This is a genomic window from Paracidovorax sp., from assembly GCF_057642795.1.
Map to the genome: position 1 here is coordinate 171,473 of NZ_JBXYZY010000021.1, position 57,481 is coordinate 228,953.

At 67.7% G+C, this 57,481-nt stretch carries 47 protein-coding genes and 3 tRNA genes (2 of these 50 cut by a window edge); 38 read left to right on the top strand and 12 right to left on the bottom strand.

What is annotated here, in order from left to right:
* Positions 1-417, top strand: partial view of a fasciclin domain-containing protein gene (locus tag AC3A84_RS07710; protein ID WP_487969009.1) — the 3' portion only. It extends 144 nt beyond the left edge of the window; only the last 417 of its 561 coding nucleotides appear in the window; its start codon lies off the left edge, out of view; it ends in the stop codon at positions 415-417.
* Positions 418-606: 189 nt separating this feature from the next.
* On the opposite strand, the gene AC3A84_RS07715 is transcribed toward AC3A84_RS07710, so the two are convergent.
* A complete protein-coding gene (locus AC3A84_RS07715) occupies positions 607-837 on the bottom strand; it encodes a hypothetical protein (protein ID WP_487969010.1) in 231 nt (76 codons plus the stop codon).
* A 222-nt stretch (positions 838-1,059) separates the two neighbouring features.
* Between AC3A84_RS07715 and AC3A84_RS07720 the strand changes: the two genes are divergently transcribed.
* A complete protein-coding gene (locus AC3A84_RS07720; protein WP_487969011.1) occupies positions 1,060-1,341 on the top strand; it encodes a DUF2789 domain-containing protein in 282 nt (93 codons plus the stop codon).
* Positions 1,342-1,439: 98 nt separating this feature from the next.
* Here the strand turns inward: AC3A84_RS07720 and AC3A84_RS07725 are convergent, their stop codons facing one another.
* Entirely contained in the window at positions 1,440-1,643 is a 204-nt protein-coding gene (locus tag AC3A84_RS07725; RefSeq protein ID WP_487969012.1) for a hypothetical protein, read from the bottom strand.
* A 161-nt stretch (positions 1,644-1,804) separates the two neighbouring features.
* Positions 1,805-1,881 (bottom strand) — tRNA-Arg (locus AC3A84_RS07730).
* Between the two features lie 234 nt (positions 1,882-2,115).
* Here AC3A84_RS07730 and AC3A84_RS07735 point away from each other — a divergent pair.
* Entirely contained in the window at positions 2,116-3,870 is a 1,755-nt protein-coding gene (locus AC3A84_RS07735) for a cation:proton antiporter domain-containing protein (protein ID WP_487969013.1), read from the top strand.
* A gap of 224 nt (positions 3,871-4,094) precedes the next feature.
* Here AC3A84_RS07735 and AC3A84_RS07740 read toward each other — a convergent pair whose 3' ends face one another.
* Entirely contained in the window at positions 4,095-5,924 is a 1,830-nt protein-coding gene (locus tag AC3A84_RS07740; RefSeq protein ID WP_487969014.1) for a M14 family metallopeptidase, read from the bottom strand.
* 454 nt (positions 5,925-6,378) lie between these two features.
* Between AC3A84_RS07740 and AC3A84_RS07745 the strand changes: the two genes are divergently transcribed.
* Positions 6,379-7,509, top strand: coding sequence for an ROK family protein (locus tag AC3A84_RS07745; protein WP_487969015.1), 1,131 nt, complete (start codon positions 6,379-6,381; stop codon positions 7,507-7,509).
* A 146-nt stretch (positions 7,510-7,655) separates the two neighbouring features.
* On the opposite strand, the gene AC3A84_RS07750 is transcribed toward AC3A84_RS07745, so the two are convergent.
* Complete coding sequence (locus AC3A84_RS07750; protein WP_487969016.1) at positions 7,656-8,852, bottom strand: amino acid aminotransferase; 1,197 nt, start codon at positions 8,850-8,852, stop codon at positions 7,656-7,658.
* Between the two features lie 110 nt (positions 8,853-8,962).
* On the opposite strand from AC3A84_RS07750, the gene uvrB reads away from it, so the two are divergent.
* The 10 genes from uvrB (at position 8,963) to AC3A84_RS07800 (ending at position 17,723) form a co-directional block, all read left to right on the top strand.
* The gene (uvrB, locus tag AC3A84_RS07755; RefSeq protein WP_487969017.1) at positions 8,963-11,053 is read left to right on the top strand and encodes an excinuclease ABC subunit UvrB; all 2,091 of its coding nucleotides are present in this window, start codon (positions 8,963-8,965) and stop codon (positions 11,051-11,053) included.
* A gap of 258 nt (positions 11,054-11,311) precedes the next feature.
* Complete coding sequence (gene iscR / locus AC3A84_RS07760) at positions 11,312-11,848, top strand: Fe-S cluster assembly transcriptional regulator IscR (protein ID WP_092939309.1); 537 nt, start codon at positions 11,312-11,314, stop codon at positions 11,846-11,848.
* 52 nt (positions 11,849-11,900) lie between these two features.
* On the top strand, positions 11,901-13,121 hold the full coding sequence (locus tag AC3A84_RS07765) for an IscS subfamily cysteine desulfurase (RefSeq protein WP_092939310.1): 1,221 nt from the start codon (positions 11,901-11,903) through the stop codon (positions 13,119-13,121).
* Between the two features lie 21 nt (positions 13,122-13,142).
* A complete protein-coding gene (gene iscU / locus AC3A84_RS07770; RefSeq protein WP_092939311.1) occupies positions 13,143-13,556 on the top strand; it encodes a Fe-S cluster assembly scaffold IscU in 414 nt (137 codons plus the stop codon).
* 4 nt (positions 13,557-13,560) lie between these two features.
* Positions 13,561-13,884 (top strand): iron-sulfur cluster assembly protein IscA, encoded by a 324-nt coding sequence (gene iscA / locus AC3A84_RS07775; protein WP_092939312.1) that lies wholly within the window; start codon positions 13,561-13,563, stop codon positions 13,882-13,884.
* Between the two features lie 88 nt (positions 13,885-13,972).
* On the top strand, positions 13,973-14,491 hold the full coding sequence (hscB, locus tag AC3A84_RS07780; protein ID WP_487969018.1) for a Fe-S protein assembly co-chaperone HscB: 519 nt from the start codon (positions 13,973-13,975) through the stop codon (positions 14,489-14,491).
* 141 nt (positions 14,492-14,632) lie between these two features.
* A complete protein-coding gene (gene hscA, locus AC3A84_RS07785; RefSeq protein ID WP_487969019.1) occupies positions 14,633-16,516 on the top strand; it encodes a Fe-S protein assembly chaperone HscA in 1,884 nt (627 codons plus the stop codon).
* A gap of 39 nt (positions 16,517-16,555) precedes the next feature.
* Positions 16,556-16,894, top strand: a complete 339-nt coding sequence (fdx, locus tag AC3A84_RS07790; RefSeq protein ID WP_092939315.1) for an ISC system 2Fe-2S type ferredoxin — start codon at positions 16,556-16,558, stop codon at positions 16,892-16,894.
* Positions 16,894-17,607 carry a DNA polymerase III subunit epsilon gene (dnaQ, locus tag AC3A84_RS07795; protein WP_487969020.1) on the top strand — a complete coding sequence of 238 codons (714 nt, stop codon included), beginning with the start codon at positions 16,894-16,896 and terminating at the stop codon, positions 17,605-17,607. Before fdx ends, dnaQ begins: the two co-directional genes overlap by 1 nt.
* A gap of 41 nt (positions 17,608-17,648) precedes the next feature.
* Positions 17,649-17,723: transfer RNA gene (locus AC3A84_RS07800), tRNA-Val, on the top strand.
* Positions 17,724-17,892: 169 nt separating this feature from the next.
* Here AC3A84_RS07800 and AC3A84_RS07805 read toward each other — a convergent pair.
* Both AC3A84_RS07805 and AC3A84_RS07810 read right to left on the bottom strand, forming a co-directional pair.
* A complete protein-coding gene (locus AC3A84_RS07805; RefSeq protein ID WP_487969021.1) occupies positions 17,893-18,945 on the bottom strand; it encodes an ATP-binding protein in 1,053 nt (350 codons plus the stop codon).
* Complete coding sequence (locus AC3A84_RS07810) at positions 18,942-19,679, bottom strand: response regulator (RefSeq protein ID WP_487969022.1); 738 nt, start codon at positions 19,677-19,679, stop codon at positions 18,942-18,944. Before AC3A84_RS07810 ends, AC3A84_RS07805 begins: the two co-directional genes overlap by 4 nt.
* Before the next feature lie 140 nt (positions 19,680-19,819).
* Between AC3A84_RS07810 and AC3A84_RS07815 the strand changes: the two genes are divergently transcribed.
* From AC3A84_RS07815 to AC3A84_RS07910, 20 genes are all read left to right on the top strand, one after another.
* Positions 19,820-20,971 carry an efflux RND transporter periplasmic adaptor subunit gene (locus AC3A84_RS07815; protein WP_487969023.1) on the top strand — a complete coding sequence of 384 codons (1,152 nt, stop codon included), beginning with the start codon at positions 19,820-19,822 and terminating at the stop codon, positions 20,969-20,971.
* A gap of 24 nt (positions 20,972-20,995) precedes the next feature.
* Positions 20,996-24,148, top strand: a complete 3,153-nt coding sequence (locus AC3A84_RS07820) for a multidrug efflux RND transporter permease subunit (protein WP_487969024.1) — start codon at positions 20,996-20,998, stop codon at positions 24,146-24,148.
* Positions 24,149-24,150: 2 nt separating this feature from the next.
* Positions 24,151-25,611: an efflux transporter outer membrane subunit gene (locus AC3A84_RS07825; RefSeq protein WP_487969025.1), complete on the top strand. Its 1,461-nt coding sequence runs from the start codon at positions 24,151-24,153 to the stop codon at positions 25,609-25,611.
* A complete protein-coding gene (locus tag AC3A84_RS07830) occupies positions 25,608-26,873 on the top strand; it encodes an MFS transporter (RefSeq protein WP_487969026.1) in 1,266 nt (421 codons plus the stop codon). Before AC3A84_RS07825 ends, AC3A84_RS07830 begins: the two co-directional genes overlap by 4 nt.
* A gap of 167 nt (positions 26,874-27,040) precedes the next feature.
* Complete coding sequence (locus AC3A84_RS07835; protein ID WP_487969027.1) at positions 27,041-27,763, top strand: IclR family transcriptional regulator; 723 nt, start codon at positions 27,041-27,043, stop codon at positions 27,761-27,763.
* Between the two features lie 202 nt (positions 27,764-27,965).
* Positions 27,966-29,909 (top strand): methyl-accepting chemotaxis protein, encoded by a 1,944-nt coding sequence (locus tag AC3A84_RS07840; protein ID WP_487969028.1) that lies wholly within the window; start codon positions 27,966-27,968, stop codon positions 29,907-29,909.
* Between the two features lie 199 nt (positions 29,910-30,108).
* Positions 30,109-31,485, top strand: a complete 1,377-nt coding sequence (locus tag AC3A84_RS07845) for an aspartate aminotransferase family protein (protein WP_487969029.1) — start codon at positions 30,109-30,111, stop codon at positions 31,483-31,485.
* Positions 31,486-31,638: 153 nt separating this feature from the next.
* On the top strand, positions 31,639-31,911 hold the full coding sequence (locus tag AC3A84_RS07850) for a hypothetical protein (RefSeq protein WP_487969030.1): 273 nt from the start codon (positions 31,639-31,641) through the stop codon (positions 31,909-31,911).
* Positions 31,911-32,894, top strand: coding sequence for a Bug family tripartite tricarboxylate transporter substrate binding protein (locus tag AC3A84_RS07855; protein WP_487969031.1), 984 nt, complete (start codon positions 31,911-31,913; stop codon positions 32,892-32,894). The genes AC3A84_RS07850 and AC3A84_RS07855 overlap by 1 nt, the downstream gene beginning before the upstream one ends.
* 49 nt (positions 32,895-32,943) lie before the next feature.
* Positions 32,944-34,506 (top strand): acetolactate synthase large subunit, encoded by a 1,563-nt coding sequence (locus AC3A84_RS07860; protein ID WP_487969032.1) that lies wholly within the window; start codon positions 32,944-32,946, stop codon positions 34,504-34,506.
* Between the two features lie 86 nt (positions 34,507-34,592).
* A complete protein-coding gene (locus AC3A84_RS07865; RefSeq protein ID WP_487969033.1) occupies positions 34,593-35,387 on the top strand; it encodes an SDR family NAD(P)-dependent oxidoreductase in 795 nt (264 codons plus the stop codon).
* A 29-nt stretch (positions 35,388-35,416) separates the two neighbouring features.
* Complete coding sequence (locus AC3A84_RS07870) at positions 35,417-36,454, top strand: WD40/YVTN/BNR-like repeat-containing protein (protein WP_487969034.1); 1,038 nt, start codon at positions 35,417-35,419, stop codon at positions 36,452-36,454.
* 18 nt (positions 36,455-36,472) lie between these two features.
* A complete protein-coding gene (locus tag AC3A84_RS07875; RefSeq protein WP_487969035.1) occupies positions 36,473-36,970 on the top strand; it encodes a VOC family protein in 498 nt (165 codons plus the stop codon).
* A 63-nt stretch (positions 36,971-37,033) separates the two neighbouring features.
* Entirely contained in the window at positions 37,034-37,636 is a 603-nt protein-coding gene (locus AC3A84_RS07880; RefSeq protein WP_487969036.1) for an amino acid synthesis family protein, read from the top strand.
* Positions 37,637-37,676: 40 nt separating this feature from the next.
* Positions 37,677-38,582: an alpha/beta fold hydrolase gene (locus AC3A84_RS07885; RefSeq protein ID WP_487969037.1), complete on the top strand. Its 906-nt coding sequence runs from the start codon at positions 37,677-37,679 to the stop codon at positions 38,580-38,582.
* On the top strand, positions 38,579-38,875 hold the full coding sequence (locus AC3A84_RS07890) for an NIPSNAP family protein (RefSeq protein WP_487969038.1): 297 nt from the start codon (positions 38,579-38,581) through the stop codon (positions 38,873-38,875). Before AC3A84_RS07885 ends, AC3A84_RS07890 begins: the two co-directional genes overlap by 4 nt.
* A gap of 48 nt (positions 38,876-38,923) precedes the next feature.
* Positions 38,924-40,600: a bifunctional 3-(3-hydroxy-phenyl)propionate/3-hydroxycinnamic acid hydroxylase gene (locus AC3A84_RS07895; RefSeq protein WP_487969039.1), complete on the top strand. Its 1,677-nt coding sequence runs from the start codon at positions 38,924-38,926 to the stop codon at positions 40,598-40,600.
* A gap of 110 nt (positions 40,601-40,710) precedes the next feature.
* Complete coding sequence (locus AC3A84_RS07900) at positions 40,711-42,138, top strand: NAD-dependent succinate-semialdehyde dehydrogenase (RefSeq protein WP_487969040.1); 1,428 nt, start codon at positions 40,711-40,713, stop codon at positions 42,136-42,138.
* Between the two features lie 44 nt (positions 42,139-42,182).
* A complete protein-coding gene (locus AC3A84_RS07905) occupies positions 42,183-43,631 on the top strand; it encodes an NAD-dependent succinate-semialdehyde dehydrogenase (protein WP_487969041.1) in 1,449 nt (482 codons plus the stop codon).
* Between the two features lie 71 nt (positions 43,632-43,702).
* Entirely contained in the window at positions 43,703-44,302 is a 600-nt protein-coding gene (locus AC3A84_RS07910; RefSeq protein WP_487969042.1) for a nitroreductase family protein, read from the top strand.
* A gap of 81 nt (positions 44,303-44,383) precedes the next feature.
* Here the strand turns inward: AC3A84_RS07910 and AC3A84_RS07915 are convergent, their stop codons facing one another.
* From AC3A84_RS07915 to AC3A84_RS07935, 5 genes are all read right to left on the bottom strand, one after another.
* Positions 44,384-45,427, bottom strand: coding sequence for a WD40/YVTN/BNR-like repeat-containing protein (locus tag AC3A84_RS07915; protein WP_487969043.1), 1,044 nt, complete (start codon positions 45,425-45,427; stop codon positions 44,384-44,386).
* A 44-nt stretch (positions 45,428-45,471) separates the two neighbouring features.
* Positions 45,472-47,859: an efflux RND transporter permease subunit gene (locus tag AC3A84_RS07920; protein WP_487969044.1), complete on the bottom strand. Its 2,388-nt coding sequence runs from the start codon at positions 47,857-47,859 to the stop codon at positions 45,472-45,474.
* A gap of 118 nt (positions 47,860-47,977) precedes the next feature.
* The gene (locus tag AC3A84_RS07925) at positions 47,978-49,657 is read right to left on the bottom strand and encodes a DUF1302 domain-containing protein (protein WP_487969045.1); all 1,680 of its coding nucleotides are present in this window, start codon (positions 49,655-49,657) and stop codon (positions 47,978-47,980) included.
* Positions 49,658-49,714: 57 nt separating this feature from the next.
* Positions 49,715-51,124 (bottom strand): DUF1329 domain-containing protein, encoded by a 1,410-nt coding sequence (locus tag AC3A84_RS07930; RefSeq protein WP_487969046.1) that lies wholly within the window; start codon positions 51,122-51,124, stop codon positions 49,715-49,717.
* 505 nt (positions 51,125-51,629) lie between these two features.
* On the bottom strand, positions 51,630-53,084 hold the full coding sequence (locus tag AC3A84_RS07935; RefSeq protein WP_487969047.1) for an aldehyde dehydrogenase family protein: 1,455 nt from the start codon (positions 53,082-53,084) through the stop codon (positions 51,630-51,632).
* Positions 53,085-53,548: 464 nt separating this feature from the next.
* Between AC3A84_RS07935 and AC3A84_RS07940 the strand changes: the two genes are divergently transcribed.
* From AC3A84_RS07940 to AC3A84_RS07955, 4 genes are all read left to right on the top strand, one after another.
* Positions 53,549-54,502: a helix-turn-helix domain-containing protein gene (locus tag AC3A84_RS07940; protein ID WP_487969048.1), complete on the top strand. Its 954-nt coding sequence runs from the start codon at positions 53,549-53,551 to the stop codon at positions 54,500-54,502.
* A gap of 194 nt (positions 54,503-54,696) precedes the next feature.
* Complete coding sequence (locus AC3A84_RS07945; RefSeq protein WP_487969049.1) at positions 54,697-56,169, top strand: APC family permease; 1,473 nt, start codon at positions 54,697-54,699, stop codon at positions 56,167-56,169.
* A gap of 115 nt (positions 56,170-56,284) precedes the next feature.
* Positions 56,285-56,359: transfer RNA gene (locus AC3A84_RS07950), tRNA-Val, on the top strand.
* 144 nt (positions 56,360-56,503) lie between these two features.
* On the top strand, positions 56,504-57,481 hold the 5' portion of the coding sequence (locus tag AC3A84_RS07955; RefSeq protein ID WP_487969050.1) for an NAD(P)/FAD-dependent oxidoreductase. The gene runs 135 nt beyond the window's last position; only the first 978 of its 1,113 coding nucleotides appear in the window; its start codon is at positions 56,504-56,506; the stop codon falls past the right edge of the window.

Sequence of the window (57,481 nt, forward strand, 5' to 3'; positions counted from 1 at the left end):
TCGAAGGACCACACCACCCTGGTGGCTGCAGTCAAGGCTGCCGGCCTGGTCGATACGTTGAAGGGCCCGGGCCCGTTCACGGTCTTCGCTCCCACCAACGAGGCCTTCGCCGCGCTGCCGGCCGGCACGGTGGACACGCTGCTCAAGCCTGAGAACAAGGCCACGCTGACCAAGGTGCTGACCTATCACGTGGTGCCGGGCAAGTGGGACGCCGCCGCCATCTCCAAGATGATCGCCGATGGCAACGGCTCCGCCAAGATCAAGACCGTTGAAGGTGGCACGCTCACGGCCAAGGCGAGCGGTGGCAAGGTCATGCTCACGGACGAAAAGGGCGGCACGGCCACTGTCACCACTGCGGACGTCTATCAATCCAACGGCGTGATCCACGTGGTGGACAAGGTGTTGCTGCCCAAGTGATCGTTCGATCGCACGCCCGGCGCGCCTGACCGCAGCCGGCTCAGTGCCGATCTGGTGCCGGCGTAGTGGCGCCTCATGCGAGAAGGCCTGTCTGTCCTCGGGGGAAGGCAGGCCTCTCGCGTTGGAGAGTGCTGAAGGAGGTGCGGAATGCCGCGCAGAAGGGGCCAAGGTGCGCCGTGCCCGGCCTCATCACACGGCTCGCTGTTGCGCTTCCATAGTGAACTGCCGGCAAATGTTCAGGCCCGTTGCCGTCAGCTTGAGTGCCCCGCCGTCCCATTCCATCCAGAAGCACTTCACCAGCTCGTCGATCACCTCGTCGCCGATCTGACCGGCCTGATTCGCCTTCAGCAAATTCTGAATGCGGGGCAGGGCGGCGCGCAATTCGCTCTGGCGATCTGCGCTTTGGGTTGCGGTTGGCATGGGACCCTCTTGGTGCTGAAACGATCGTGCAGCCTAGCACGCGCAGCGCGAAGGCGCTCATCGTGATGCGTTGCGGCAACAAGGCATGGAGCGCAAGTTGAGAAGGTCATGAGTGCGCCCCGGGAAGGCGAGCTGCGGGACTTTGCAGCCTTGTCTTACGCAGACGGTTTCCGTTTCCAGCTAAGTTGGTCCATTCTTCCAACCTGCATGCAAGGAGCCACCATGATCACCTCTGACCCGACGATGACGAACCTCTTTCTGCAATTGGGCCTCGACGAGACAGCGGAGGCGATCGACGGCTTTATCCAGTCGCATCAGTTGCCGACAGACGTGGGATTGGTCGAGGCACCGTTCTGGAACGACGCGCAGCGCCAGTTCCTGGCCGAGCAATGGAAAGCCGATGCCCCCTGGGCGCTCACGGTCGATCAACTGAGCGAAGCGCTGCATGCAGAGGCGGTACGTGCCCGAACCGCACTGGAGGCGTCGCATACGGACGCGGGCTGATGAGCCTCTCTTCGCCCCAGCGCAGCCTGCACTTGAGGCATGAGCTCCTCACCACACCTTCCCCCGCCGCGGATCAGGCTGCCGGGGCCGCGTCTGGATCAGTGTTGCCGGAGTGGACTGTGGTAGGAGCGGCCGGCGCTGGAAAGCAGGGCGATGCGTTCATGACGCCGCCGCGCAGCCTCGCGCGCGTGTTGCAGGTCTTCTGCCCGGTCAGCGCGCCCGGCTGCAGATGCCATGGCCAGGAACGCCGTGCCCAGCAGGAAATAGGCGCCGATGCCGAGGATCATCAGGGTGGGGGTCATGGCCTTGTCTCCTTTATGTGCTATGCCTCAGGTGTACCGCCGATGCGCGGGTCGAAGCATGAGGATCAACCCCAGTCATGGGGGGATCGCAGGCTTACTTTCGGGTTTGTCAGGAGCCTGCACAGGCCTGGAAGAGCTGTCTGAAGGCTTGGCTGCTTGATTGGCCTGCCCGGAGGGACTCGAACCCCCGACCTATTGCTTAGAAGGCAATTGCTCTATCCAGTTGAGCTACGGGCAGGTGCAGGCGGAAGGCGGCGCGCCAGAGGAATTGAGATGGATGCATCTCGTGGCAAAGCCGCAGTCGCGGTCAACGCGAGGGTGTGGATGATACCTGGGCTAGCGGGCCTCTCATCGTGCCCCGGCCTCGTTTTTGCTGGGATATCGAGGTTGAGGTTATAAGGAGCTACGCCCAGCGCTCGCGCCTTCTCCGTGCGGTCCATCCCCTCCGGTTGCCCTTCAACCGACAACCACCATGCACCACAGCCTGTCGCTCATCAACACCATCGCCGCCGGCCTGGGGCTGGCCCTGGTGCTGGGCTTCATCGCTACACGGGTGAAGCTGCCGGCGCTGGTGGGTTACCTGCTGGCGGGTGTGGTGATCGGCCCGTTTACGCCGGGTTTCGTGGCCGACCGCGAGATGGCCAGCCAGCTGGCCGAGATCGGCGTGATGCTGCTGATGTTCGGCGTGGGCCTACATTTCTCGCTGGGCGACTTGCTGGCGGTGCGGCGCATCGCGCTGCCTGGAGCGGTCGTGCAGATGGTGGTGGCCACGCTGCTGGGCATGGGCCTGGCGACCTGGTGGGGATGGGGTCTGGGCGGCGCGCTGGTGTTCGGTCTGGCGCTGTCCGTCGCCAGCACGGTGGTGCTGCTGCGCGCGCTGGAGACGCAGGGCATTCTCGATTCTTACACCGGCCGCATCGCGGTGGGTTGGCTGGTGGTGGAAGACCTGGCGATGGTGCTGGTGCTGGTCTTGCTGCCGCCGCTAGCCGGCTGGCTGGGTGGTAGCGGTTCCCACGCTCCGGCCGCTGAGGTATGGCGTGCGGTCGGCACCACATTGGCGCAGGTGGGGGCCTTCGTCGCGCTCATGCTGGTGGTAGGGCGGCGCGTATTCCCGTGGGTACTGTGGCAGGTCGCGCGCACCGGTTCGCGCGAACTTTTCACGCTGTGCGTGGTGGCTGCGGCCGTCAGCATCGCCTATGGCTCGGCGGCGCTTTTCGGGGTGTCGTTCGCGCTGGGGGCGTTCTTCGCGGGCATGGTGATGCGCGAATCCGAATTCAGCCACCGCGCCGCTCAGGAGTCACTGCCGCTGCGCGATGCCTTCGCCGTGCTGTTCTTCGTGTCGGTAGGCATGCTGTTCAATCCCTGGGTGCTCGTGGAACGGCCGCTTCAGGTGCTGGGCGTGGTGGCCATCATCATCCTCGGCAAGACGTTGGCTGCAGCGGCGCTGGTGCTGGCCTTCCGCTACCCGCTGAACACAGCGCTCACGGTGTCGGCCAGCCTGGCGCAGATCGGCGAGTTCTCCTTCATCCTCGTGGGACTGGGTTCCTCGCTGGGCCTGCTGCCGCCCGAAGGGGCCAGCCTGGTGTTGGCCGGCGCGCTGATTTCCATCGCGGTGAACCCGGTGCTGTTCCGCGCCATCGCGCCGCTGCAGCAATGGCTGCGGGCGCGTTCGGCGCTGGCGCGGCGGCTGGATCAGCGCGACGATCCACTGGCTGAACTGCCCATGACGACTGACGAGAAGTTCCTCGCCCGCCAGGTCGTGCTGGTGGGCTACGGGCGGGTGGGGCAGCGCATCGCGGCCGCCCTGGTGGCGCGGGACGTGCCTTTCGTGGTGGCCGAGCAGAACCGCGAACTGGTCGAATCCCTGCGCAACCAGGGCATGGCCGCGGTCTATGGCGACGGGGTGGACCCCGCGGTGCTGATCCAGGCGCACATCGCCCGGGCCCACATGCTGGTGATCGCCACCCCGGACACGCTGAACGTGCGCCAGATCGTCGCAACTGCCCGCATCCTCAATCCCGAGATCGAGACGGTGGTGCGCAGCCACAACGACGAAGAGGCCCGGCTGCTGGAGCAGGAGGGCGTCGGCAAGGTGTTCCTGGGCGAAGAGGCGCTGGCGGTCGCCATGACGGAGCATGTCGTCGCCAGCGCGCACCAGCGCCATGCAAGGGGCGGCCATGCCGCCTCGGCCACGGCGCCGGGTGGCCTGCACCAGCACGGTGCCTGAGCTCTTTTTCACGGCTTTTGGGCTGCAGGCCTAGGATAATCAAGCGCTTATAGCTATTGAATCAATAGCAACTCGATGGCTGGCGTTGCCCGAAGGCGCTCTGCAAAGGAGAGAGGCCCGTGCCAGGTCTGTTCGACGTGATGGCGCCAGGCCTGGGGTGTGCTCACCGGCCGTATCCGCTCCAGGGCCACGCCTTGCGATACGGCCGATTGGCTGGTGGCTTTTCAGTCGCCCTCGAACACCAGCGACGGAGGCACCATCACACGGGCCGTTTCGCTCAGGCTGCCGATGAGGTGGTTGGCGAAATAACTGTTCTGCGTGTCCGGCTCCAGGGCTGCGACGGCCAGGTTGGCCAGCGGCTGGTTCAGTGGCACGTAGAAGCTGCCGGCAGGAGCGTCGATGGCGCTGCGGGCCAGCGTGGTTTGCACGTTCACGATGTCGCCGGATCCTGCCACCGTTCCGCGCACGTCCTGGCGCGCGGCAGTGTCGCGGCCGGTTTCCTGGTAGGTGTCGGCCAGCACCGAGCCTTGCTCGGCTACCCGCATCACCTGCAGGCCCAGCAGCCGCAGCCGGTCCACCGCCGGCGCGGCGGTGCCCGCCAGCCAGTAGCCGCAGGGCCGTGCGCGGCTCTTGACCGTGCGCAGCTCCAGGGACGAGTTCCATTCCACACGCAGCGCGCGGTCCGCGCCGGTCTGCGGGTCGAGCATCAGCAGGTCGCGCTGAGTAGGCGTCGAGGCGGCTTCGACCACCACCTGGCCGCGGCAGGCCTGGGCCGCTGTGTCGCGGGCCACGAAGGAACGCACCTGTTCCAGGTTGGCCGCGCGGTCTGCCGTGCTGCGCAGCGCGCTGGTGAGTGCCGTGACCTGCGTGTGGACGCGGCGCTGGATATCGGTGCGACCGATGCCCACGCCGCGCGTTTCCACCAGCATGCTGACCGCGTTCTTCAGGCCATTCACGTTGCGGCCGGTGTCGGGCTGGGTGCCGCCCATGGAGATGGTGCGGTCGTCCATGTTGGTAGAAGTGGTGTAGTACCACTCGTTGGTCAGCCCTTGCGCGGTGAGCGCGCTCACCATGGGCTGGCGGAACCATTCCAGCGCGGCCTTGTTGATGAATTCCGGGGTGTTGGCTGTGGTGGCGTGCTGCAGCAGCGCGTCGTAGCGCTGGATGCCGCCGAACTTCTGCAGGAAGCGCCCAACGACGGTGTATTCGTGCGCGTCCAGCACGGCCGCAGGGCGGTAGTTGCGCACCAGCTTGGCCAGGGCCTGCGCTTCGGGGGTGTTGAGCAGCAGGTGGTCGCGGTTCATGTCGATGCCGTTGGCTGTCACGCGGGTGCCGGCTTCGGCGCCGTCCGGGTTGGCGCGCGGCACGACGATCACGTTGATGCGGTCCAGCAGCGGCTCCAGCAGGCCTTGCGACAGTTCGCGGGCCATCACCAGCAGCGCCTCGGCGGGAGCGGGTTCGTCGCCGTGCTGCTGGCCGATCAGCAGCACGGTGGGCCGGCCACTGGCGTCCAGCGCCGCTACGTCTGTGCCGCTGGCACGGGTCAGTACCAGTGCCTGCAGGGGCACGCCGCGCTGCGACCGGCCCATGTCGAGCAGCTCGGCCCGGGTGCTGCCCTTGACGGACGTGGCCAGCCCACGCAGCCACTGGGTCGCTTCGGCATTGGTAGTGAAGGCACGGCGGCCATCGGCGAGGCCTGGCGTCTCATACCGCACAGCCGGGGCCGGAAAGCGCGCTGCCACGGCTTCACTGTAGGGCAAGGCCTCAGCCGATGGCGCTGGTGCCGCAGCCTCGGGCTCTCCCGCCATCGACGGACTGGGCGCGATGGGGGTGGTCACCACGCCGGTGCGCTGCGTGCCCAGCGGCGGCGGCACCGCGCGGGTCGCGGCGGGGGCTGGCGCCGTCTGAACAGCCTTGGGCGGCGTGGTCGGCCAAGGCGGCAGCGGCGTGCTGGCGCATGCGGTCAGCAGTGCGACCGCTACGGCCACGGCGCCCAGGCGCCACGGATTCAGAGGGGTGGAAGCGGGCGAGGCAAAGGAGGCGTTCTGGGGCATGGCGATGAAGAGGCTTCGAAGCCCTCGGCTACGGATTTGGGCGTCATGTTACCTGCGGCTACCGCCCGTGGGGCGGCTGACAGGCCCAGCAGGGGGAATGGTCAGAGGCGCAACTGCGCGCGTTGGCGCACAGCATCAGGGAGCGCGCCGCCCCGGGGGGGGGGTGAGCCGGGCCCTCAACCCTCTTATCGCATGTTGAAGCGCATTCTGGCCGGCGAACGCGGGCGGGGCCGGGCAGATATCAGGTCTCAGGCCATGGCATGAAGGCTGGCGGGGCTCGCCGTTGAAGCGCGATCTCACAGCGATGGATGTCGCTACAAGCCAGAAGCGGGGAGGTGTTCTTGAGCGCGTCCCCCTTTCGCCGCCCCCTGACAGGATGTTTGCTGACGCCCGCGACGCAAAATTGCCCCCAGCATCCCACCATGGACCGACGGAACTTCCGATGAAGGATGGCATGGCCGATACACACAAGGATGCGAACGAGGCGAAGGGCGTGCAATCCGTACTGAGCGAGCGCGAGCTGCGGGCTCAGCGCGCGCTGGCCACTCTCGGTCCGCATGGCGAGATGGAACTGCCCTCGGTGACCATAGACGGCTACAGCCTGGAACTGCGCGACGGCGACGCCGACGGCTTCATTGGCGATGCAGCGAGCCGCACGGCCTTCCGCAAGATGCTTGATGCCTGGCGCGCGTTATTCGCCGACATGGCGGGCAAGGACCCGTTCGGCTCCAAGGCCACCGAAGACATCGGCAAATCCAGGCTCGACGGGTTACTGCAAGAGGGTGGACCGGCCGCACAGGCCATTCGCGCCGCGCAGGAAGACTACGCACTGCAACTGGCCGACGTCGTGCGCCGCTTTCTCAAGGAAGAGAGCTGGAAGGGCGTCAAGCGGGTGATCGTGGGCGGGGGCTTCCAGCAGAGCGAGGTGGGGCAGGGCGCCATCCGGCGCGCCGCCGCGCTCTTGAAAGCGGCCAAGGTGCCCGTGGAGCTGCGCACGCTGCGCCATCACGCCGACGAAGGCGGGCTGGTCGGCTGGGTGCATCTGGCGCCCACCGCGCTGCTGCAGAGCTACGACGCCATCCTGGCCGTGGATATCGGTGGCACCAACGTGCGCTGCGGCATCGTGCTGACCCATCTGCACAAGACGCCGGACATGTCGCGCGCCGAAGTGGTCAAGCGCGACAAGTGGGGCCATGCGGGCGACACGCCCACGCGCGATGCGCTGATCGAGGGCGTTGCCGGCATGCTGGAAAAGCTACTGGAGCGCGCCGAGAAGATGGGCATCCGCGTGGCACCCTTCATCGGTGTCGCCTGCCCGGGTCTGATCTGCGAGGACGGCTCCATCGCCGGAGGCGCCCAGAACCTGCCCGGCAACTGGGAGAGCACGCGCTTTCGCCTCTCGCACGACCTGTATGAACGCCTGCCGCTCATCAGCGGTGGACGCACCCAGATCTGCCTGCACAACGACGCAGTGGTGCAGGGTCTGTCGGAGCTGCCGTTCACCCAGGATGTCAAGCGCTGGGCAGTGCTGACCGTGGGCACGGGCCTGGGCAATGCGAGCTACACCAACCGCAGTCCGCGATGAAATCAGGAAGCCCTTGACGCTCTTCTTTTGATAGCGATATGCCGGCGCATATCAAGCGCTCGCGGCAGAAATGCATGAAAAAACCGCCCGATGGCGGTTTTTTTGCTTTGCATCGGTGCCGCTGCCGGACTGGCCGGCAGCTGCCGTCAGACCACCTTGGCGATGGACTGGCAGACGTAGTCGATGTTCTTGCTGTTGAGCGCCGCCACGCACATGCGGCCGGTGTCGGTGCCGTACACGCCGAACTCGGTGCGCAGGCGCACCATCTGGTCCTTGGTCAGGCCCGAGTAGCTGAACATGCCGATCTGCTGGGTGATGAAGGACATGTCCTGCTGCACGCCGGCGGCCTTCAGGCCATCGACCAGCTTCTGGCGCATGGCCTTGATGCGCACGCGCATCTCGCCCAGTTCCTTTTCCCACAGGGCGCGCAGCTCGGGGTTGCCCAGCACGGCCGCCACCACCGCGCCGCCGTGCGTGGGCGGGTTGGAGTAGTTGGTGCGGATCGCGATCTTGAGCTGGCTCAGCACGCGCGATGCCTCCTCCTTGTCGGCGCACAGCACCGACAGGCCGCCCACGCGCTCGCCGTACAGGCTGAAGCTCTTGGAAAACGAGGTGGAGACGAAGAAGTTCAGGCCGGCCGCCACGAACTTCTGGATCACCGCGCCATCCTCCTGGATGCCGTGGCCGAAGCCCTGATAGGCCATGTCAAGGAAGGGCGTCAGGCCCTGGGCCTTGACCACGGCGATGACCTGGTCCCACTGCTCGGCCGTGATGTCGTAGCCGGTGGGGTTGTGGCAGCAGGCGTGCAGCACGACGATGGTGCCGGGCGCGGCAGCCTTCAGGCTGGCCAGCATGCCTTCGACGTTCACGCCGCGCTTGGCTGCGTCGTAGTAGGCGTAGGTATCGACGGTGAAGCCGGCGTTGGTGAACAGGGCGCGGTGGTTCTCCCAACTCGGGTCGGAGATCAGCACCGTGGCGTCGGGGCTGACCTTCTTCAGGAAGTCGGCGCCGATCTTCAGGCCGCCGGTGCCGCCGATGGCCTGCACGGTAGCCACGCGACCGGAGGTGACCGGCTCGCTGCCTTCGCCGAACACCAGCGCCTTGACGGCGTTGTCATAGGCAGCGATGCCGTCGATGGGCAGATAGCCGCGCGCGGTGGGCTTGTCCATCAGGGCCTTCTCCGCAGCTTGCACGCACTGCAGCAGAGGGAGCTTGCCGTTGTCGTCGAAATACACGCCCACGCCCAGGTTGACCTTGTTGGGGTTGGTGTCAGCAGCGAACTGCTCGTTCAGACCCAGGATGGGGTCGCGTGGTGCCATTTCGACGGCGGTGAAGAGAGACATGGAGTGCTTTCCTTGGGGAAATATCGACAAAGGATGTCAGAGCGGGAGTCCGGGCCTGTTGTAGTCTGCCGGGCCGGCCCGATTTTAAGGGCTCCACTTCTCGCCAACCCATGCCAAAACCCATTGAAGCCATGCCGTCCGCGCAAGAGGGCCAGCTGGTGCGCTTTCCCGATTCGCCCTTCGAGCTGTTCCAGCCTTATCCGCCCGCCGGTGACCAGCCCACGGCCATCGAGGAACTGGTCGAAGGCGTGCGCGACGGCGAGGTCTTCCAGACCCTGCTGGGCGTGACCGGCTCGGGCAAGACGTTCACCATGGCCAACGTCATCGCCCGGCTGGGCCGGCCGGCCATCGTCTTTGCGCCCAATAAGACCCTGGCCGCGCAGCTCTACAGCGAATTCCGCGAGTTCTTCCCCAAGAACGCGGTGGAGTACTTCGTCAGCTATTACGACTACTACCAGCCCGAGGCCTACGTTCCGCAGCGCGACCTTTTCATCGAAAAGGATTCGGCCATCAACGAGCACATCGAACAGATGCGGCTGTCGGCCACCAAGAGCGTGCTGGAGCGCCGCGACGTGGTCATCGTGGCCACGGTGAGCGCCATCTACGGCATCGGCGCGCCGGAGGACTACACCCAGATGCGCTTCATCTTGCGCGTGGGCGACGAGCTCAACCAGCGCGACGTCATCGGCCGGCTGATCCGCATGCAGTACACGCGCAACGAACAGGACTTCGCGCGCGGCAGCTTCCGCGTGCGTGGCGACACCATCGACGTGTTCCCCTCGGAGCACTCGGAGCTGGCCATCCGCATCGAGCTGTTCGACGACGAGGTGGAGTCGCTCTCGCTCTTCGACCCGCTCACCGGCCGGGTGCGGCAGAAGATCCCGCGCTTCACCATTTATCCCAGCAGCCATTACGTGACGCCGCGCGACAAGGTGTTGGCCGCCGTCGAAAGCATCAAGCTGGAGCTGGCCGACCGGCTCAAGCAGTTCGTTTCCGAAGGCAAGCTGGTCGAGGCCCAGCGCCTGGAGCAGCGCACCCGGTTCGACCTGGAGATGCTCAGCGAAGTCGGGCACTGCAAAGGGATCGAGAACTACACGCGCCACCTCTCGGGCGCGCAGCCGGGCGACCCGCCGCCGACGCTGACCAACTATCTGCCGCCCGACTCCCTCATGTTCCTGGACGAGAGCCACCAGATGATCGGCCAGCTGAGCGCCATGTACAACGGCGACCGGGCACGCAAGAACACCCTGGTCGAATACGGCTTCCGGCTGCCTTCTGCGCTGGACAACCGGCCGCTGAAGTTCGAGGAGTTCGAGCAACGCATGCGCCAGGTCGTGTTCGTCTCTGCCACGCCCGCAGATTACGAAAAGACGCATGCGGGCCGTGTCGTGGAGCAGGTGGTGCGCCCCACGGGCCTGGTGGACCCCGAGATCGAAGTGCGCCCCGCCACCCATCAGGTGGACGATGTGCTGCAAGAAATACGCTTTCGGTCAGAAAAGAATCAGCGAGTACTCATTACTACGCTGACCAAGCGCATGGCCGAGCAGCTCACCGACTACCTGACCGACAACGGCGTCAAGGTGCGCTATTTGCATTCGGATATCGACACGGTGGAGCGCGTGGAGATCATCCGGGACCTGCGTCTGGGCGCCTTCGACGTGCTGGTGGGCATCAACCTGCTGCGAGAGGGGCTGGATATTCCCGAGGTGTCGCTGGTCGCCATCCTGGATGCCGACAAGGAAGGGTTTCTGCGCGCCGAGCGCAGCCTGATCCAGACCATCGGCCGTGCGGCCCGCAATCTGAACGGCAAGGCCATTCTCTATGCCGACCGCATCACCGACTCCATGCGCAAAGCCATCGACGAGACGGAACGCCGCCGCGCCAAACAGATCGCACATAACGAAGCCCAGGGCATCACGCCGCGCAGCATCGTCAAGCAGGTGCGCGATCTCATCGACGGGGTTTACAGCGAGAAGACGGGCCGGGAAGCCGAGCGGCTCGAACAGGAATCGATGCAGCGGGCGCAGGTGGAAGACATGTCTGAAAAGGATGTGGCCCGGGAGATCAAGCGCCTGGAAAAGCTCATGCTCGAACACGCGCGCAATCTGGAGTTTGAGCAGGCCGCCCGCGTACGTGACCAGCTCACCCGACTCAAGGACCGTGCATTTGGCGCGCACGGCGGAGACCAGGTGGCCGTCTGAGCGGGCCAGCGGGGGCTCAAAGGGTTGCGGGGGCATGACCGGGAGGTCGCTGCCGCGACCGGGGTGTTCGGGTACCCGACAAAAACAATAGGGTTTGTGCTATACTTGTCTGAAATAGTCAAGAAAAGAAAAGCCCAGGATGAACAGGGCTCCGCGAGGTTCAGGTGCCTGTCGGAGTAGGGGCGGAGACGGTGCCGGAGGCTGGTTCCCAGCTTGCGGATTTCTATAACGAACAAGCCTGAAGACAAGGAGCTTGCGATGCGTCTCACTACCAAAGGCCGTTTTGCGGTCACCGCGATGATCGATCTGGCACTGCGCCAGAACAACGGCCCGGTCACCCTCGCTGCCATCAGCCAGCGCCAGCAGATCTCGCTGTCGTATCTCGAACAGCTCTTCGGCAAGCTGCGCCGGCACGAGCTGGTCGAATCCACGCGCGGCCCGGGCGGCGGCTACACGCTGGCCCGCAAGGCCGGCGACATCACCGTGGCCGACATCATCGTCTCGGTCGACGAACCCATCGACGCCACCCAGTGTGGCGGCAAGGAAAATTGCCTCGGTGACGCTGGCCGTTGCATGACCCACGAACTGTGGGCCTCGCTCAACCAGCGCATGGTCGAATTCCTGGACTCCGTCACCCTGCAAAAGCTGGTGGACGACCAGCTCGCCAAGGGCGTGCAGGTCGAAGACAAGCCGGTCGTGCGCCGCGCCATCTCGACCACGCCCGTCGTCAAACCCATTCGCGTGAACGCGCCCAACTCGGTGTTCGCACTGGGCAACGTGTTCGCCAAGTCCTGAGTGCCGGGCATCCGCCCGACCTTGCCAGCCAGAGTCTTTGTTTGAGCCAGCCATGGATATGACCCCGCATTTCCCGATCTATCTCGACTACGGTGCCACCACGCCCGTGGACCCGCGCGTCGTTGACGCCATGATTCCGTGGCTGCGCGAGCATTTCGGCAACCCGGCATCCCGTAGCCACGCCTGGGGCTGGGAAGCCGAAGAAGCCGTGGAGAAGGCCCGCGCCAACGTGGCTGCGCTCATCGGCGCCGACCCGCGCGAAATCGTCTGGACCAGTGGCGCCACCGAGTCCAACAACCTGGCCATCAAGGGTGCTGCGCACTTCTACAAGGGCAAGGGCAAGCACATCATCACGGTGAAGACCGAGCACAAGGCTGTGCTTGATACGACCCGGGAGCTGGAGCGCCAGGGCTTTGAGGTGACTTACCTCGACGTTCAGGAAAACGGCCTGCTCGACTTCGACGTGCTCAAGGCGGCCATCCGCCCCGACACCATCCTGCTGAGCGTGATGTTCGTGAACAACGAGATCGGCGTGATCCAGGACATCCCGGCCATCGGCGCGCTGTGCCGTGAGAAGGGCGTGATCTTCCACGTCGATGCCGCGCAGGCTACCGGCAAGGTCGAGATCGACATGGCCACGCTGCCCGTCGATCTGATGAGCCTGGCATCGCACAAGACCTACGGCCCCAAGGGCATCGGCGCGCTCTATGTGCGCCGCAAGCCCCGCGTGCGCCTGGAAGCGCAGATGCACGGTGGCGGCCACGAACGCGGCATGCGTTCGGGCACCTTGCCCACGCACCAGATCGTCGGCATGGGTGAAGCTTTCCGCATCGCTCGTGAAGAGATGGCGCAGGATCTAGCCAAGGCCCGCGCGCTGCAGAAGCGCCTGCTGGACGGACTGACCGATATCGAGCAGGTGTTCGTCAACGGCGACCTGGAGCGCCGCGTGCCGCACAACCTGAACATCAGCTTCAACTACGTCGAAGGCGAGTCGCTGATCATGGGCATCAAGGGTCTGGCCGTGTCGTCGGGGTCGGCCTGCACGTCCGCGAGCCTGGAGCCTAGCTACGTGCTGCGCGCCCTGGGCCGCAGCGACGAACTGGCGCACAGCAGCCTGCGCATGACCATCGGCCGCTTCACGACCGAGGAAGAGATCGACTACGCCGTCTCGACCATCCGCCACAACGTGGCCAAGCTGCGCGAGCTCAGCCCCCTGTGGGACATGTACAAGGACGGCATCGACATCAGCGCCATCCAGTGGGCCGCACATTGAAGAATTGACGAGGTAAACATCATGGCTTATTCAGACAAAGTGATCGACCATTACGAGAACCCCCGCAACGTGGGTTCGTTCGACAAGGGTGATGAGTCCGTAGGCACCGGCATGGTCGGCGCGCCGGCATGCGGCGACGTGATGAAGCTGCAGATCAAGGTGAACCCCGAAACCGGCGTGATCGAAGACGCACGCTTCAAAACCTACGGCTGCGGCTCGGCCATCGCCTCGTCGTCGCTGGTGACCGAATGGGTCAAGGGCAAGACGCTGGACGAAGCGGCTGCACTGAAGAACAGCCAGATCGCCGAAGAGCTGGCACTGCCGCCCGTGAAGGTGCACTGCTCCATCCTCGCGGAAGACGCCATCAAGGCCGCCGTGCTGGACTACAAGACCAAGCACGCGGCAGCCGCTCCCGCCGACGCGCAGGCCGCCTGAAGTCATGGCCATCACCCTGACCGAAGCTGCGGCCCGGCACGTCAACCGCTATCTGTCCCGGCGGGGCAAGGGCGTGGGTGTTCGCCTGGGTGTGAAGACCACGGGGTGTTCCGGGCTGGCGTACAAGCTGGAGTATGTGGATTCGCAGGAGCCGGAAGACGTGGTGTTTGAGAACCACGGCGTGAAGGTGCTGATCGATCCCAAGAGCCTGGCTTACATCGACGGCACCGAGCTCGACTTCGTGCGTGAAGGCCTGAACGAGGGCTTCAAGTTCAACAACCCCAACGAGCGCGACCGCTGCGGCTGCGGGGAGAGCTTCCGCGTTTGAGCCCCCTCGACGCGCTGATCGCTGCGACCGCCAACGCCCCCAGCGCTGGCGGTTTTTTCATCACTGGCAGGCAGCAGGCCTGGCCCTTATGAACCTCCAATCCGACGACTTTGAACTGTTCGACGTGCCGCGCCGCTTCGAGCAGGACCGTTCCGCGCTGGATGCGCGCTGGAAGGCGCTGCAGCGCGAAGCGCACCCGGATCGCTTCGCCGCGCAGGGCGGGGCCGCGCAGCGCGTGGCCATGCAGTGGTCGGTGCGCATCAACGAGGCCTACCAGCGCCTGAAAGACCCGCTGCGCCGCGCCGCCTATCTGTGCGAGCTGCACGGCGCGCCCATCCGCGCCGAAGACAACACCGCCATGCCTGCCGCGTTCCTCATGCAGCAGATGGAATGGCGCGAAGCGCTCGAAGACGCTGGCAGCACCGCCGAACTCGATGCGCTGTACGACGATGTGGCGCAGTCGCAGGCCGCTGCGATCGGGCGTTGCAGGCAGCTGATCGACGAGAAAGCCGACTATGCCGGGGCGGCGCAGGAGGTCAGAGCCCTCATGTTCATTGCGCGTTTTGGCCATGACATCGAGGCTCGCCGGGACCAACTGGGACAATAGCCGGTTGAGCAAGGGCCCGGCGCCTTTTCATCGCGCCGCAGCCGTTTCGGCGCGCCCGTACCCACCCGCATCAAGACAAGAGCGAGCAACCCAGGCCCCGGGGGCCGGCGAAGCAGGCTCATCACAACACGAACATTCTTCATGGCGCTTCTGCAGATCTCCGAACCCGGCCAATCCCCCGACCCGCACCAACGGCGCATCGCCGTGGGCATCGACCTGGGCACCACCCATTCGCTGGTGGCCGCCGTGCGCAATGGCGTGGCCGAATGCCTGCCCGACGATGCCGGCCACGTGCTGCTGCCTTCGGCCGTGCGCTACCTGGAAGGGGGCAGCCGGCAGATCGGCGCCGAGGCGCTGGGTGCCCAGGCAACGGACCCGGTCAACACCATCGTCTCGGTCAAGCGCTTCATGGGGCGCGGTCTGGCCGACATCGCCGGCCGCGAGAAGCTGCCGTACAGCTTCACGGAAGCGGCACCAGCCGCCGAGGGCTCCCCCCACGGCATGGTGGCCATCTCCACCGCTGGCGGCGTGAAGTCGCCGGTGGAGGTCAGCGCCGAAATCCTGGCCACCCTGCGCTACCGGGCGGAAGACACCTTCAACGACGACCTGTATGGCGCCGTCATCACCGTGCCGGCCTATTTCGACGATGCGCAGCGCCAGGCCACCAAGGACGCTGCCCGCCTGGCGGGCCTCAATCTGCTGCGCCTCATCAACGAGCCGACGGCAGCCGCCATCGCCTACGGCCTGGACAACGGCTCCGAGGGCGTCTATGCGGTGTACGACCTGGGCGGCGGCACCTTCGACATCTCGGTGCTGCGGCTCACGCAAGGCGTGTTCGAGGTCATTTCCACCGGCGGCGATTCGGCCCTGGGCGGTGACGACTACGACGCGGCCCTGGCCGAATGGGTGCTGGGGCAGTTGGGCCTGAAGGCCGTGTCCCCGCAGGACAAGTCGGCCGCCCGCGTGGCGGCGCGCGCCTGCAAAGAGGCTTTGACTGCTACTGAAAAGGTAGCATTCAGCGCCGTCATTGCGGGCACAGAGGCACGATTTGACGTGACCCGCCAGGACTTCGAGGCCGCCACTGCCGAGCTCACGGCCCGCTCGCTGGCCGCGGTGCGCCGGGCTTTGCGCGATGCGCGCCTGCAAAAAGACGAGGTCCAGGGCGTGGTGCTGGTGGGCGGCTCCACCCGTATGCCGCAGATCCGCCAGGCGGTGGCGGATTTCTTCGGCAAGGAGCCGCTGACCAACCTCAACCCCGACGAAGTCGTCGCCCTGGGCGCGGCCATCCAGGCCAACCAGCTGGCCGGCAACAACGCGGCTGGCGATCTGCTGCTGCTCGATGTGATCCCGCTGTCGCTGGGCATCGAGACCATGGGCGGGCTGGTCGAACGCATCGTCAGCCGCAACGAGACCATTCCCACCGCCAAGGCGCAGGATTTCACCACCTACAAGGACGGCCAGACCGCCCTGGCCGTCCATGTGGTGCAGGGCGAGCGCGACCTGGTGGCGGACTGCCGCAGCCTGGCCCGCTTCGAGCTGCGCGGCATTCCGCCCATGGCCGCCGGCGCGGCGCGCATCCGCGTGACCTTCACCGTCGATGCCGACGGCCTGCTGAGCGTCAGCGCACGCGAGCAGACCAGCGGCGTCGAGGCGCGCATCGACGTGAAGCCGTCGTACGGCCTCTCGGACGACCAGATCGCCCGCATGCTGCAGGAAGGCTTCGCCACCGCCCAGCAGGACGTGCGCACCCGCGCCCTGGTCGAGGCCCGCGTGGATGCCGACCGCATGCTGATCGCCATCGACAGCGCGCTGCAGGCGGACGGCGACGTGCTGAGCGCCGACGAGCGCGCAGCCATTGACGACCTGGCGCAGGCGCTGAAATCGTTGCGCGATACGTCCGAAGATGCCGCCGAGATCGAGGCCGCCACACAGGCGCTGGCCAAGGGTACCGAGGCTTTCGCGGCCCAGCGCATGAACCGCGGCATCCGCGAGGCGCTGGCCGGCAAGAACGTCGATAAGCTCTGACCTGCGCTCCCACCCACACAGCAAGAAACCCCGAGCCCCATGCCCGTCATCAAGATTCTTCCTCACGCCGAATACTGCCCCGCTGGCACTGAAATCTCCGCGCCCGCCGGCACCTCGATCTGCGAGGCGCTGCTGGACAACGGCATCAAGATCGAGCACGCCTGCGACATGAGCTGCGCCTGCACCACCTGCCATGTCATCGTGCGCCAGGGGCTGGAATCGCTCAACGAGGCCGAAGAGGAAGAGGAAGACCTGCTGGACCGTGCCTGGGGCCTGGAGCCGCAATCGCGCCTGTCGTGCCAGGCCATTCTGGCGCAGGCGGACGTGACGGTGGAGATCCCCAAGTACACCATCAACCACGCCAAGGAAAACCACTGATGTCCCGGCAGATCGTTCTCGATACGGAAACCACCGGCCTCTCGGCCGAGGGTGGCGACCGCATCATCGAACTGGGCTGCGTGGAGCTGTTCAACCGCAAGCTCACCGGCAACAACCTGCACCTCTATTTCAACCCGGGGCGCGACAGCCATGAAGACGCGTTGAAGGTCCATGGCATCAGCAACGAGTTCCTGAAGGACAAGCCCAAGTTCGCTGACATGGCGGAGGACATCCTGCGCTATCTCCAGGGCGCCGAAATCATCATCCACAACGCGGCGTTCGACGTGGGCTTCCTCAACAAGGAGCTCGAATTGACTGGCCGCCCGGCTTTCAGCAGCTTCGTCGCCGGCATCACCGACACCCTGGCCATGGCCAAGGAGATGTATCCCGGAAAGCGCAATTCGCTGGATGCGCTGTGCGACCGGCTGGGCGTGGACAACTCGGGCCGTACCCTGCACGGCGCCTTGCTCGATGCCGAGTTGCTGGCCGACGTCTATATCAACCTCACGCGGGGGCAGGACGCGCTGCTCATCTCCGACGAGTCTCAGGAAGATGCGGGCGGCGTGAAGATGGCACCGATCGACCTCAGCAGCATCACCCTGCAGGTCTTGCGCGCCAGTGATGCGGAACTGGCCGAGCACGATGCGACGCTCGCGCAGATCGACAAGGCCAGCGGCGGCAAAACAATTTGGAAAACCTTGGCCCAGGCATGAAAAGCTGTGCCATAATCATGGTCTTGTCGCTACGACGACTAGGGTGATTAGCTCAGCGGTAGAGCACTGCCTTCACACGGCAGGGGTCGCAGGTTCAAACCCTGCATCACCCACCAATATCAAGCCCCCGCAAATCCATGATTTGCGGGGGTTTTTCTTTTGCCTTCAGCTGCCATCGCATTTTGAGCGTGCCTGGCCGGCCTGCACATTGCCAGCTTTGCGGTCAACGCGCGTCAAGCCCCTGACGCACGCCAGCGATTTGCTGAGGTCTGCGCAAAAAAGCTCTCATCCCACCCATTGCAACTCGAAGCTCGATCCCCCGAGGGGGGATGGCGCCCATCGCGCCACCCCGCCATGGGCCTGGGCGATGGCCTGCACTACAGCCAGGCCCAGGCCGCTGCCGGGCCGCTCGTGCGATGCGGCGCCGCGCTGGAAGGCTTCGAAGAGGCGGCCGGCTTCATCGGCCTGAAGTCCGGGGCCGCTATCGTCCACGCGCAGGTGAACCCGCCCATCTTCCTGCCAACTGCGGATCGTGATCGGGCCCGGCGTGGCATGGTGCAGCGCGTTTTCCAGCAAAGCCAGCAGTGCCTGGCGGATGCGGATCGGGTCGCACACCACTTCCGGCGCCTGCAGGTCCAGCGTCAGGGCAAAGCCTGCGCTGGTCAACTGCGGCTCGAGCGCCTGGGCGGCTGCGCGGACTTCTGCGGACAGATCGGCCAGCTCCAGGCGCAGGTCGAGGTGGCCGCTGTCGCGCAGGCCGAGCAGCCGCAGGTCCTCGATCAGCCGCGCCAGGCCCTCGACGTTCTTGAGCAGGGCCTTGAATTGCGCGGGGCTCGGCTCGAAGACGCCTTCGGTCAGGCCCTGCAGGCGGCCGCGCAGGATGGTCACCGGCGTGCGCAGTTCGTGGGCGATGGCCGCATTCCAAAAGGCGCGCTCCTGCGCCATGTGCTGCAGCCGCTGCGCCATGCCGTTGAAGTCTTCCACCAACTGCGCGGCCTCGCCCAGCGAATGGGCGTCGGTGCGGGCGCGGGCGGAGAGGTCGCCCTCGGCGATGCGGTGCAGGCTCTCCGCCACTGAATTCAATGGCGTGACGATGCGACGCGAGAGCTTGACGGCAGTCACCACGGCCAGCACGAGCGCAGCGATCACGGTGCCCAGCATCCACATCGCCTCGATGGGAGAGGGCACGAAGTCGTAGGAAATGCTGGAGGGCGAATAGGCCGTGAGCAGCGCGTAGAGCGCGTAGGAACCCAGCAGGAACAGTAGCGCGATACCGAACGCCATCACCGCCAGCGAGATCACCAGCTGCCGGCGCAAGCCGCCGTAGCGCGCCGTCATGGCGCGATGCCCAGCCGGTAGCCCACGCCGCGCACGCTGGCCGGCACGCCGTCCAGTTTCAGCAGCTCCAGCTTCTTGCGCAGTTTGCTGACGTGGCTGTCCACCGTGCGTTCGAGCGCATCGCTCTCTGGCAGGCAGGCGGCCAGCAATTCGGCGCGGCTGAAGACGCGCTTGGGTGCGCGCGCCATGTGCGCCAGCAGGTTGAGTTCCGTCAGGGTGAGTGGCAGCGTGCGGCGTTCTCCGTCCACCTCGGCGCTGACTTCCATGGTTTCGGGGTCGATCTGGAAGGTACCCACGCGCAGTACGCGCTGCGCGCCGCGCCCGCCGTGTGTGGCCGTGCGCCGCAGCACGGCCTGCACTCGCGCCACCACCTCGGCGGGGTTGAAGGGCTTGACCACGTAGTCGTCGGCGCCCAGGCGCAGGCCCATGAGCTTGTCGATGTCCTGGTCGAGCGCCGTGAGCATGATGACCGGCGTGTCGCCCCGGTGGCGCAGCTCCGACAGCACCTGCCACCCGCTGGCCTGCGGCAGCTGGACGTCGAGCAGCACCAGGTCGGGCTTGAGTGACAGGTGCATGTCCATCGCGGCCAAGCCGTTGCCGGCATGGGCCGTGCGCAGGCCGCTGCGGCGCAGATAGGCGCCGAGTATCTCGGCGATCTCGGTTTCGTCTTCCACCAGCAGCACGAGCGCTCCGGCGATGGTGGCGTCGGTTGGGGGCGGCAGGGAGTCGTTCATGGCGGCGATTGTGCCGTTCCGGTGGACGAGGCGCCGCTCCATCCTGGTTCCATGGTTCGTCCAACGAAGCTCGAGGAGGCCCACCCAGAATCGCGCCCTTTGAGACTTCCGGTGCACGCATGCACGAGAGGGTGGACGCCATGACGACGCGACGACGAATGGGATATGGACTGGCCTGCGTAGCCGTGCTGGCACTTGCCGCCTGCCGGCCAGCCAAGGAGCCGCGAGCACCGGAGCCGGTGCGCGTCTCAGCGATGGCCCTGCATCCGGAGGCTGTCACGGTGTACGAAGCGTTGCCCGGCCGTGTCGCCGCCGTTCGCTCTGCGGAGATCCGTCCGCAGGTGGGCGGCATCGTTCAGCGCCGCCTGTTCGATCAGGGTGCGGACGTGGTTGCGGGCCAGCCGCTCTTTCAGATCAACGCCGCGCCTTTCAAGGCCGACGCGGACATGGCTGCAGCTTCGCTGCAGCGCAGCCAGGCCGCATGGCGCCGGGCCACGGCGCAGGCCGAGCGGCTCAAGCCGCTGATGCAGGCCGAAGCCGTGAGTCACCAGGAGTACGAAGACGCCGTCGCGCAGCGCGAGCAGGCCGCAGCGGAAGTGGCGCAGGCCGAGGCCAGCCTGGCGCGCCGCCGGCTGGACCTGCGCTTCGCCCGCGTCGATGCGCCCATTGCCGGCCGCATCGACCAGGCCCTGGTCAGCGAGGGCGCCCTGGTGGGCGCGGCGGACGCCACGCCCATGGCCCGCATCCAGCAGATCGACAAGGTGTATGTGGATGTGCGCCAGCCCGCCGCGGCGCTGGAGGCGCTGCGGACGCTGGGCGCCAGCCCGCCCGTCACGCTGCTGCGCGCAGACGGCCGCCCGTATCCCATGCGCGGGCAGGTGCTGTTTTCCGCCACCCACGTCGATCCGGCCACGGGCGACGTGCTGCTGCGCATCCTGGTGGACAACCCGGGGCGCGTGCTGCTGCCGGGCATGTTCGTGCGCGCGCAGCTCGTCAAGGGCCGCTACGAACAGGCGCTGCTGGTGCCGCAGCAGGCCGTGAAGCGCTCCGCAGGCCAGGCGCAGGTGTGGACGGTAGAGAAAACAGCCCAGGGCGACGTGGCCCGGCTGCTATCCCTGCAGCTGGGCGAGGCCGTGGGCCAGAACTGGCGCGTAGTGGGTGGCCTGCAACCCGGCCAGCGCGTGGTGGTGGAGGGCGCCGAGCGCCTTGCCGCCGGCACGGCCGTTGCGCCGCAGCCCTGGCAAGCACCCACTGTGGCCGACTCAGAAACCGCAGCGACCGCGGCCCGCTGAGGCCCCCCGCAGCAGGAAACCCCGATGCCTCAATTCTTCATACGCCGGCCCGTCTTCGCCTGGGTCGTCGCCGCGTTCATCGTGCTGCTGGGCCTGATCGCCCTGCCGCAGCTGCCTATCGCTCGCTACCCGTCGGTCGCTCCGCCGGCCGTCACCGTGTATGCGACCTATCCCGGCGCCACGCCGCAGGCCATGAACGATTCGGTCGTGAGCCTGATCGAGCGCGAGCTCTCCAGCGTCAAGCATCTGCTGTACTTCGAGTCGTCGGTGGACACCTCCGGCTCCGCGCAGATCTCCGCCACCTTCAAGCCCGGCACCCAGCCCGAGCTGGCCCAGGTGGACGTGCAGAACCGCCTCAAGGCCATCGAGGCGCGTCTGCCCCAGGCCGTGCGGCAGAACGGCCTGAGCGTGGAATCCTCGACCTCCAGCTTTCTGATGATCGTGAGCCTGGTGTCCGACGACGGCCACCATGGCGAGCTGGAGCTGAGTGACTACCTGGCCCGCCACGGCGTGGAGGAGATGCGCCGCATCGAAGGCGTGGGCCGCGTGCAGCTCTTCGGCGCCGAGCAGGCCATGCGCATCTGGGTGGACCCGGCCAAGCTGCAAGGCTACGGGCTGTCGATGAGCGACCTCTCCACGGCCCTCGCGCAGCAGAACGCGCAGATCGCGCCCGGGCGCGTGGGCGACTCGCCCACGTTGGCCGGCCAGCGGGTGAGCATTCCGCTCACGGTGCAGGGCCAGTTGTCCACGCCCGACCAGTTCGCGGCCGTGGTGTTGCGCTCGGGCCGCGACGGCTCCCGGGTGCTGCTGGGCGACGTGGCGCGCGTGGAGCTGGGTGCGCAGTCGTACGGCTTCGCCACGCGGGACGACGGCCGGGCCTCGGCCGGCGCCGCCGTGCAACTCTCGCCTGGCGCGAACGCAGTGCGCACGGCCGAGGCGCTGCAGGCCCGGCTGGCCGAGCTGAGTGCCACGCTGCCTGCCGGGATGCGTTACACCACGCCGTTCGACACGGCCCCGTTCGTGAAGATCTCCATCGAGAAGGTGATCCAGACGCTGCTGGAGGCGATGGCGCTGGTGTTCATCGTGATGTATGTCTTCCTGCAGGACGTGCGCTACACGCTCATTCCCGCCATCGTCGCGCCCATCGCGCTGCTGGGCACCTTCGCGGTCATGCAGGTGGCGGGCTTTTCGATCAACGTGCTGACCATGTTCGGCATGGTGCTGGCCATCGGCATCATCGTGGACGACGCCATCGTGGTGGTCGAGAACGTCGAGCGCCTGATGGCGGCCGAGGGCCTGAGCCCGCAGGAGGCCACGATCAAGGCCATGCGCGAGATCACGGGCGCGGTGGTGGGCATCACCCTGGTGCTCACGGCGGTATTCATCCCCATGGCGTTCGCCAGCGGATCGGTGGGGGTCATCTACCAGCAGTTCGCGCTCTCCATGGCCACTTCCATCCTGTTCTCGGCTTTCCTGGCGCTGACGCTGACGCCGGCGCTGTGCGCCACGCTGCTCAAGCCCGTGCAGCCCGGCCACCACGAAAAGCGCGGCGTCTTCGGACGCTTCAACCGCGGCTTCGCGCGCATGACCGCGCGCTACGGCGCCGGCGTGGGCGCGCTGCTGCGCCGGCCGGCGCGGGTGATGCTGGGCTTCGCGCTCATCGTCGCCGTGCTGGGCTGGGCCTTCCTGCGGCTGCCCTCGGCTTTTCTGCCCGAGGAAGACCAGGGCTACTTCATGACCTCGTTCCAGCTGCCGGCCGATGCCACGATGGAGCGCACCCTGTCCGTGGTGAAGGACTACGAGGCCTACGTGGCCGCGCGCCCGGGCATCGCCACCAACCAGACAGTGATCGGCTTCGGCTTTTCCGGCTCCGGGCCCAATTCGGCGCAGGCCTTCACCATGCTCAAGGACTGGAAGCAGCGCGATGGCGCCACGGCGCAGGATGAGGTCGCCCGGGCCCAGCGCGCCATGCAGCGCGTGCGCGAAGGTGAGGTCATGGTGCTGATGCCGCCGGCCATCGACGAGCTGGGCACCTCGTCGGGCTTCACCCTGCGGCTGCTGGACCGCGCCGGACAGGGGCAGGCGGCGCTGCTGGCCGCGCAGGGCCGGCTGATCGCGCTGGCGTCGCAGAGCAAGCTGTTGACCCAGGTCTATGCGGACGGGCTGCCCTCGGGCACCAGCGTGCGGCTGGACATCGACCGCGGCAAGGCTGCAGCGCTCGGCGTGCCGTTCGGCGCCATCAGCGACACGCTTTCCGCAGCGCTGGGATCGCTCTACGTGAACGACTTTCCCAACCGAGGGCGCATGCAGCAGGTCATCCTGCAGGCCGACGCCCCGGCCCGGATGCAACTGCAGGATGTGCTGCAGTTGCCAGTGCCAGGCGCGAGTGGCGCCATGGCCCGGCTGGGCGAGATGGTCACGCCTGTCTGGACCGAAACGCCGCTGCAGCTGGCGCGCTACCAGGGGTATCCGGCCGCGCGCATCACCGGCTCGGCCGCGCCGGGCGTCGCGAGCGGCGCGGCCATGGCCGAGATGGAGCGGCTCGCGCAGCAGCTGCCCAAGGGTTTCGCCATCGCGTGGACGGGCCAGTCCCTGCAGGAGCGCCAGTCGGCCGCGCAGGCGCCGCTGCTGCTGGCGCTGTCGATGCTGGTGGTCTTCCTGGTGCTGGCAGCACTCTACGAGAGCTGGTCGATTCCAGCGGCCGTGATGCTCGTCGTGCCGTTGGGCCTGGTCGGCGCGGTGGCCGCCGTGCTGCTGCGCGGCATGCCCAACGACGTGTTCTTCAAGGTGGGGCTCATCACCGTGATCGGCCTCTCGGCCAAGAACGCGATTCTCATCGTCGAATTCGCCAAGCAGCTGCGCGAGCAGGGCCACGGCCTGGTCGATGCGGCCATGACGGCGGCGCGCCTGCGGCTGCGCCCCATCCTGATGACCTCGCTGGCCTTCGCGCTGGGCGTGGTGCCGCTGATGCTGGCCACGGGCGCCAGCCGCGAGACGCAGCAGGCCATCGGCACGGGCGTTTTCGGCGGCATCGTCAGCGCCACGGTGCTGGCCGTGTTCTTCGTGCCCGTCTTCTTCGTGCTGGTGGTGGGGCTGCAGGAGCGCTGGCGGAGCAGGGCGGCCGCGCCGTTGGCGCAGCCGGCCCCCGCGCTTCAGGGCAACGAGAAGGAGGCCTGACCATGCGTTGGACTGCTTGCCTTTCCCTTTGCGCGCTGCTGGCCTCATTGGCGGGATGCTCGCTCACGCCGGCCCTGCAGACGCCGCCATTGCCTGTACCCGAGGCCTATGCCCAGGCCGGCGCGGCGCCAGGCCGGGTGCCGGCCGCCGATATCGGCTGGAAGACGATGTTCGGAGACCCGCGCCTGCAGCGTCTGATCGAATTGGCGCTGGAACACAACAAGGACCTTCACCTGGCCGCATTGAACGTGGAGGCGGTCGGTGCGCAGTACCGTATCCAGCAATCGAACCAGTGGCCGCGGGTGGCGGCCGAGGCCTCAAGCACGCGCGAGCGTGACGGGGCGGGCGGGCAGGGCGGCAGCACTGCGGGCGCTGGCGCCAGCGTCAGCACGCGCCATGCAGTGGGCTTGGGCATCAGCGCCTTCGAGATCGACCTCTTCGGCCGCCTGCGCGCTTCTTCCGATGCGGCGCTGGCGCGCTACCTGGCGAGCGAGCAGGGCCGGCTGGCGGCGCAGCTGGCCCTGGTGGGCGCGGTGGCCGATGCGTACTATGCCGAGCGGCTCGCACTGGAGCAGGCCCGCCTGGCAGAGCAGACCTTCGCGGACTGGACGCAGTCGCTGCAACTCGTGCAGCTGCGGGCCCGGGCCGGCCAGCGCGGCGGGCTGGATCTGGCCCAGGCCGAGGGCCAGGTCGCCACGGCCCGGGCGGACTGGCAGGCGCGCCAGCGGGCTCAGGCCCAGGCCGGCAATGCCCTGCAACTGCTGGTCGGCATGCCCTCGCTGCCAGCCGACCTGCCCGAAGGCCTGCCGCTGGCCGCGCCGGCGGTGATCACGCGGCTGCCGGCGGGCCTGCCTTCGGATCTGCTGCAGGTGCGGCCCGACATCGCCCAGGCCGAGCAACTGCTGCGGGCCGCCAATGCCGACATCGGCGCGGCGCGTGCCGCGTTCTTTCCGCAGCTCTCGCTGACCGCGTCGCTGGGCTTCGCGAGCCCAGCGCTCGGCGGGCTGTTCGACGGCGGCTCGCGCACCTGGCGTTTCGCGCCGCAGATCAGCCAGCCCCTGTTCCAGGCCGGGCGGCTGCGCGGCGAGCTGCGGCTGGCCGAGGTGCGCAAGTCCGAAGCCGTCGTCGCCTACGAGAAGGCCATCCAGAGCGCTTTCCGCGAGGTGGCGGACGGGCTGGCTGGCAGCGCCACCTACCAGCACCAGATCGCGGCCCAGTCGCAGGTGCTGCGCAGCGCCGAGCGGCGGCTGGCGCTGTCGGACCTGCGCTACCGCGCCGGGCTGGACGGGCGGCTGGAGTTGCTGGATGCTCAGCGCCAGGGCTATGCTGCCCGGCAGACGCTGCTGGAGCTGCGGCGCGCCGAGATCGGCAACGCCGTCGCGCTCTACAAGGCGCTGGGCGGCGGTCTTTCCGAGCAGGCCACGGGGCCTGGGCGCGGCCCGCTTGCGGGGCATGCGCCATGACGCAGCCGCTGCTGGCACAAGACACTGCGCTGCCCCAGGTGCCCGATCCCGGCCCGGGCTGGGCGTGGCGGTTTGGCCTGATCTTCGGCGGGCAGGCGTTCTCGCTGATCGGCTCGGCGCTCAGCCAGTTCGTGCTGCTGTGGTGGATCACGGACACCACGGGCAGCGTTGCCTCCCTGGCCTTCGCGGGCCTGGCGGCGCTGCTGCCCCAGGCGGTGCTGAGTCCGCTGGGCGGCACGCTGGCCGACCGCTGGAGCCGGCGCCTGCTGATGATCGCCGCCGACGCGGTGAGCGCGCTCTGCATGTGCGTGCTGATCGCGCTGTTCCTCTCCGGCCGCATCGAGCTCTGGCATGCCTATTCGATGATGGCGGTGCGCAGCGCCATGCAGGCCTTCCAGCTGCCGGCCGCCTCGGCCAGCGTGGCCATGCTGGTGCCCCGGCACTTCCTGCCGCGTGCGGCAGGGCTCAATCAGATGATGCAGAGCCTCACGCTGGTGGCGGCTGCGCCGCTGGGCGCGCTGGCGGTCTCGCTGCTGCCCATGGGCTGGGCCCTGGGCATCGACGTGGTCACCGTGGTGCTCGGCATTACGCCGCTGCTATTGCTGCGCGTACCGCAGCCTCGCCGGGCGCCGGGCGCCCCCACCGGCATCGGACATGAGCTGCGCGAAGGCGTGCAGACGGTGTGGGGGTCGCCCGGTCTGTGGCGGCTCTACGCGCTGCTGGGGGCGGCCATGCTCGTGGTGATGCCCACGTTCACCTTGGTGCCGTTGCTGGTCAAGGTCCATTTCGGCGGAGGCCCGATGCAGGTGGCCTGGATGGAAGGCCTCGCCGGCGGGGGCATGGTGCTGGGCGGCCTGGTGGTGGCGGCTCTTGCGCCGCGCCGGCAGATGCCCTGGGTGCTGTGGGGGCTGGCGCTGTCGTGCCTTGCCATGGCGCTCACCGCGCTGGCGCCGAGCCGGCTGTTCGCCGTGGCCGTGCTGTGGTGGACGGTGAGCGGTATGGCCTTCGCGCTGGGCCATGCGCCACTCACTGCGCTGCTGCAGACCATCGTGCCCCACCAGCTGCAAGGGCGTGTGCTCTCGCTGTTGCACATGGTCGAAGGCCTGGCGTCGCCCATGGGGCTCGCGCTGGCCTCGCCGCTGGGCGAGTGGCTGGGCGTGCGCTGGCTGTTCGTGATCACGGGGGTGTTGGGCACCTTGGTCATCCTGGCCGGGTTTCTGTCCGCTCCGCTGATGCGGCTCGAGGACGGCGAGGCGGCGTGAGAGTGACGTGAAACCGGCTGCGAGCGGTTGTGCGCAGGCGGGAGTCGTGGAGAATGGCAACTATCGTCGGCAGCATTCCCGTGCCGGCTTCAGGCTCTTGCTGCGCCTTCCGGCAGCATGTCTTTCGCGGTCTCCTCACGCCCCTGCCAATGAACAGTCTGCGCCGTATGCTCAATGTCCTGGATCTTTTCCGTCCCGATCAGCCGGTGATCGACGTGGAAATCATCTGCAAGGAGCTGGGCTATACCTCGGCCAGTGCCTACCGCTATCTGCGCGAACTCGGGGATGTCGGCCTGCTGGTGCGCCTGTCGCGCGGCTATGCGCTCGGGCCGCGCATCATCGCGCTGGAGCATCAGATGAGCGCCTATGACCCGCTGCTGGTGCGCGGCCGCGATCTGGTGGACAAGCTGGTGGCCGAAACCGGGCTCGACGCACTCATCAGCGAGTGGTACGGCGACTCGGTGGTGACGGTGCTCGTGCAACGGGGCCCCGACGGCGGGCCGGTCGGCGGCGGCCGGGGGCGGCCGATCGACCTCTTTCACAGCGCCACGGCGAGGGTGGTGCTGGCCTATCTGCTGCCGCGCCAGATCCGCCGCATCTACGACGCCCATGCCTTCCGGCCGGAGCTGCAGCACCTGGGCCTGGAGTGGAAGCAGTTCTCCAAGAGCCTGCTGGCCATCCGCAAGCTGGGCTACTGCATCAGTGAAAGCGAGCTGCACCCCGGCCGCTCGGGCCTGGCCGCGCCCATCTTCGACGAGAAGCAGCGCGTGCTGGGCAGCATCACGCTGGTGGGGCGCAGCGAGCGTTTCAAGGCTTTCCAGGAGTCCTTCCTCTGCAAGCTGGTCGTCGATGCGGCGGACGAGCTGACGGCGCGCCTCGCCCAGCAGTAGGGCGGCGCGCTGCGATGGGGGCCCGCGGGACTTCGCCGTGCGGCAGATGCCGAAATCGGCTACTGCCCTGCCCAACACGGGGATAGGCTGATTCGCGAGAGGCCAGGAAAGTCGGGATGCCCCCGCGGGCCGCCTCGCCATGGCGGCCCCGCAAGAGCCCGGTGCGCCTTGCGTATCCACCGGGCTTTTCGAGGACTCCATCGTGCACCCCAGAAGAATCAGCCTGCGCCTGCAGGTGCTGCTTGCCACTTTCGCGCTGGTCGGCGCCGGCTTTCTCGCCACGGTGGCGCTGCTGACCCACCAGGCCAGCCAGGCTCAGCGCGACACGGCGCTGATGTACGCCGAACAGCTGGCGCGTGCCGAGGCCGACCGGCTGGGCCGGCCCTTCAACCAGGCACGGCAGACCCTGCGGGTGACGGCTCAGTCGCTGGGCGGCCTGGTGGCCGCGCGCAAGCCGGACCGGGACATCGCCAACGCGCAGCTGCGCGCCGTGCTGGAGGGCAACCCCACGCTGCTCGGCCTTTCCACCACCTGGGAGCCCGATGCCTTCGATGGGCGCGATGCCGAGTTCGCCAACACTCCGGGCCATGACCGCAGCGGGCGCTTCGTGCCCTATTGGTACCGCAGCGGGGGCACTTTCTACCTGGAGCCCACGAAGGGCTACGACGAGCCGGGTGCGGGCGATTTCTACCTGGAGGCGGTTCGCACGGGCGAGGAAATGTTCTTCGACCCCTACGACTACGAGATCGGCGGCGCGAAGGTGCGGGTCACCAGCGTGTCCGTGCCGATCCGCGTGGACGGACGGGTCGCCGGCGTGGCGGGACTGGACATCGCCGTGGCCGACGTGCAGGCCGCGGTCGCGGCCATTCGCCTTTACGGCAGTGGCTATGCCACACTGGTCTCGCATGCTGGCGAGATCATCGGCGACCCGCACCGCGAACTCCTGGGGCAGGACGTGGAGGCGGGCGGCATGCAGGACGGCGCCAAGGCCGCCATCCAGGCCGGCCAGCCGCTCACCGTGCGCTGGACCGATCCCGCCACCGGCCGGGCCATGACCCGCATCTACGCGCCGCTGCGCGTGGGCGACATCCGCACCCCCTGGTCCCTGGCGGTGACGGTGCCTGATGACGAACTGCTCGCGCCCGTCGTCCGGCTGCGGCACGTGGCGCTGGGGCTGGCACTGGTGAGCCTGCTGGCGGTCATGGGGGGCCTCACCTGGCTGCTGGACCGGCTGGTGCTGCGGCCCCTGGGCGGCGAGCCCGCCCGTGCCGTCGCGCTGGCGCAGAGCGTGGCCGCGGGCGACCTGACCACCGTGGTGCCTGTGCGCGCCGGCGACGGTGGGAGCCTGATGGCCGCTCTCGCCGCCATGCAGCAGCGCCTGACCGAGCTGGTGGCAGGCATGCGCGAACAGGCGCAGACCGTGTCGCTGACCTCAAGCCAGATCGCCGAGGGCAACCAGGACCTTTCCTCGCGCACCGAAGAGCAGGCCAGCGCCCTGCAGCAGACGGCAGCCTCGGTGGAGCAATGGAGCACGGCCGTGCGGCACAACGCCGACAGCGCGCGCCATGCGAGCGAACTGGCGGGCGAGACGGCGGAATTCGCCGTCGATGGCGGGCGGCTGGTGAGCGAGGTTGTCGCGACCATGGGTGACATCGACGGCGCCTCGCGCCGGATCGCCGACATCACCGGCGTCATCGACGGGCTGGCGTTCCAGACCAATCTGCTGGCGCTCAACGCGGCGGTGGAAGCTGCGCGGGCGGGCGAGCAGGGGCGGGGCTTTTCCGTGGTCGCGCAGGAGGTGAGGGCACTCGCGCAGCGCTCGGCGGTGGCGGCCCGGGACATCAAGGGCCTCATCGCCGAATCGGTACGCCAGGCGGAGGCCGGCAGCCAGCGCGCTGCGCAGGCTGGCCAGGCCATGAACACCATGGTGCAGCGCATCCAGGAGGTCTCGCGGATCGCGCATGAAATCAGCACGGCGACGGCGCAGCAGAGTGTGGGCATCGGCGAGTTGAGCCAGGCCATCGGCACGATGGACCAGGTCACCCAGCAGAACGCAGCCCTGGTGGAGGAGGCGGCCGCAGCGACCGAAGCGCTGAAGGCGCAGGCCGGGCAGATGGAGCAGGCGGTGCTCGTTTTCAGGCTCTGAGGATCCTTCAGCGGGGGCGGCTTGCGGCCCCGCCGACCCCTTGCCGATTCGGGCTACCGAGCCGCAGCGATCTCCACGACCATCGACTGCACCCGAGGACGCTGGACTCCATTCCCGGCGGCGGCCCGACTCCGGGCTGCCAGGGATTGCCTGCAGCGCCTTCGCTTCCACCCTCATGCAATCGACTGAACGAAAAGGTATGGCTGTGACTGAAACCGAACTGGAAGCCCTGAATTTCCCCGATGCACCGCGCATGGTGTCCGCCGACTTCCCCGGCCCGAAATCGGCCGCCGCGCTGGAGCTGTCGGCCCGTACCGAATCGATGGCGCGCGGCGCCGGCCGCGCCCCGGTGGTCATCGACCAGGCCCTGGGCGTGACCTTCAAGGACCCGGACGGCAACACCTACATCGACCTGTCGGCCGGCGTGGGCGTGAGCAGCGTGGGCCGCTGCCACCCCAAGGTGGTGGAGGCGATCCGCGCCCAGGCCGGCGTGCTGGCTCATTCGATGGAAGTCAACAGCACCCGCCGCACCGAACTGGCCGCCAAGCTCTCGGAAATCATGCCCGAGGGTCTGCGCGGCGACTGCGTGACCTTCTTCACCCAGAGCGGCAGCGACGCGCTGGAAGCTGCTGTGAAGTTCGCCAAGCGCGTCACCGGCCGGCACCAGATCGTCGCTTTTCACGGCGGCTACCACGGCGTATGGAACGCGTCGGTGGCGCTCACCACCGGCACGGCCTACCGCAAGGGCTACGGGCCGTTCATGGGTGGCGTGATCCACGCCCCCTATCCCTATGCCTACCGCTTTCCGTTCGACACCACGCACAAGAGCGCCGAGCAGATCGCGGGCGAATACGTGGACTACCTGCTGAACACGCCCTACACGGCCGCCGACGACGTGGCCGCCGTGATCGTGGAGCCGGTGCAGGGCGAGGGCGGCTACGTTCCGCCGTCGCCTGAATTCCTGCAACTGCTGCGCAAGGCCTGCGACAAGAGTGGCGCGCTGTTGATCGTGGACGAGGTGCAGGCCGGCGCCGGCCGTACCGGCAAGATGTGGGCGGTGGAGCATTCGGGCGTCAAGCCCGACATGCTGACCTTCGGCAAGGGCGTGGGCGGCGACGTGCCCATGGCTGGCCTGGTGATGCGGTCCGACCTGGCCGCGAAGATCCCGGACGGCTCCGCGCCCAACACCTTCGCGGCGAACTCCGTCTCCGCTGCTGTGGCGCTGACCAACATCGCGCTGCTGCAGGACCCGGCGCTGGGCCTGATCGACCGCGCCCACGCGCTGGGCCTGGAAGCCCAGGATTACCTCCGCAAGCTGGGCAGCCCGTACATCGGCGAAGTGCGGGGCCGCGGCCTGATGATCGGCATCGAGCTGGTCGAAGACGCCGCCACCAAGGAGCCGCTGGGCCGCGAAAAGATGGGCCAGCTCATGGGCTACGTGCTGACCCACGGCGTGATGATGGTGCCCTGCGGCCGCTACGGCAACGTGATGCGGGTGATGCCCTCGCTCACGATTCCTCGCTCGCTGCTCTTCAAGGCGCTTGAAGTGTTCGGCGAAGGCTTGAAGACGCTCTGAGCGCGGCGCGCCGGAACCGGGAGCCTGCGCGGTGCCTTGGAGCCTGCCGCGCTGCACCCGGGCCGGCCCCACAGGCGGGGCTTCAGGCGATCCGATCCGCCGGGGCCCCGCAGAGCTTGCCGCCGCCCGCCGGGAGACCGGCAGGCGCACGCCATGTCCCTTGAGAGCCCGCTTCAGGCGGGCTCCTTTCCCGAAGTTCGCATACCCGGCCCTGAGGCGCCGGGCGCCTGCGGCTTCCCGTGGAAAACGCCAGGAGCCGGCCACGGCCTTGTTTTGCCAATGAGGCATTGCGCTTCAAAGATTTTCAGAAAATTCATTGCTGAATTTCGTTTAAACGATAAAGTTGCAAAAATAAAGGTGCTGCGGATGCCGCGAAATGCGGCCATGCAGGTGTGCCGTAAGTCCGTTGGACAAGGAGCCCGGTGATGCAAAAGATGCTGCTGCGAGTTGTGTGGGTCTTCATGACGCTGCTGATGGCGGCTGGCCAGGCGTGCGCTGCGGCCGGCTCTGGCTGGCCCGCGAGGCCGATCCGCATCGTCGTGCCCTATCCGCCGGGCACCGGGCCCGACGTGATGGCCCGGCTGGTGGCCGAGGGCGTGTCCAAGGAGCTGGGCACCAGCGTGATCGTGGAGAACAAGCCGGGCGCCAACGCCGTCATCGGCACGGGCGAGGTCGTGAAGGCGCCGGCGGACGGCTACACCTTCCTGCTGGTGGATCGGCTCACCCTCGCCGTGAACCCCTTGCTCTACCCGCTGCCCTTCGATCCGGCACGCGACCTGGTGTCGGTCGGCAACGTGGCCGACGTGGCGCTCTACCTGGTGGTGGCGCGGGACGTGCCGGCGAACGATTTCCGCTCGTTCATCGCCTACGCCAAGGCCCATCCCGGCCAGGTGACCTTCGGCACCGGCGGCGTGGGCAGCGTCATGCACCTCAACATGGAGCTGCTGCAGGCCGGCACGGGCGTGCAGTTCCTGCACGTTCCCTACAAGGCGCTGGCCGAGGTGCTGCCCGCCATGCTGGGCGGGCAGGTGCAGGCCACCTCGGGCGGCGTCGAGGCCATGCTGCCCCACGTTCAGAAGGGCTCGCTGAAGCTGCTGGCCGTGGGAGCCCCCGCGCGCCTGCCGGTGACGCCTTCGGTGCCCACGATCACCGAGGCAGGCGGATCGAGCGACATGCTGATGTCCACCTCCTACACCTTTCACGCCCGGGCCGGCACGCCGCCCGAGGTGCTGGAACGCATGAATGCCGCGCTGACCAAGGTACTGCTTCAGCCGGAAGTGCAGGCCTGGACGGCCGCGCGCGGCCTGCAGGCCCGGCCCTCGACCGCCGCCGCCGTCGATGCGCGCATCCAGGACGACAGGCTCCGCATCGGGCGCCTGGTGCGCGAGCGCGGAATCAAGGCCCAGTGAATGCGGGGCCGCCGGACATGAACCCATCGAAATCAACAGAGGATCGGTAATGAAGCAAACGAGTGGTGCGCAGGCCTTGTGGGCGGCGCTTTCGGCGCAAGGGGTGGATACCTGCTTCGCCAACCCGGGCACGACCGAGCTCGACCTGGTGCGCGGCCTGGAAGCGCTGCCCGAGATGCGCTGCGTGGTGGGGCTGCAGGAAAACGTCTGCACCGGCGCGGCCGACGGCTACGGCCGCATGCGTGGGCGCCCGGCCGCCACGCTGCTGCACCTGGGCCCGGGCTTTGCCAACGGCATCGCCAACCTGCACAACGCCCGCCGCGCGCGCACGCCCATCGTCAACGTGATCGGTGACCACATGAGCTGGCATCTTCCTTACGACGCGCCGCTCACCTCGGACATCGAATCGCTGGCGCGGCCGGTCTCGGGCTGGGTGCATCGCATCACCGGCACGGATGACGTGGTGCCGGCGGCGGAGGATGCGGTGCGCCAGAGCCTGGCCGCGGGCGGGCAGGGCACCACGCTCATCTTCCCCGCCGACTACCAGGCCGATCCCGTGTCCACGCCGCCCGGCGCCGCGCCTGCCCAGGAGCCCCAGAAGGCATTGCAGGCCGATGGCTACGACCATGCCCAGGCTCTCGGCCGGCTGCGGGCCGGGCGCCGCATCGTCTTCCTGCTGGGAGGCGGCGGCGAACTCAGCGGACTGGGCGTGCGTGCGCAGCGCGCCGTCTCGCGCCTGGCGTCGGTGCTGGGTGCCGCAGCCTATGCCGAGACCTTTCCCTCGCGCTCCGAGCGCGGCCAGGGCCTGCCCGCCTTCGACCGGCTGCCGTACTTCCCCGAGCCGGCCCGCGCCGTGCTGGACCCGAGCGACCTGGTGGTGCTGGCCGGCGCCATGCCGCCGGTGACGTATTTCGGCTATGCCGGCCATCCCAGCGCGCTGGTGGAGCCCGAACGCCTGCTGACCATCGCCGAGCCCGGTCTGCCGGTGGCCGAGCGGCTGGAGCGGCTGGCCGACGCGCTGGAGGCGCCTGCCTATGCCGCGCCCGTGCACGCGCTGCCGCCGCAGCCCGAAGGGCCGCTCACGCCCGCCGCCATCGCCGCCGTGCTGGCGCGCGCGCTGCCCGCGCAGGCCATCGTGTCCGTCGAGGGTGGCACCTGCGGCTACCCGTTCTATGCGGCCTCCGCCGCGGCGCCTGCGCACACCACGCTCACCAACACCGGCGGCGCCATCGGCCAGGGGCTGCCAGTGGCGCTGGGCGCGGCCATCGCCTGCCCGGACCGCCAGGTGGTGGCGCTCGTTTCCGACGGCAGCACGCAATACACCATCCAGACGCTGTGGACCATGGCCCACGAGGGGCTCGACATCGTGGTGCTGGTCGCCGCCAACCACCAGTACGCCATCTTGCGCAACGAGCTGCGGCGCGGTGGCGCGGCGCTGGGCGCACGCGCCGAGGCCATGACCGCGCTGGATTCGCCCCGCATCGACTGGGTCGGCCTGGCCGAGTCCTACGGCGTGCCCGCGACGCGTGCCGCCACGGCGCAGGAGTTGGCGGGGCAACTGCGCGAGGCGTTCGCCCGCAGCGGCCCGGCTCTGATCGAGATGGCGCTGTAAGGGCCGCACCGGCCTCTCAGACCCCCAACGCAAAAACCCAACAGCGCAGCCCGACACGGCCCGCGCTCATCGAAGGAGCAACAGACATGGATTTGAAACTCAACGGCAAGGTGGCCATCGTGACCGGCGGCAGCCTGGGCATAGGCCGTGCAGTGGCGCAAGCGCTGGCCGCCGAAGGCGTGCGCGTGGGCATCGTGGCCCGCAACCAGGCCACGCTGGAACAGGTGGCGCGCGAGATTACCGAGGCCACCGGCACCGAGGTGATGGCCGCCCCCGCCGACGTGGCGGATACGGCGCAAGTCGATGCTGCGGTCGAACTGATCGCGGCGCGCTTCGGGCGCATCGACATCCTGGTCAACGGCGCCGCGCACCCGGGCGGCCTGGTGCGCAGCGAGATCGAGAACGCGAGCCCCGAAGGCCTGCTGGAAGACATCAACATCAAGGTGGTGGGCTACATGCGCTTCGCCAAGGCGGCGGCGGCCCATATGCGCCGCGGCGGCTGGGGGCGCATCGTCAACATCGGCGGCCTCACGGGCCGGGGCAGCAAGCAGCTCTCGGGCATGCGCAACGTGGCCATCTGCCACCTGACCAAGACGCTGTCGGACCAGCTCGGCCCGGCCGGCATCACGGTGAACGTGATCCATCCCGGCGTGGTCGAGACCCCGCACATCCACGAGCTCTACGCCAAGGAAGCCAAGCTGCAGGGCCTGACGCCCGAGCAGGTCGAGGCCAACTACGCCAAGGCCACGCCCATTCGCCGCGTGCTGCAGGTGCAGGAGATCGCCGACGTGGTGCTCTTCCTCGCCTCCGACCGGGCTGCGGCCATCACGGGTGAATCCATCGCCGTGGATGGCGGCATCACGCGCGGCATCTTCCTCTGAACCCATTGCCTATCGAAGGAGCAGCAGACATGAACGGAACGATTCTGGTCGCAACGGCCGGGCAGGGCATCCTGCGCAGTGCGGACAACGGCACCACCTGGCACCGCCTGGGCCTCAAGGAAGCCATCGAGTTCGATGGCACGGTGCGCTCGCTGGCGGTGGACCCGTCCGACCCCAGCCGCGTGCTGGCGGGCGCCGACGTGGGCATCTGCCTCAGCACCGACGGCGGCGCGCATTTCCAGCGCGTGCCGTCGCCTGCCGACGGGCTCACGGTGTGGGCCATGGCCTTCAGCCCGGCCAACCCCAAGCTGGTTCTGGCGGGCACGGGCGCGCCGTCGCGGGCACGCATGTTCCGCTCGCTGGATGGCGGCCTCACCTGGACGCAGCTGGACGTGGAGCTGCCCGAGTTCTGCTCGGGCGTGCATCGCCCGCGCATCCTGACCGTGGCCTTCCACCCCGAGCGGGCCGAAGAGGTCTGGTTCGGCGTGGAAGAGGGCGGTGCCTGGCGCAGCCAGGATGCCGGCGACACCTGGGAGCGGGTGGACACGCCCGGGCGCGGCATCAACAATTCCGACATCCACGCCATCGCGGTGCTGCCCGCCACGGCCGAGGCGTCCGCCAAGCATGTGGTGGTCACGGTCAACTCGGTGTGCGAAAGCACCGACGACGCCAAGACTTTCACCTTCGCACCCTCCAAGGACCGCTTCGACGGCCTCTACTACACCCGCACGGTGCAGGTGCTGGACCGTGCCGGGAACCAACTGCTGCTGGCGATCGGCGACGGCACGCCCGGTCGCCAGACCCGTATCTACCGCTCCGAAGACCGCGGCCAGACCTGGGCGCAGACGGTGCTGCACACCCCCCCGAACTCCACCGTGTGGGCGTTCGGAGCGCATGCCAGCGACCCGGCGCTGCTCTTTGCCGGCACCAAGTACGGCCATCTGCTGCGCTCTACCGACGGCGGCCTGAGCTGGTACAAGGAATGGCGCGACTTCAGCGAGATCACGGCCGTGGCCTGGACGCCCTTCACGGCGCCGGCCCACGCCCATCCGCAATCCATCCACTGAGCGGCGAGGAGTCCACCCATGTCGGACCACATTCCCGCTCTCCCGCCAGGCGGCGTCGAGGTCAAGGCCCGCATCCGGCGCACCCACCTGGCGCTCTTCGTCAAGGACCCTTTCGCTTCCGCCCCCTGGTACGAGGACGTGCTGGGCATGACGGTGACCGCGCGCGGCGAGCGCTGGGTGTTCCTGACCTTCGGGCAGAAGCACCACGACATCGCGCTCATCCAGGTGGACGACCCCGCAGCCGCCACGCGCGGCACGATCAATCTGCAGCACTACGGGCTGGAGATCGAGGGCGACATGGACGACCTGCGCCGCCTGCACGGCATGTTGCTGCGCAAGGGCGTTCCTGTCGTGAAGACCACCGACCACAAGGTCGGCTACGGGCTCTATTTCGAAGACCCCGACGGACACCGCTTCGAGTTCTTCCTGGAGACCGTGCACGACGACGAAGAGGGTAAGCAGCTGCTGGGCCAATACAACGCGCCCAGCGGCCACTTCGACCTGAAGCCGCTCTGAGTTGAGTCGCAGCGTACGTACAGCCCACCCCATTGCCTGAATCCAACTTTCGGAACCTTTCCCATGACCACCTCTGACCTCAGCGCCTTCCACATCCGCAAGTGGTACCTCCAGATCGAAGACACGCACGCCGGCGAGACCGGCGCCCCGGCCGACGGCGCGCCGCTGCGCAAGATCGTCATCGCCGCCTGCCTGAAGAATCCGTTCGCCGGCCGCTTCGAGCAGGACCTGTCGGCACTGATCGACCCATCGCCCGCACTGGGCCGCGAATTCGCCCGCCGCATCCGCGAGGCCGCCGCCGGCCAGCCCATCGAGAGCTACGGCAAGGCCTGCCTGGTGGGCATCGACGGCGAATACGAGCACGGCAACGCGCTGCTCACCAACCCCGCCGCCAACCCGGTGCGAGAGGGCATCGGCGGTGGAAAGTCGTGGGTGCCTTCAACGGGCAAGCGCGGCGGCCCCGGCACCGTGATCGACATTCCGCTCGCCCACAAGGACGCGCTCTACGTGCGCTCGCATTACGACACCGTCACCGCGCACTTCAGCGACGGCCCCAACCGCGACGAGCTGCTCGTCATCTGGGCCTTCGCCACGCGCGGCCGCCTGAACGCCCGCCTGGGCGGCCTGGCGGCCTCGGATGTCAAGGGCCAGGATGGCCTCTACTGAGCCGAACCGGCGCCCGCTTTCCTCCGCAGAGCCACGCACCATGCAACGCCGCGACCGCACGCTCGCCCTGCGCGGGCTTCGCTTCCACGTCACCGAATGGGGTGACGCCACCGGCTGGCCGGTCGTGATGCTGCACGGCATCCGCGGCTATGCCGAGACCTTCGCCGGCGTCGCGCAGGCGCTGCAGCCGGGCCTGCGCGTCATCGCGTTCGACCAGCGCGGCCGCGGAGAGACCGACTGGGACCCGCTGCACGACTACTACACCGATGCCTATGTGGCCGACCTGAAGGCCGTGGTGCAGGCGCTGGAGCTGCAGCGCTTCGACCTACTCGGGCACTCGATGGGCGGCATCAACGCCATCGTGTATGCGGCGCAGAACCCCTGCCATGTGCGGCGTCTGGTCATCGAAGACGCAGGCCCCGGCGCCTTCGAGGCGAGCGCAGGAGCGCGGCGCATCCGCCAGGAATTCGCCACCACCCCGAGCCGTTTCGACAGCTGGGAGCAGGCCAGCGACTTCATGCGCGCGCTGCGCCCCACGGTCACGGAAGAGGCGCGCCAGCAGCGTCTGCGCAGCATGCTCAAGCCGCTGCCTGACGGTGGCCTCACCTGGCGCTATGACCATGTGGGCATCGCCCGCACACGGCTGGCGCCCGACGCGGCCCGCGTCGTGGACCTGGCCCCCTATGTGAGCGCCATCGCCTGCGAAACCCTGGTGTTGCGTGGCGGCCGGTCCGACTACCTGCAACCCGAGATGGTGGAACGCATGCGTGCTGCCAATCCACTCATCGAGGCGGCGGAAATTCCCGATGCCGGGCATTACGTGCACGACGACCAGGCCGAGCTTTTCGCGCAGGCGGTCAAGGCCTTCCTGCTGCGCCCCCCGGCGCCAGCGGCGGTTGAGGCGACGAAAACAAAGACAACGACTTCCCCGGAAACGACCCCGTGATCCACGAAATCAGAACCTACTCCCTGGTCCCTGGCGGCGTGCGCGAGTACCTGCGCATCTACAACGAAATGGGCCGTGAAGTGCAGACCCAGCTGCTGGGCCAGCTCGTGGCGCTCATGACGCCGGAGACCGGCGACCTCAACCAGCTGGTCTTCCACTGGCGATTCGAGAGCCTCGAAGAGCGTTCGCGCCGCCGCGGCGAGCTGCTGGCGGATGCGCGCTTCGCCGAATTCCGAAAGCAGGTGCGACACCTGCTGGTGCAGCAGGACAGCCGCCTGCTGAGCCCGGCCTGACGGGGCGCGTGCGCCCCCTGCATGAGACGAAGAAAAATGGAGGCTTCCATGACAACACCGATGGACGTGCCCGTGCTGATCGTCGGCGCCGGCCCCGTGGGCGTGACCATCGCCAACCTGCTCGGAACCTACGGCGTGCGCGCCCTCGTGATCGACCGCAGCCCTGCAGTGCTGGACTACCCCCGCGCCGTGGGACTGGACGACGAGGCCCTGCGCACCTTCCAGTCCGCGGGCCTGGCAGACGACATGCTGCGCGACATGATCCAGAACGTGCCCATGCGCATGTACACCGGCTCGCGCCAGTGCTTTGCCGAGATCCTGCCTTCGACCCGCGAATTCGGCTGGTTTCGCCGCAACCTGTTCTCGCAGCCGCTGGGCGAGGCCACGCTGCGAAAGGGCCTGGAGCGGTTCCCCGAGGTGGAGCTGCGCGTGGGCGTGGAACTGCTCGACCTGCAGCAGGACGAGGCGGGCGTCACCGCCACGCTGCGCAACCTGGCTGGCGTGGAAACCCAGGTCCGCGCCAGCTACGTGGTGGCCTGTGACGGCGGCCGCAGCCTGGTGCGCGAGCGCATCCTGAAGCTGCCCTATGAAGGCCGCACACATGCCGCCAAGTGGGTGGTCATCGAGTGCGATGCGGACCCACTGGACGCGCCCTACACCGCGCTGCACTGCGAGCCGCAGCGGCCCCATGTCTGCCTGCGCCTGCCCTATGGCCTGCGACGCTGGGAGTTCATGTTGTTCCCCGGGGAAGACGGCGAGCAGATGCTCGCGCCTGACAAGGTCTGCGAACTGCTGCGCAGCCATGTGGCCGAACCGGAAAAGCTCAACGTGATCCGGGCGCGTGTCTATACCCACAACTCGCGGGTCGCCGGCTCCTTCGTCGTGGGCCGCGTGTGCCTGGCGGGCGACGCCGCCCACATCACGCCGCCCTGGATCGGCCAGGGCCTCAATGCCGGCGTGCGCGACGCCTTCAACCTGGCTTGGAAGCTGGCCTGGATCCTCCAGGGCCGGCTCAAGCCCGAGCTGCTCTCCAGCTACCAGGAAGAGCGCCACGCCCATGCCAAGGCCATGATTGATCTGGCCGACCTGTTCGGCGCCGTGCTATCGCAGCGCAACCGTTTCGTGGCCTGGCTGCGCGACCGGTTCTTCCTGTCGATTCGCAACATTCCGCAGGTGCGTGACTATGTGCTGCAGATGAAGTTCAAGCCCATGCCGCGCTTCACCCGTGGCATCGTGCGCAACAGCGGCGTAGCCCAGCGCGACGAGCTGGTGGGGCGCATGTTCATCCAGCCCAACGTCGAGTTCCGCTGCGGCTTCACCCAGCGCCTGGACGACCTGGTGGGCCCGCGCTTCGCGCTCGTCAGCTGGCGCAGCGACCCGCTGGCCGATGCACCCGCCAGCCTGCGCGCGAGCCTGGATCGCCTGGGCTGCGACCACTACGTGGCCCTGCGCTCGCGGTGTGGCGCCCGCGACTGGGGTTCGCCCGCCGTCGAAGCCATCACCGGCGCGGTGATCCAGGACGTGGAGAACAGCCTGGGCCTGTGGTTCCAGCGCACGGGCGTGGATTGGGTGCTGATCCGGCCCGACCGCTTCATCGCCGCCGTGGGCGCTGCGTCCGACGCCGTGCCCGAGCTGACGGCCTTCTGCGGCGACGTGCTGGCCGATGGTGCCGTGCCGGCAGCAAAAGCCCAGCACACCGCGCCGGCCGAGGCCCTGGCCGCCTGAGCCGACGCTTGCCGCAGGGGCGGGCTGTCATCACCGGCCGTCCCGCTCCCTTGACATCCCATCCCCTCGGTCCATCACCGGGGCGCCTGCGCCCCAGATTCCCTACGACCATGTACCCCGAACTCCTGCTCTACATCGACGGCCGTTTCCAAGGCCTGGCCGGACGCCAGTTCCAGGAAGTGCGCGACCCCGCCACCCTGGAGCCGCTGGGCCGGCTGCCCTGGGCCACCAGCGCGGACATCGACCACGCGCTGAACGCAGCCCACGCCGCCTTCCAGACCTGGCGCGAGGTCTCGCCACTGGAGCGCTCGGACGTGCTGCGCCGCGTCGCCGCGCTCACCCGCGAACGCTCTGCCGCCATCGGCCGCGCCATCACGCAGGACAACGGCAAGCCGCTGGCCGATGCGGTGGCCGAAGTCCTCAACGCCGCCGAGCACATCGAGTGGCATGCCGAGGAAGGCCGGCGCATCTACGGCCGGGTGGTGCCTTCGCGCGACCCGGCCGTGCGGCAGTGGGTGGCGCGGGAGCCGGCCGGCGTCTGCGCGGCCGTCAGTCCCTGGAACTTTCCCTTCGGCCAGGCCATGAAGAAGGCGGCCGCCGCCATCGCGGCCGGCTGCACCATGGTGCTCAAGGGGCCGGAGGAATCGCCCAGCGCGATCGTGGCGATGGCCCGGCTCTTCCATGATGCGGGCCTGCCCGCGGGCGTGTTCAACATCCTCTGGGGCCCGCCGGCCGAAATATCCCGCCGGCTGATCGAGGCGCCGCAGGTGCGCGTCGTCTCCTTCACCGGATCGGTGCCGGTGGGGCGGCAGTTGGCGGCGCTGGCGGCCTCCCACCTCAAGCGCATAACCATGGAACTGGGCGGCCATGCGCCGGTACTGGTGTTCGACGATGCCGACGTGCCCCGTGCCGCCAGCCTGCTGGCGCGCATGAAATCGCGCAATGCGGGCCAGGTCTGCGTGTCGCCCACACGCTTTTTCGTCCAGAGCGGCGTGCATGACCGCTTCCTCGCCGCCTTCGCCGAAGCCCTGGCCACCGTGCGCGTGGGCCATGGCCTGGAGGACGGCGTGCAGATGGGCCCACTGATCCACGAACGGCGCCTGCAGGCCGTGAGTGAGCTGGTGCGCGACGCGGAACAGGCCGGTGCCGACGTGGTGCTGGGCGGCCAGCGCCTGCCGGGGCCTGGCCACTTTCATGCCCTGACCTTGCTGGCTGGCGTGCCCGACACAGCCCGTGTCATGCGCGAGGAACCTTTCGGCCCCGTCGCTGCACTGGTCCGCTTCGACACGGCGGACGAGGCCGTGCAGCGAGCCAACGCGTTGCCCTTCGGGCTGGCCTCGTATGTCTTCACGACCTCGCTGCAAACCTCGCACCGCGTGGCGCAGCGGCTGGAGGCCGGCATGGTCAACATCAACCACTCCGGCATGGCCCATCCGGAGCTGCCCTTCGGCGGCGTCAAGGACAGCGGCTTCGGCAGCGAAGGCGGCACCGAATCGTTCGACGCCTTCCTGGTGACCAAGATGGTCACGCAGATCTGAGCCTTCCCATTTCCCTTTCCACACATTCCCAGGACCCATTTCGCATGCTGAACCTGAAAGACCCCGCGCTGCTGCGCGATCAATGCCTCGTGGACGGCCGCTGGATTTCCGGCGAGCGCACCATCGACGTCACCAATCCTGCGACCGGCGCCGTCATTGGCCAGGTGCCACGCCTGGGCCAGAGCGAGACGCGCGAGGCCATCGCCGCCGCTGACCGCGCCTGGCCCGCCTGGCGTGCCCGCACGGCGCACGAGCGTTCGGCGCTGCTGGCCCGCTGGCATGCGCTGATCCTGGAGCACCAGGACGATCTCGCGCGCATCATGACAGCCGAGCAGGGCAAGCCGCTGGCCGAGGCGCGTGGCGAGATCGGCTATGCCGCCTCGTTCATCCAGTGGTTCGCGGAAGAGGCCAAGCGGGTTTATGGCGAGACCATTCCCGCGCCCATCGCCTCCCAGCGCATCGTGGTCACCAAGGAGCCGGTGGGCGTTTGCGCTGCCATCACGCCTTGGAACTTTCCCGCCGCCATGATCACGCGCAAGGCCGGTCCGGCCCTCGCCGCCGGCTGCGTAATGGTCGTCAAGCCGGCCAGCCAGACGCCGCTCACGGCGCTGGCCCTGGCGGCCCTGGCCGAGCGCGCCGGCATTCCGGCGGGCGTGCTGTCGGTGGTCACGGGCGCGGCCGGCGAGGTCGGCACCGAGCTGGCCACCAACCCGCTGGTGCGCAAGCTCAGCTTCACCGGCTCGACCGAAGTGGGCCGGCACCTGATGCAGCAGACGGCCGCCACGGTCAAGAAGGTGTCGATGGAGCTGGGCGGCAACGCGCCCTTCATCGTGTTCGAAGATGCCGATCTGGACGCGGCCGTGGAAGGCGCCATCGTCTCCAAGTTCCGCAATGCCGGCCAGACCTGCGTCTGCGCCAATCGGCTCTATGTGCATGACAGCGTCCACGACGCCTTCGCGGACAAACTCGCCGCTGCGCTCGCGGCACTGAAGGTGGGCCCGGGCGACGAGGAGGGCGTGCGCATCGGCCCGCTGATCGACGAGGCCGCCGTGCGCAAGGTGGAAGAGCACCTGGCGGATGCCACCGCCAAGGGCGCGCGCGTGGTCACGGGCGGGCATCGCCACGCGCTGGGGCGCAGCTTCTTCGAGCCCACCCTGGTGGTGGGCGTGACGCAGGCGATGCGCGTGGCCCGCGAGGAGACCTTCGGCCCCATGGCGCCGCTCTTCCGCTTCCGCACCGAGGATGAAGTAGTCGCCATGGCGAACGACACCGAGTTCGGGCTCGCCAGCTATTTCTACGCCCGCGATCTGGGCCGCGTGTGGCGCGTGGCCGAACGCCTGGAATACGGCATGGTGGGCGTGAACACCGGTCTTATCTCCAACGAGGTGGCACCCTTCGGCGGCGTCAAGCAGTCCGGCCTGGGGCGCGAGGGTTCGCGCCACGGCATTGAGGACTATCTGACCATCAAGTACATCAACATGGCGGGCATCTGAGGCGCTGCCTGCCTGTCATCCGAACTTCCCTCTTCATCCCTTTCTTTCGCCGCCCGTTTCACGGAGAACCCATGTCTGCAACCCGCGCTCCCGACCATCCCATCGATCCGCTCTTCACCAACCGCTGGTCGCCCCGCGCCTTCGCCGGCACCGCGATTCCACAAGCCGCCTTGCTGAGCTTGCTGGAAGCTGCGCGGTGGGCGCCTTCGGCCTACAACGCGCAGCCATGGCGTTTCGTCTATGCGCGCCGCGACACCGCCGCCTGGGCGCCCATCTTCGGTTCGTTGGTGGAATTCAATCAGGGCTGGGCGCAACATGCGGCAGCGCTCGTGGTCGTGATCTCTGCAGAGGAGGCCGTGTTCCCCGGGGCCGAGTCGGCGGCGCCCAATGCCTCGCATGCCTTCGATGCCGGCGCCGCCTGGGCGAGCATCGCGTTCCAGGCCACTCTTTCGGGTTGGGCCGCCCATGCCATGGCCGGCTTCGACGCGGAGGCGCTCCAGAGTGCGGTGGGCCTGTCCGAAGGCTACGTGATCCACGCCGTGGTGGCCATCGGCCGCCCGGGCGACAAGGCAGCGCTGCCCGACTATCTGCAGGCCATGGAGCAGCCCAGTGGCCGTAGGCCCTTGGGCGAGCTGGCGGCCGAAGGGCGCTTCCGTTCCGACGGCGCCTGAACGGCAGCGTGATGTGACACCCGAGGGCGCAGGCGAAATGCCTGCGCCCTTTTTTCTGGTCAGGGCGCTTTCAGTGCGCTTTCAGGGTTGCGCGCTGACTGCACCGCCGGCGGCGACAGGGCCCTGGCGTGAATAGACCACGGCGCGGGCTTGGGGACCGAGCGCCACCGAGGTCAGGCCCAGGCGATCGGGCCGGTTCTCAGTCTCGAAGCTCGCTCCCCCGTCCTGGCTGCGCAGCATCAACCCGTCCAGTCCCACGCCTACCACCTGTCTGCCCGATGCGGCCAGTGCGGTGATCGAGGACTGGCTGTGCGTATCCACGCGCTGCCAGCTCTGGCCGTCATCGGTGCTGCGGTAGAGCGCGCCGCGCATGCCGGCCGCCAGCAGGGTGCCGTCGGCCAGGGCGGCGCCGGTCCAGAAGGAGCCCTGGTAGCCGGTGTGCAGATAGGTCCAGTGCCGGCCCTGGTCATCGGAGCGCAGCACCGTGCCTTTCTCGGCCGCGGCGAAGAGGCGACCTTTGGCATCGGCGAAGAGGCTCATCAGATTCAGGTCGGCCTTGCGAGCGCCCTCGGGAACCGGCATCTCCACCGTCTGCCAGGTGGCGCCGCCGTCCTCCGTCGTCAGCACCAGGGACCAGAGGCCCACCGCGACGCCATGCCGCGGATCGAAGAAATGCACGGCGAAGAGGGGGCGATCGTTCTGCAGGTCCTTGCGCTGCAGCGTCCAGGTCTCGCCGCCGTCGGCCGTGTGCAGGATGGCGCCGGCATGGCCCACGGCCCAGCCCTGGCGGTCGTCCGCGAAGCTCACGGACGTGAGGGTGATGTCCACCGGCACCGAGCGCGCCTGGCGGTGCGTCTTGCCGCCGTCGTCCGAGAGCAGCACCACGCCGTGTTCGCCCACGGCCACCAGGCGGGAACCGGCGTGGGCGCTGGCCAGCAGCATGGCCTGACTGGCGTGGCGCACGAGCTGGGCGGGCGCGATTTGTGGAGTGGAGGGCAGCGCCGCCGCTGCGGCAGCCGGCGGAGTGAGCGGCGTGGGCTGGGCCCCTCCGCTGGCAGGCAGCGCGAGTGCCGCGCACAGCCACAGGGCGGGAAGAGTCTGGGGCAGGGGTGTGGTGGATTTCATGGAGGGGAAGCCAGTCTGCAGAAAAGGAACGGCATCAGTGGGCATCAGTGGTGCTGCAGGCCCGTGGCCTGCACCGGCGTGCGGCGCGGAAAGAGGCGCTCCAGCCAGACCGCGACGGCGGGAAGGGCCGTCATGGCCATCACCATGTTCACCATGAACATGAAGGCCAGCAGCTTGCCCATGTCGGCCTGGAACTTGAGCTGCGAGAACGACCAGGTCGCCACGCCGATGGCCAGCGTGATGGCGGTGAAGATGGTGGCCGTGCCCACCTCCAGGATCGAGTTCTCCACGGCCTTGACCATGGGCTGGCCGTTCGCCAGATGCATCAGCAGGCGGTTGTAGATGTAGAAGGCATAGTCCACGCCGATGCCCACGGCCAGCACCATCACCGGCAGGGTGGCCACGGTGAGGCCGATCTGCAGCTCCTTCATGAACCAGTAGCCGATGAAGGTGCCCACGGTGAGCGGCAGGCAGCAGGCGATGACCGCGCGCAGGTCGCGATACACCGCGAACACCAGCACCACGATGGCGGCATAGACGTAGAGCATCATCGGCAGCTCGCTCTTTTCGACCTCGTCGTCGATGGCGGCCAGCACTCCGGCGTTGCCCGAGGCCAGCCGCACCTGCATGCCGGGCATGGGGTGCTCACTGCGGAACTGCTTGACGGCGTCGATTACCCGCTGAATGGTCGTGGCCTTGTGATCGGTCAGGAAGAGGTGGACGGCGGTCATGCTGCAGTCCTTGCGCATGGTGCCGGGGATGCGGGAGATCTCGGTGGAGAGCGCAGCGTAGTTGCCTGGGTCCAGCGGCACCACGGCCATCTTCGGGTTGCCTTCGTTATAGCCCTCGTTGTAGAGGCGCAGCTGGCCGGCATACGAGGCCACCGAGAGCACACCCTCGACCGGCTGCATGGCCCACGTGAAACGGTCCTGGTAGAGCCCGACGTTAGGGTTCTCGCAGCTGTTGGGCGGCGCTTCGAAGATCACGGTGATCCAGTCCAGGCCGGTGTCGTAGTGGCTGGAGATGGCCACCGCGTCGCGGTTGAAGCGCGAATCCTCGCGCAGCTCGGGCGCGCCGGGCTGTAGCGTGCCCACAACGCGGTCGCGGCTTTGCCAGACCGCAGCGGCGAACACCACCGCTGTCACCGCCAGCACCATCAGAGCGTTGCGCGGCTCGGCCACGCGTGCCAGGGTGCGCAGCCAGTGCGAGCGCTTTTCGCGGAGCACCAGGGCCGAATCCGCATAGTGCCTGCCGATGTCGAAGTACGAGGCGGCGACGGGCAGCATCACGAGGTTGGTGACGATCTTGTAGGCCACCCCCAGCGAGGCGGTGATGGCCAGCTCGCGCACCATCGGGATCGGGATCAGCAGCAGCGTGACGAACGAAACGAAGGCCGTGACGAGTGCCAGCGTGCCGGGAATCAGCAGGCCGGTGAAGCTGTCGCGGCAGGCGTCGTAGTTGCTGCGGCCCTGCGAGATCTGCCGCACGATGAAGTTGATCTGTTGCACGCCGTGCGACACGCCGATGGCGAACACCAGAAAGGGCACCAGCACCCCAAGCGGATCGAGCCCGAAGCCCAGCAGCCTAAGCGTGCCGAACTGCCACACCAGCGAGGTGAGCGAGCACACGATGGGCAGCAGCGTGAAGCGCAGCGAACGGCAGTACCAGTACACGGCGAAGGCCGTGAGCACCAGCGCGATGGCGCAGAACTTGAGCACCGAGCGGGCGCCGTCCGCGATGTCGCCGATCTGCTTGGCGAAACCGATGATCTGGATCTCGAAGTTGGAATCCTCGAATTTCGCGCGGATGCGGTCTTCGAGCAGATGGTTGTAGGCCACGTAGTCCAGCTTGTGGTTGTCCGCGTCGAACTCCAGCAGCTCGGCCGTGATCATGGCGCTGGTCTCGTCGCGCGAGACCAGGGTGCCCAGGAAGCCGCCCTGCGACGTGGCGCGCCGGATGTTGGCGATGGAGGCCGGCGTCAGCTGCTCGGGGGTGATGGTGCTGTCGATCAGAGGATCGGCGCGGAAGCCTTCTTCGGTGATCTCGTTGACGAAGCTGTTGGGCGTCCAGATGGAGCTTACGCCCAGCCGCTGCACGTTGGGCAGGTAGGTGACGGCCTGGGTCACCTCGTAGATGCGTTTGAGCGCCTGGGCGTTCCAGATGTTGCCGTGGCGCGCCTTGACGACGATGTTGAGCCGGTTGGCGCCCAGCACATCGTTGCGGTATTCCTGGAAGGTGGCGATGTATTCGTGCCCGGCCGGCATCTGCTTGTCGAAGCCGGCATCCATGCGCAGCTGCACCGCAAACCAGGCCATCACCAGAGTGAACAGCGCCAGCACGGCCAGCAGGGCGGTGCGGCGGCGAAAGACGATCCGCTCGACGCGCTGCACGGCGCGCACGATGCGGGAGGGAGAGGGGGAGGAGTCTGGCACGGGCGGCTTTCAACAGACGGTCGGAAAGGGAAAGCACCGGCGGCGCTGGCATGAGGCCGGCCCCGGCGCGGGAGGCGTGGACGGCGGCGGGCCTGCGCAGGCACCGCCGCCCGGATCGTCAGAAGTTGCGCGAGAGCGTGATGCCCACATAGTTGCGGTCGCGCAGCGGCTGATCGAACACCCGTTTGCCGCCGAAGAAGGCCGCGTAGTTGATCGTGGCCTGCCACTTCGCCGGGTTCTGCACGAAGCTCACCATCAGGTTGACCGACTTGGCGCCTTCCATCAGCTGGCCCGCCCCGTTGGGCGTGCGGCCCTTCACGGCCTGGAAGTAGTAGATCTCCGGGATCACCTGCCATCCGGGAATCAGGCTGCCGTCATAGACCCAGCTGAAGTCCACGTTGTAGCCCCAGGCGGTCTTGGAGCCCATGGGCATGGCCGACGCACCGGCGTTGTATTCCTGGCCCCAACCCCAGGCACCGGCCGATATCGGGTCGGCGCCATACATCTGCTTCAAGTGCGGGTAGCGCACCACCACCGCCTCGGCGCTCAGCGTGGCGGTATCGGCGCCCAGGAAGTTCAGGATGCCCTGGGAGTTGCTGGGCGTCATGCTGTAGAGCCCGGTCAGATGCCACTGGAACTTCTTCTCGTCCACCCAGCAATTGCCGTTTTGCGAAAGGCAGCCGCCGCTGGAGTTGAGCGACACCGCGTCACGTGGGCGGTACGAGAGCTCGGTGCCGATCGACCAGTCGCCCAGCGGCATGTTCGCGCTCACGCCGTAGAGGCGGCGGTTCTCGGCGAAGGCCCATCCGGCGCGACCCGTGCCCCCTGCGTTGGTGCTGAAATTGGCACCCTTGTCCTGGTAGTTGAGGATGTAGGCGCCCAGGTTCAGCGACGTGCCCTCGGGCTGATAGCGCAGCGCCAGGCCCCATTGGCCGCTGTTCTTGGGCTTGACCTCGGCCAGGCCGTAGGCCTCGTGCCCCCGGCCCAGGCCGTTGGCGGTGGACCAGTAGCTGCCGGTGGGGGGCATGTAGTTGCCGTTCCAGTGCGTCTGTACGTAGCCCTCGATGTTCAGTCCATGGCCCAGGCCGCTGGCGACGCTGATCATGGGCGCGGGCAGCAGCACTTCCTTGAGCTGGGTGCCAGGCTGCGAGGCACGCATCACGTCCACCGCGTTGGTGCTGTTGATGCCGCCCGCAAGGAACAGACTTTCGCCCCAGTTGATGACCTGATTGCCGATGCGCACGCGGGCTCGCTGGTCTCCGATGTCGAAGGACTTGCTGACCCAGAAGTCCAGCAGCCGCGCCTTGAAGTTCAGGTCCCCGCGCGCGTCGGACGCGAGGCCGTCCGTGAGGTCGGGCGGCGTGCCGGCGCTCAGGTAGCCCGTGGTGTGTGTCGCTGTGAAGTCCTTGAGCCAGTTGACGCGGCCCAGGAAGGTGACGTCTGAGGGCATCTTCAGCAGCAGTTCATGGCTGCCCTTGATGTAGGTGGTGAAGGCGTCCCCCCTGGCGTAATTGAGGTTGCCCTGGTCGCCGAGGGCCGATGTGGGCGCCAGGCACCCTCCAGGCGCACCGTTACCCGAAGCGCCCGCGATGATGAGCGAGCAGTCCGGCGACTTGGCCCGGATGCCCGTGCCGATGGTGATGGTCGAGTCGAAGCTGCCGCGCAGGTTCTCGGTCTCGAAGGTCACGGCGCCGGCCTGCGTGCCCAGCAGGGCGAGGCCGGCGAGCGCCGTCGAGCGCAACGGAAGGCGGTGGTGCCGCGGGTGCCGCTGGGGGCGGCGTTGGAAAGGCTGGTGCATGGCGTTCTCCCTGTCCTTGGTATGGCTTGCTGTGGTGGTGTTCTCGCGGCCGTCCGCTCAGCGTTCGCTGATGGCGCGCAGGTTGTCCGAGGTGAAGAAGCTCGCCTTGAAACGCGGGCCGTTGGGCTCGGTGAACCAGCGGATGTCCTTGCCCACGCCGACGGTGTGCGTGTCGAACACGTAGCGGCCTTCGGCCAGGTTGTTCTGCACCATGGCCATCACGTCGCAGCTACCGGTCTCATAGACGGGGATGAGAAAGCCTTCGCGCATCTTGGCCAGCTTGTTCTGGCCGTCGAAGTCGTCCATCAGCAGGGGCGCCCAGCTGTCCTCGTCCAGGTAGATGGTGCGTTTGGGCGCTGAGTGGCGCATGCCGGCCTTGACCGTGGCGTCGATCACCCAGACGCGGTGCAGCTCGTAGCGGCGGTGCAAGGGAGCGATGAAGTCGGGCTGGGCCACGTCCTCGAACTTGGCCTTGAAGTCGTAGGCACCGAAAGCGTTGTAGGGCACATAGATTTCCTTCTTGCCCACCAGCTTCCAGTCGAAGCGGTCCAGCGCGCCGTTGAAGACCTGCGGCTCGTCCAGCGTGTACTGGTTCTCCATGCCAATCTGCGGCGCATCGTGCGAATAGGCGGGCATGCGGCGCACGCGGCGCTGGCCGGGGAAGTAGTAGAACGTTTCGTTCTCGGCCTGGTTCAGGTACTGCGTGATGGCCACGGCCTGGCCTGCCAGCGCAGCCGGCGCGACGTAGCCGAAATACACGTAGAACTCCACCGGCGGCAGCGACGAGAGCTGGGCCGATCCCTTCGCGCCCGTCGGAATGAACACCGTCTGCTCGGAATCGGCGCGGATCCATTCGGTACTGCCGCGGCGCGGCGACACGGCGGTGATGGTGCCCTTGTAGTCGATGCCCACGCCCCGGTACCGCATCTTGGAGTTCCACATGGCTTCCACGCCCGAGGCCGGAATGGGGAAGGGATAGCCCGGCACGGTGGCTTCCTTGAGGCTCCAGCCGTCGTCGGAGAGCTTGGCCGTGCCCACGTTCTTACGCGTGTTGGCCGCGACGAAGTCCGGCACGCCGCAGGTACGGTGGCTGGGATAGACGTCCATGCGGTAGTCCTTGCGCTGCTTGAGCATGGCCAGCTGGCCGGCGCTCAGCTTGTCGGCGTACTTGTCGGCGTTGGAGGCGTCGATGCTGAAGAGCGGCTTTTCGTCCTTATGCTTCCAGAAATTGCGGCGCAGCTTGCCCCATTCCCAGCCGGGCAGTGGTGCCTCAGCGCCTTGCCAGGCCGGAATGCTGCCGTCCTTGTTGGCGCCCTTTTCCGCGCCCGAGGGCGTGAGCTTGTCCAGCTGGGCAATGTCGGCGGCGCCGGCTGCCAGCGGGGCGCCCAGCAGTTGCGCTGCCAGGACGGCGGTCCATGTGGCTCGGGACAGGGGTGCGAGCGCTCGGTTCTTCTTCAGACGTGGCATGGGTTCTCCAGAGGGTTGGCTGACTTCGTTCGAAGGGGAAAGGCCGTCGCTTCGGGGCAGTCGCGTGCGCTTCGCTGCGACCCGCTATCACGGCACGGGGCCAGTGTCCGAGTGCGTGCCGGCGTGGCGTTAGCCCAAATCAGCACGTCTCTTCAGCCCTCGCGCGGGGCGCTCCACAGGTGCTCGGCAAGGCGTGCAGATGGCGCGCCAAACTGGCGCGGGGCGGGTCGCTATCGCACCAACACCGTGCACAAAAAGCGCGCGGAAGGGGTTCGCAAGCGGAAGGGCGAGAGCGCAGAACACCTGGGGCCGCGGAGGCCGCGGCTCGGTGCGAGGGGGGTATCGCGGGCGCTGGCGGGGAGGAGAGCTGTGATGGATGCGGCCTGCGGATGGCGTGCAGGCCGCGGCGCGGGTGGCCCTCTCTCCCCTGAGGGCGCCAGCGCCATGCAGGGCGGTGCGTGGCTTGGCTTGGGAAGCCGCGGCAGCCGCCTTCAATGCCGATCGTTCACTCGGGCAGAAGCACGGTGACGACCTTTTCCTCGGTGTAGGCCAGGGCACCGGGCAAGCCGCCTTCGCGGCCAATGCCGCTGGTCTTGAGGCCGCCCCAGGGCAGGTTGGCATCCAGCGGACTCCAGCAGTTCACGCCCACGGCACCCACCTTGGCTGCAGCGGCCACGCGGTGCGCTCGCGCCAGATTACCCGTCCAGACGGTGGCCGCCAGGCCGTAGGCGGAGTCATTGGCCAGCGCGATGGCTTCCTCCTCGGTGTCGAAGGGAATGATGGTGCCCACCGGGCCGAAGATCTCTTCGCGGGCGATGGTCATCGTGTTGGTGGCGTTGGCGAAGATGGTGGGCTGCACGAACCAGCCCTTGTCTGGGTGCGAAACGCCTCCGGCCAGCAGTTCCGCCCCTTCGTCGATGCCGATCTGCACGTAACGGTTGACCCGTTCGAACTGCGCCTTCTTGGCCACGGGCCCCATCTGCACGCCAGGCTGACGCGGATCGCCAACCTGCACACCCTTGGCGGCCTGGGCCAGCGCAGCGGCGAAGCGGTCGGCGATGCCACGCTGCACCAGGATGCGCGAGCCCGCCGCGCAGACCTGACCCTGGTTGACGAAGATGCCCATGGCGCAGCCGCGCACGGCATCGTCGAAGCTGGCGTCGTCGAAGACGATCTGCGCGCTCTTGCCGCCCAGCTCCAGCGTGACGCGCTTGAAGAGCGGCGCGGCGATGCGCTGGATGGCGCGGCCCGCCTCCGGGCTGCCGGTGAAGCTGATCTTGGCCACATCGGGGTGTTCACAGAGTGCGCGGCCCACCACGTCGCCGTAGCCTGTGACCACATTGATCACGCCATCGGGAAAGCCCGCCTCCCGGGCGAGCTGGGCCAGGTGCAGCACCGATTGGGGCGTTTCTTCCGAGGGCTTCACCACCACGGTGCAGCCTGCGGCCAGCAGCGCGGCCAGCTTCCACACCGTGATCATCAGCGGCGAATTCCACGGAAGAATCGCGCCGACCACGCCGATCGGCTCACGGAGGGTGTACGAGAACGTGCGCTGGCCCATGTAGCCGGCCGTGGGAATGGTTCGTCCCTCGAGCTGATTGGCCCAGCCGGCCGCGGCGCGCAGGTTGGCGATGGCATTGGGCACGTCCATCATGCGCGGCTCCATGGGCGAGCGGCCGATGGCATGGGCGTCCATGTCCGCGAGCTGCTCCAGATCGCGCTCCACCAGGTCGGCCAGGCGTGACAGCAGGCGGCCCCGCTGGCTGCCGGCCAAGCGCGACCAGGCGCCGCCTTCCAGCTGTGCACGAGCGGCGGCCACTGCGCGGTCCACGTCGGCGGCGGTGCCGCGGGCGGCACTGGCGTAGGGCTGTTCGTCCACGGGGTTCACGAGCGGCATGCGGGCGCCGTCGGACGCCTCCGCGCTGGCGCCGCCGATGAAATGTTTCAGATGCTGGGTCATGGAATGCTCTGCCTTGCAAGAGTGGCCTGCCGGCGCCGGGGCCGCAGGCGGGTTGAACGAGCGACAGGCGGTTCTCTCCGAAGATGCCCGCCCATCGGCCGGGCGCGGTCGAGCCACCTCGCGCAAGCAGTGTGTTGGGGCGGGGCAGTGCCGCGTTAGCCCAAATAAGCAACCCGTCCGGTCAGACGATGCGCGAAGAAAGGCGAGTCTGGGTATGGTCCTTGCCTCATGAGAGCACCGCCGAACCCAGGCTGGGTGTGGAGGGCACGATCCCTGAAAAGAAGAGGGAGGGCGCGCGGGGCGCGGTCCGCTGCGCCGGGATGCCCCCTGGCGCGCCAAACAGGTGCGGGCGCCCCGGGTTTTCACTGGCGCGATCTTTGCATTGGGAATTGCACAATTTCGCCTATGTGGAAATTGTGCAAATTAAATGGCGTCCACGCCACCTCCCTGCGAAGGTGTCTTTCATGAAGAGCATCCATCATTTCGATGACGTTTACGCCCACGCGGCGTCGGTCCAGCACTGGGACCAGACCTACCACCAGATATCGGCAGGTACGCTCAACAGCTGCCTGGTGCAGTTCTCCAGCGACCGCTGTCACGTGTTCCGGGAGCAGATCAACCAGCGCGTGGTGCAGCACGGCAGGGCTCCGGCGGGGCAGGTCTGCTTCGCGCTGCCGCTGTCCGTGCCCGGCGCGATCCGGATGCAGGGGCGTGAGGCCGATACCAATAGTCTCTTCTTCCTTCGCGGCGGAGAGGAATTCATGTTTCACATGCCCACCGGCATGGACATGCTGGCCATCACCTTCGAGCGCGAGCTGTTCGAGTCAGCCCTGTCGCGTATCACTTCCGCGCGGGAGGTGGAAACCCTCTTGAGGCAGCCCGTGATCAAGCTCCCTGAGCAGCGCCTGGCCGCTTGCCGGGAGCGCCTGCTGGCGATGTTCTCCGAAGCGGTGGACTGCGACGATGCCGGCGCGGACCCGGAACGCGAAGCCGTTCTGGAGCAGGGCATGCTGCAGGAAATGCTGCAACTGATGACCGACCCCGCCTGCGACCGGCGCCAACGCAACGGCAGTTCCACGCAGAGCTTCATCGTCGAGAAATGCCACCGGCTGGCGATGTCCGAAACCCTGAACGCTCCCAGTGTGATGGACCTTTGCCAGCGGCTACAGGTGAGCCGGCGCACCGTGCAGAACAGCTTCCGCTCGGTGGCGGAAACCACGCCGGTGAACTACCTGCGCTCGGTGCGGCTCAACGGCGTGCGCCGCAGCCTGATGTCAACCCACCCTTCGGAGCTCTCGATCGGCGACGCCGCGGCGCGTTGGGGCTTCTACCACCTGAGCCATTTCGCGGCCGAGTACCAGGAACTCTTCGGGGAACTGCCTTCCCAGACGCGGCGGGTGGTGGCCACCTGGCAGTGACGGGCCCGCGTGGGGGAGGGCGCCCCACGGGGTGCCGATACGGGTTATCGACGCGCGCCGAGCCCTCCTAGACTGCGCTGCATCGCCGCTCCGGAACACCGGACGCCCGGCAACAGTCCGCTCCACTGGCAGTGCTGGCGCTTTGGGGGACTGTCAACGATCCTGGTAACACCAGGCTTTTGGAGATTCTCGAAATGCAAGTCTTGAATGCTATGGCGCAGCCTCGCGGGGATGGCCTGCCGGCTCGGTCGACCGACCTCCGCCGTGCAAGCCTGAGCGCGGGCGTCATCACGCTGCTGGTGATCTCCGCTGCCAGCCCGCTCAGCGTGGTGGCCGGCGGCTTTCCCATCGGCATGATGCTGGGCAACGGCGCGGGTACGCCCGCACTGGTGCTGCTGGCGCTGCTCATCCTGCTGGTCTTCGCGGCCGGTTACACGGCCATGGCCACCTGCGTCACCAACGCCGGCGGCTTCTACGCCATGATCGCGCGCGGCTGGAACGGGCATGCGGGTGGCGCCGCCGCCATGGTGGCGGTGCTGGGCTACGTCACGCTGCAGTTCGGCCTCTACGGCCTGCTGGGCGCGGTGACTTCCGAGGCGCTCGAGGCGCAGTTCGGTCTCGCTGTGCCCTGGTGGGGTTGTTCGCTGGCGGCCATGGCGACTGTGGCCGTGTTTGGCTACCGGCAGATCGACTTCTCTGCCAAGATCCTCGCGGCTTTCGTGGTGGCCGAATACGCGGTCGTGCTGCTGCTGGACGTGCTCATCCTGCATAAGGGGGGCGCACAGGGCATCGACTTGCAATCCTTCGATCCGCAGGCGATCGCGAGCGGCAACCCGTTCATAGGCCTGCTGTTCTGCTTTGCGGCCTTCATCGGCTTCGAATCGACAGCCATCTATAGCGAAGAGGCCAAGGACCCGAAGCGCAGCATTCCGATTGCGACCTATGGCGCGCTGCTGCTGGTGGGCAGCTTCTATTCGTTCTCGCTGTGGTGTCTGGTGCTGGGCGCTGGCAGCGGCGATGTAGTGGCCCGCATCACCGCACTGCACGACCCCACCCAGTTTCTCTACGTGATGTCCGATGGCTATGCCGGTGCCCACTTCACGAGCCTGCTGCGGGGCATGTTCATCGCCAGCATCTATGCCGGGCTGATCGCCTTTCACAACTCCACCGCGCGCTACTTCTACGCCATGGGGCGTGAAGGCCTGCTTCCAGCCTGCCTTGGCTGGACGCATCCGCGCCACAAAAGCCCGCATATGGCTTCGCTGCTGCAGACCGCGCTGTGCGCAGTGGTGGTGATCGGTTTCGCTTTGGTGGGCGCCGACCCGGTGCTGACGCAGTTCGCCTGGCTGAGCAACCTGGCGACGGTCTGCCTGCTGGTGCTGATGATAGGAACGGCGTTCGCGGTGGTGCGGTTCTTCCGAGCCGACACGCGAGGCTATGGCCGCATGCGCACCCAGGTACTGCCCGTTCTCTCGATCCTGGGCCTTTTGCTGGTGCTGTCGCTCGCTGTGCGCAACTTCCATGTGCTGACCGGAGCCAGCGGCCTCATCTCCGTGGCCTTGGTGGCCTTGGTGCCGTTGGCTGCTGCGTCGGGCTACCTGCTCGCACGGCGTCTGGGCCGGAGCCAGCCCGCTCGTTTTGCCAATCTGGGACAGGACCGGGTCTAGTGAGAGCCGTGATGGCTTGACTCAAACGCCGAGTGAGTGGCGTCGATGTGGGGAGAATTTGAACTCCACCGCAAAAAGCAGCTTATAATCTGAGGCTTAGCAAATTCAAGAATTTGGGTCGCTAGCTCAGTGGTAGAGCACCGCCTTCACACGGCGGGGGTCAGAGGTTCGACCCCTCTGCGACCCACCAAATTCTGTAAGAAAGCCCGCCCTGTGCGGGCTTTTTTGCGTTCTGAGGCCTGCAATGGCACAGCCCCTGCCTTCTTCAGCGACACGCCGCCTAGCGCTTGCGACAACAATCAACGCTTTCCAACGAGATGGCGGAGGCACGGCCATGGATCAGGTGGATAGCGTCGTGGTGGGCGCAGGCGTGGTGGGTCTGGCTGTGGCGAGGGCGCTGGCACTGCAGGGGCGCGAAGTGCTGGTGCTGGAGGGCGCCGGGGCGATCGGCACCGGCACGAGTTCACGCAACAGCGAGGTCATCCACGCTGGCATCTACTACCCGGCAGGATCGCTCAAGGCCCGGCTCTGCGTCGCAGGCCGGGACATGCTTTATGCCTACTGCGCTGAACGCCACCTGCCGCACCGCCGCTGTGGCAAGCTGATCGTGGCCACGTCGGCGGCCCAGATGCCCGCCCTGCAGCAGATCGAGCAGCGGGCCCGCGCCAATGGTGTGACGGATCTGGTCTGGCTGAGCCGCGACCAAGCCAGGGCGCTGGAGCCTCGGCTCGAATGCGTGGCAGCGCTGCTATCTCCGTCCACGGGCATCATCGACAGCCACGCCTTCATGCTCTCGCTGCAAGCCGATCTGGAAAATGGCGGCGGCATGGTGGTGTTACGTTCTTCCGTGGAGTCGATGCGCGTGCTGCAAGCGGGTGGCATCGTGTTGCGTATGGAAGATGGAACTGAACTCCAGGCCGGTCTGGTCGTGAATGCCGCAGGATTAAGCGCCCCCGCGCTCGCGCGCCGCTGCCAGGGGCTGACACCCGAAATAGTGCCCCGTGCTCACTACGCCAAGGGTAGCTATTTCGCCCTCGCGGTCGCCTCACCTTTCTCCCGCCTGATCTATCCGGTACCTGAAGCCGCCGGCCTGGGCGTCCACCTGACTCTGGACCTCGCTGGTCAGGCCAAGTTCGGTCCTGACGTTGAATGGGTCGAGGACCCGGACGACCTGCTTGTGGATCCAGGCCGAGCAACGGGTTTCTATGCGGAAGTGCGCCGGTACTGGCCGCAACTGCCCGACGGAGCCTTGTTGCCGGGGTATGCCGGCATACGGCCGAAGATCCACGGCCCCGGCGAACCCCCCGCTGAC

Excerpts from the sequence above, each read along its gene's own strand:
- AC3A84_RS07715 (WP_487969010.1), bottom strand. The coding sequence starts at position 837 with ATGCCAACCGCAACCCAAAGCGCAGATCGCCAGAGCGAATTGCGCGCC.
- AC3A84_RS07720 (WP_487969011.1), top strand. The coding sequence starts at position 1,060 with ATGATCACCTCTGACCCGACGATGACGAACCTCTTTCTGCAATTGGGC.
- AC3A84_RS07725 (WP_487969012.1), bottom strand. The coding sequence starts at position 1,643 with ATGACCCCCACCCTGATGATCCTCGGCATCGGCGCCTATTTCCTGCTG.
- AC3A84_RS07735 (WP_487969013.1), top strand. The coding sequence starts at position 2,116 with ATGCACCACAGCCTGTCGCTCATCAACACCATCGCCGCCGGCCTGGGG.
- AC3A84_RS07740 (WP_487969014.1), bottom strand. The coding sequence starts at position 5,924 with ATGCCCCAGAACGCCTCCTTTGCCTCGCCCGCTTCCACCCCTCTGAAT.
- AC3A84_RS07745 (WP_487969015.1), top strand. The coding sequence starts at position 6,379 with ATGGCCGATACACACAAGGATGCGAACGAGGCGAAGGGCGTGCAATCC.
- AC3A84_RS07750 (WP_487969016.1), bottom strand. The coding sequence starts at position 8,852 with ATGTCTCTCTTCACCGCCGTCGAAATGGCACCACGCGACCCCATCCTG.
- uvrB (WP_487969017.1), top strand. The coding sequence starts at position 8,963 with ATGCCAAAACCCATTGAAGCCATGCCGTCCGCGCAAGAGGGCCAGCTG.
- iscR (WP_092939309.1), top strand. The coding sequence starts at position 11,312 with ATGCGTCTCACTACCAAAGGCCGTTTTGCGGTCACCGCGATGATCGAT.
- AC3A84_RS07765 (WP_092939310.1), top strand. The coding sequence starts at position 11,901 with ATGGATATGACCCCGCATTTCCCGATCTATCTCGACTACGGTGCCACC.
- iscU (WP_092939311.1), top strand. The coding sequence starts at position 13,143 with ATGGCTTATTCAGACAAAGTGATCGACCATTACGAGAACCCCCGCAAC.
- iscA (WP_092939312.1), top strand. The coding sequence starts at position 13,561 with ATGGCCATCACCCTGACCGAAGCTGCGGCCCGGCACGTCAACCGCTAT.
- hscB (WP_487969018.1), top strand. The coding sequence starts at position 13,973 with ATGAACCTCCAATCCGACGACTTTGAACTGTTCGACGTGCCGCGCCGC.
- hscA (WP_487969019.1), top strand. The coding sequence starts at position 14,633 with ATGGCGCTTCTGCAGATCTCCGAACCCGGCCAATCCCCCGACCCGCAC.
- fdx (WP_092939315.1), top strand. The coding sequence starts at position 16,556 with ATGCCCGTCATCAAGATTCTTCCTCACGCCGAATACTGCCCCGCTGGC.
- dnaQ (WP_487969020.1), top strand. The coding sequence starts at position 16,894 with ATGTCCCGGCAGATCGTTCTCGATACGGAAACCACCGGCCTCTCGGCC.
- AC3A84_RS07805 (WP_487969021.1), bottom strand. The coding sequence starts at position 18,945 with ATGACGGCGCGCTACGGCGGCTTGCGCCGGCAGCTGGTGATCTCGCTG.
- AC3A84_RS07810 (WP_487969022.1), bottom strand. The coding sequence starts at position 19,679 with ATGAACGACTCCCTGCCGCCCCCAACCGACGCCACCATCGCCGGAGCG.
- AC3A84_RS07815 (WP_487969023.1), top strand. The coding sequence starts at position 19,820 with ATGACGACGCGACGACGAATGGGATATGGACTGGCCTGCGTAGCCGTG.
- AC3A84_RS07820 (WP_487969024.1), top strand. The coding sequence starts at position 20,996 with ATGCCTCAATTCTTCATACGCCGGCCCGTCTTCGCCTGGGTCGTCGCC.
- AC3A84_RS07825 (WP_487969025.1), top strand. The coding sequence starts at position 24,151 with ATGCGTTGGACTGCTTGCCTTTCCCTTTGCGCGCTGCTGGCCTCATTG.
- AC3A84_RS07830 (WP_487969026.1), top strand. The coding sequence starts at position 25,608 with ATGACGCAGCCGCTGCTGGCACAAGACACTGCGCTGCCCCAGGTGCCC.
- AC3A84_RS07835 (WP_487969027.1), top strand. The coding sequence starts at position 27,041 with ATGCTCAATGTCCTGGATCTTTTCCGTCCCGATCAGCCGGTGATCGAC.
- AC3A84_RS07845 (WP_487969029.1), top strand. The coding sequence starts at position 30,109 with ATGGCTGTGACTGAAACCGAACTGGAAGCCCTGAATTTCCCCGATGCA.
- AC3A84_RS07850 (WP_487969030.1), top strand. The coding sequence starts at position 31,639 with ATGTCCCTTGAGAGCCCGCTTCAGGCGGGCTCCTTTCCCGAAGTTCGC.
- AC3A84_RS07855 (WP_487969031.1), top strand. The coding sequence starts at position 31,911 with ATGCAAAAGATGCTGCTGCGAGTTGTGTGGGTCTTCATGACGCTGCTG.
- AC3A84_RS07860 (WP_487969032.1), top strand. The coding sequence starts at position 32,944 with ATGAAGCAAACGAGTGGTGCGCAGGCCTTGTGGGCGGCGCTTTCGGCG.
- AC3A84_RS07865 (WP_487969033.1), top strand. The coding sequence starts at position 34,593 with ATGGATTTGAAACTCAACGGCAAGGTGGCCATCGTGACCGGCGGCAGC.
- AC3A84_RS07870 (WP_487969034.1), top strand. The coding sequence starts at position 35,417 with ATGAACGGAACGATTCTGGTCGCAACGGCCGGGCAGGGCATCCTGCGC.
- AC3A84_RS07875 (WP_487969035.1), top strand. The coding sequence starts at position 36,473 with ATGTCGGACCACATTCCCGCTCTCCCGCCAGGCGGCGTCGAGGTCAAG.
- AC3A84_RS07880 (WP_487969036.1), top strand. The coding sequence starts at position 37,034 with ATGACCACCTCTGACCTCAGCGCCTTCCACATCCGCAAGTGGTACCTC.
- AC3A84_RS07885 (WP_487969037.1), top strand. The coding sequence starts at position 37,677 with ATGCAACGCCGCGACCGCACGCTCGCCCTGCGCGGGCTTCGCTTCCAC.
- AC3A84_RS07895 (WP_487969039.1), top strand. The coding sequence starts at position 38,924 with ATGACAACACCGATGGACGTGCCCGTGCTGATCGTCGGCGCCGGCCCC.
- AC3A84_RS07900 (WP_487969040.1), top strand. The coding sequence starts at position 40,711 with ATGTACCCCGAACTCCTGCTCTACATCGACGGCCGTTTCCAAGGCCTG.
- AC3A84_RS07905 (WP_487969041.1), top strand. The coding sequence starts at position 42,183 with ATGCTGAACCTGAAAGACCCCGCGCTGCTGCGCGATCAATGCCTCGTG.
- AC3A84_RS07910 (WP_487969042.1), top strand. The coding sequence starts at position 43,703 with ATGTCTGCAACCCGCGCTCCCGACCATCCCATCGATCCGCTCTTCACC.
- AC3A84_RS07915 (WP_487969043.1), bottom strand. The coding sequence starts at position 45,427 with ATGAAATCCACCACACCCCTGCCCCAGACTCTTCCCGCCCTGTGGCTG.
- AC3A84_RS07925 (WP_487969045.1), bottom strand. The coding sequence starts at position 49,657 with ATGCACCAGCCTTTCCAACGCCGCCCCCAGCGGCACCCGCGGCACCAC.
- AC3A84_RS07930 (WP_487969046.1), bottom strand. The coding sequence starts at position 51,124 with ATGCCACGTCTGAAGAAGAACCGAGCGCTCGCACCCCTGTCCCGAGCC.
- AC3A84_RS07935 (WP_487969047.1), bottom strand. The coding sequence starts at position 53,084 with ATGACCCAGCATCTGAAACATTTCATCGGCGGCGCCAGCGCGGAGGCG.
- AC3A84_RS07940 (WP_487969048.1), top strand. The coding sequence starts at position 53,549 with ATGAAGAGCATCCATCATTTCGATGACGTTTACGCCCACGCGGCGTCG.
- AC3A84_RS07945 (WP_487969049.1), top strand. The coding sequence starts at position 54,697 with ATGCAAGTCTTGAATGCTATGGCGCAGCCTCGCGGGGATGGCCTGCCG.